Origin of the sequence: Numidum massiliense, assembly GCF_001375555.1 — a bacterium.
Classification (GTDB): Bacteria; Bacillota; Bacilli; order Thermoactinomycetales; family Novibacillaceae; genus Numidum; species Numidum massiliense.
Genome location: NZ_CTDZ01000009.1, coordinates 401,280 through 458,950 on the forward strand (window position 1 = coordinate 401,280; position 57,671 = coordinate 458,950).

At 50.3% G+C, this 57,671-nt stretch carries 57 protein-coding genes, 1 tRNA gene and 1 other annotated feature (2 of these 59 cut by a window edge); of the genes, 53 read left to right on the forward strand and 5 right to left on the reverse strand.

Annotated elements, in window-relative coordinates; genetic code table 11:
• The 17 genes from BN1247_RS02490 to BN1247_RS02570 form a co-directional block, all read left to right on the forward strand.
• Window positions 1–456, forward strand: partial view of a phage major capsid protein gene (locus BN1247_RS02490; RefSeq protein WP_054948972.1) — the end only. 645 nt of this gene lie to the left of the window's left edge; 456 of the gene's 1,101 nt are visible here — the last part of the coding sequence; its start codon lies beyond the left edge, outside the window; its stop codon occupies window positions 454–456.
• A gap of 152 nt (window positions 457–608) precedes the next feature.
• Window positions 609–965 carry a collagen-like protein gene (locus tag BN1247_RS18315; RefSeq protein WP_157360843.1) on the forward strand — a complete coding sequence of 119 codons (357 nt, stop codon included), beginning with the start codon at window positions 609–611 and terminating at the stop codon, window positions 963–965.
• A gap of 29 nt (window positions 966–994) precedes the next feature.
• Window positions 995–1,303, forward strand: coding sequence for a head-tail connector protein (locus tag BN1247_RS02500; RefSeq protein WP_054948974.1), 309 nt, complete (start codon window positions 995–997; stop codon window positions 1,301–1,303).
• Entirely contained in the window at window positions 1,284–1,604 is a 321-nt protein-coding gene (locus BN1247_RS02505) for a phage head closure protein (protein WP_054948975.1), read from the forward strand. Before BN1247_RS02500 ends, BN1247_RS02505 begins: the two co-directional genes overlap by 20 nt.
• On the forward strand, window positions 1,605–2,042 hold the full coding sequence (locus BN1247_RS02510; RefSeq protein ID WP_054948976.1) for an HK97-gp10 family putative phage morphogenesis protein: 438 nt from the start codon (window positions 1,605–1,607) through the stop codon (window positions 2,040–2,042).
• A complete protein-coding gene (gene gp17, locus BN1247_RS02515) occupies window positions 2,039–2,407 on the forward strand; it encodes a tail completion protein gp17 (RefSeq protein WP_054948977.1) in 369 nt (122 codons plus the stop codon). The genes BN1247_RS02510 and gp17 overlap by 4 nt, the downstream gene beginning before the upstream one ends.
• A 4-nt stretch (window positions 2,408–2,411) precedes the next feature.
• Window positions 2,412–3,005: a major tail protein gene (locus BN1247_RS02520; protein ID WP_054948978.1), complete on the forward strand. Its 594-nt coding sequence runs from the start codon at window positions 2,412–2,414 to the stop codon at window positions 3,003–3,005.
• A gap of 15 nt (window positions 3,006–3,020) precedes the next feature.
• Entirely contained in the window at window positions 3,021–3,362 is a 342-nt protein-coding gene (gene gpG / locus BN1247_RS02525) for a phage tail assembly chaperone G (RefSeq protein WP_054948979.1), read from the forward strand.
• Between the two features lie 29 nt (window positions 3,363–3,391).
• Window positions 3,392–3,547: a hypothetical protein gene (locus BN1247_RS02530; RefSeq protein ID WP_187119697.1), complete on the forward strand. Its 156-nt coding sequence runs from the start codon at window positions 3,392–3,394 to the stop codon at window positions 3,545–3,547.
• A 15-nt stretch (window positions 3,548–3,562) separates the two neighbouring features.
• Window positions 3,563–4,249: a phage tail tape measure protein gene (locus tag BN1247_RS02535; RefSeq protein WP_054948981.1), complete on the forward strand. Its 687-nt coding sequence runs from the start codon at window positions 3,563–3,565 to the stop codon at window positions 4,247–4,249.
• 219 nt (window positions 4,250–4,468) lie between these two features.
• Entirely contained in the window at window positions 4,469–8,167 is a 3,699-nt protein-coding gene (locus BN1247_RS02540; RefSeq protein WP_054948982.1) for a phage tail tape measure protein, read from the forward strand.
• A gap of 2 nt (window positions 8,168–8,169) precedes the next feature.
• A complete protein-coding gene (locus BN1247_RS02545) occupies window positions 8,170–9,021 on the forward strand; it encodes a phage tail family protein (RefSeq protein WP_074011035.1) in 852 nt (283 codons plus the stop codon).
• Window positions 9,022–9,031: 10 nt separating this feature from the next.
• Window positions 9,032–10,177, forward strand: a complete 1,146-nt coding sequence (locus BN1247_RS02550; protein WP_054948984.1) for a hypothetical protein — start codon at window positions 9,032–9,034, stop codon at window positions 10,175–10,177.
• On the forward strand, window positions 10,174–11,325 hold the full coding sequence (locus BN1247_RS02555; protein WP_054948985.1) for a siphovirus ReqiPepy6 Gp37-like family protein: 1,152 nt from the start codon (window positions 10,174–10,176) through the stop codon (window positions 11,323–11,325). Before BN1247_RS02550 ends, BN1247_RS02555 begins: the two co-directional genes overlap by 4 nt.
• A gap of 4 nt (window positions 11,326–11,329) precedes the next feature.
• Window positions 11,330–12,124 carry a hypothetical protein gene (locus tag BN1247_RS02560; protein WP_054948986.1) on the forward strand — a complete coding sequence of 265 codons (795 nt, stop codon included), beginning with the start codon at window positions 11,330–11,332 and terminating at the stop codon, window positions 12,122–12,124.
• Entirely contained in the window at window positions 12,124–12,522 is a 399-nt protein-coding gene (locus BN1247_RS02565; protein ID WP_054948987.1) for a phage holin family protein, read from the forward strand. The genes BN1247_RS02560 and BN1247_RS02565 overlap by 1 nt, the downstream gene beginning before the upstream one ends.
• Window positions 12,519–13,331, forward strand: a complete 813-nt coding sequence (locus BN1247_RS02570) for an N-acetylmuramoyl-L-alanine amidase (protein ID WP_054948988.1) — start codon at window positions 12,519–12,521, stop codon at window positions 13,329–13,331. Before BN1247_RS02565 ends, BN1247_RS02570 begins: the two co-directional genes overlap by 4 nt.
• Before the next feature lie 177 nt (window positions 13,332–13,508).
• Here BN1247_RS02570 and BN1247_RS02575 read toward each other — a convergent pair whose 3' ends face one another.
• Window positions 13,509–14,405, reverse strand: coding sequence for a hypothetical protein (locus tag BN1247_RS02575; RefSeq protein ID WP_054948989.1), 897 nt, complete (start codon window positions 14,403–14,405; stop codon window positions 13,509–13,511).
• A gap of 258 nt (window positions 14,406–14,663) precedes the next feature.
• On the opposite strand from BN1247_RS02575, the gene BN1247_RS02580 reads away from it, so the two are divergent.
• A complete protein-coding gene (locus BN1247_RS02580; RefSeq protein ID WP_054948990.1) occupies window positions 14,664–14,915 on the forward strand; it encodes a holin in 252 nt (83 codons plus the stop codon).
• 180 nt (window positions 14,916–15,095) lie between these two features.
• On the opposite strand, the gene BN1247_RS02585 is transcribed toward BN1247_RS02580, so the two are convergent.
• Window positions 15,096–15,172 (reverse strand) — tRNA-Arg (locus BN1247_RS02585).
• A gap of 654 nt (window positions 15,173–15,826) precedes the next feature.
• On the opposite strand from BN1247_RS02585, the gene tig reads away from it, so the two are divergent.
• The 28 genes from tig (at window position 15,827) to BN1247_RS02725 (ending at window position 47,119) form a co-directional block, all read left to right on the forward strand.
• Window positions 15,827–17,104: a trigger factor gene (gene tig, locus BN1247_RS02590; RefSeq protein WP_054948991.1), complete on the forward strand. Its 1,278-nt coding sequence runs from the start codon at window positions 15,827–15,829 to the stop codon at window positions 17,102–17,104.
• Between the two features lie 71 nt (window positions 17,105–17,175).
• The gene (gene clpP / locus BN1247_RS02595; protein ID WP_054948992.1) at window positions 17,176–17,760 is read left to right on the forward strand and encodes an ATP-dependent Clp endopeptidase proteolytic subunit ClpP; all 585 of its coding nucleotides are present in this window, start codon (window positions 17,176–17,178) and stop codon (window positions 17,758–17,760) included.
• 122 nt (window positions 17,761–17,882) lie between these two features.
• Window positions 17,883–19,151, forward strand: a complete 1,269-nt coding sequence (gene clpX, locus BN1247_RS02600) for an ATP-dependent protease ATP-binding subunit ClpX (RefSeq protein ID WP_054948993.1) — start codon at window positions 17,883–17,885, stop codon at window positions 19,149–19,151.
• Between the two features lie 193 nt (window positions 19,152–19,344).
• Window positions 19,345–21,045 carry an ATP-dependent protease LonB gene (lonB, locus tag BN1247_RS02605; RefSeq protein WP_054948994.1) on the forward strand — a complete coding sequence of 567 codons (1,701 nt, stop codon included), beginning with the start codon at window positions 19,345–19,347 and terminating at the stop codon, window positions 21,043–21,045.
• A 249-nt stretch (window positions 21,046–21,294) separates the two neighbouring features.
• Entirely contained in the window at window positions 21,295–23,736 is a 2,442-nt protein-coding gene (gene lon / locus BN1247_RS02610; protein WP_082415758.1) for an endopeptidase La, read from the forward strand.
• A 40-nt stretch (window positions 23,737–23,776) separates the two neighbouring features.
• Window positions 23,777–24,361, forward strand: coding sequence for a ribosome biogenesis GTP-binding protein YihA/YsxC (yihA, locus tag BN1247_RS02615; protein WP_054951459.1), 585 nt, complete (start codon window positions 23,777–23,779; stop codon window positions 24,359–24,361).
• 111 nt (window positions 24,362–24,472) lie between these two features.
• Window positions 24,473–25,714, forward strand: a complete 1,242-nt coding sequence (locus BN1247_RS02620) for a D-alanine--D-alanine ligase family protein (protein WP_407938268.1) — start codon at window positions 24,473–24,475, stop codon at window positions 25,712–25,714.
• Window positions 25,715–26,070: 356 nt separating this feature from the next.
• Complete coding sequence (gene coxB, locus BN1247_RS02625; RefSeq protein WP_054948996.1) at window positions 26,071–27,081, forward strand: cytochrome c oxidase subunit II; 1,011 nt, start codon at window positions 26,071–26,073, stop codon at window positions 27,079–27,081.
• A gap of 78 nt (window positions 27,082–27,159) precedes the next feature.
• A complete protein-coding gene (gene ctaD, locus BN1247_RS02630) occupies window positions 27,160–29,019 on the forward strand; it encodes a cytochrome c oxidase subunit I (RefSeq protein ID WP_261796058.1) in 1,860 nt (619 codons plus the stop codon).
• Entirely contained in the window at window positions 29,016–29,666 is a 651-nt protein-coding gene (locus BN1247_RS02635; protein WP_054948997.1) for a cytochrome c oxidase subunit 3, read from the forward strand. Before ctaD ends, BN1247_RS02635 begins: the two co-directional genes overlap by 4 nt.
• A 9-nt stretch (window positions 29,667–29,675) precedes the next feature.
• On the forward strand, window positions 29,676–29,987 hold the full coding sequence (locus BN1247_RS02640) for a cytochrome C oxidase subunit IV family protein (protein WP_054948998.1): 312 nt from the start codon (window positions 29,676–29,678) through the stop codon (window positions 29,985–29,987).
• A 318-nt stretch (window positions 29,988–30,305) separates the two neighbouring features.
• Window positions 30,306–31,670 (forward strand): glutamyl-tRNA reductase, encoded by a 1,365-nt coding sequence (gene hemA / locus BN1247_RS02645; RefSeq protein WP_054948999.1) that lies wholly within the window; start codon window positions 30,306–30,308, stop codon window positions 31,668–31,670.
• A gap of 15 nt (window positions 31,671–31,685) precedes the next feature.
• Window positions 31,686–32,504, forward strand: a complete 819-nt coding sequence (ccsA, locus tag BN1247_RS02650; protein ID WP_054949000.1) for a cytochrome c biogenesis protein CcsA — start codon at window positions 31,686–31,688, stop codon at window positions 32,502–32,504.
• A 150-nt stretch (window positions 32,505–32,654) separates the two neighbouring features.
• Window positions 32,655–33,581, forward strand: a complete 927-nt coding sequence (hemC, locus tag BN1247_RS02655) for a hydroxymethylbilane synthase (RefSeq protein WP_054949001.1) — start codon at window positions 32,655–32,657, stop codon at window positions 33,579–33,581.
• Window positions 33,582–33,720: 139 nt separating this feature from the next.
• Complete coding sequence (locus BN1247_RS02660; RefSeq protein ID WP_054949002.1) at window positions 33,721–35,439, forward strand: bifunctional uroporphyrinogen-III C-methyltransferase/uroporphyrinogen-III synthase; 1,719 nt, start codon at window positions 33,721–33,723, stop codon at window positions 35,437–35,439.
• A gap of 2 nt (window positions 35,440–35,441) precedes the next feature.
• On the forward strand, window positions 35,442–36,419 hold the full coding sequence (hemB, locus tag BN1247_RS02665; RefSeq protein WP_054949003.1) for a porphobilinogen synthase: 978 nt from the start codon (window positions 35,442–35,444) through the stop codon (window positions 36,417–36,419).
• A 60-nt stretch (window positions 36,420–36,479) separates the two neighbouring features.
• Window positions 36,480–37,772 carry a glutamate-1-semialdehyde 2,1-aminomutase gene (gene hemL / locus BN1247_RS02670; protein ID WP_054949004.1) on the forward strand — a complete coding sequence of 431 codons (1,293 nt, stop codon included), beginning with the start codon at window positions 36,480–36,482 and terminating at the stop codon, window positions 37,770–37,772.
• 311 nt (window positions 37,773–38,083) lie between these two features.
• The gene (locus tag BN1247_RS02675) at window positions 38,084–39,685 is read left to right on the forward strand and encodes a LysM peptidoglycan-binding domain-containing protein (protein ID WP_054949005.1); all 1,602 of its coding nucleotides are present in this window, start codon (window positions 38,084–38,086) and stop codon (window positions 39,683–39,685) included.
• A 109-nt stretch (window positions 39,686–39,794) separates the two neighbouring features.
• Window positions 39,795–40,829: a phosphotransferase gene (locus BN1247_RS02680; RefSeq protein WP_054949006.1), complete on the forward strand. Its 1,035-nt coding sequence runs from the start codon at window positions 39,795–39,797 to the stop codon at window positions 40,827–40,829.
• A gap of 279 nt (window positions 40,830–41,108) precedes the next feature.
• Window positions 41,109–41,375, forward strand: a complete 267-nt coding sequence (locus BN1247_RS02685; protein ID WP_147675156.1) for a hypothetical protein — start codon at window positions 41,109–41,111, stop codon at window positions 41,373–41,375.
• A gap of 100 nt (window positions 41,376–41,475) precedes the next feature.
• Entirely contained in the window at window positions 41,476–42,435 is a 960-nt protein-coding gene (gene cyoE / locus BN1247_RS02690; RefSeq protein WP_054949008.1) for a heme o synthase, read from the forward strand.
• 138 nt (window positions 42,436–42,573) lie between these two features.
• Window positions 42,574–42,756, forward strand: a complete 183-nt coding sequence (locus BN1247_RS02695) for a hypothetical protein (protein ID WP_054949009.1) — start codon at window positions 42,574–42,576, stop codon at window positions 42,754–42,756.
• Between the two features lie 441 nt (window positions 42,757–43,197).
• Window positions 43,198–43,644 carry a hypothetical protein gene (locus tag BN1247_RS02700; RefSeq protein WP_187119699.1) on the forward strand — a complete coding sequence of 149 codons (447 nt, stop codon included), beginning with the start codon at window positions 43,198–43,200 and terminating at the stop codon, window positions 43,642–43,644.
• Between the two features lie 505 nt (window positions 43,645–44,149).
• The gene (locus tag BN1247_RS02705) at window positions 44,150–44,755 is read left to right on the forward strand and encodes a hypothetical protein (RefSeq protein ID WP_187119700.1); all 606 of its coding nucleotides are present in this window, start codon (window positions 44,150–44,152) and stop codon (window positions 44,753–44,755) included.
• Window positions 44,756–44,863: 108 nt separating this feature from the next.
• Window positions 44,864–45,541 carry a hypothetical protein gene (locus BN1247_RS02710; RefSeq protein WP_187119701.1) on the forward strand — a complete coding sequence of 226 codons (678 nt, stop codon included), beginning with the start codon at window positions 44,864–44,866 and terminating at the stop codon, window positions 45,539–45,541.
• 30 nt (window positions 45,542–45,571) lie between these two features.
• Window positions 45,572–46,243, forward strand: a complete 672-nt coding sequence (locus tag BN1247_RS02715) for an ATP-binding cassette domain-containing protein (RefSeq protein WP_054949013.1) — start codon at window positions 45,572–45,574, stop codon at window positions 46,241–46,243.
• A gap of 38 nt (window positions 46,244–46,281) precedes the next feature.
• Window positions 46,282–46,560 carry a hypothetical protein gene (locus BN1247_RS02720; protein WP_054949014.1) on the forward strand — a complete coding sequence of 93 codons (279 nt, stop codon included), beginning with the start codon at window positions 46,282–46,284 and terminating at the stop codon, window positions 46,558–46,560.
• Window positions 46,544–47,119: a TetR/AcrR family transcriptional regulator gene (locus BN1247_RS02725; RefSeq protein ID WP_054949015.1), complete on the forward strand. Its 576-nt coding sequence runs from the start codon at window positions 46,544–46,546 to the stop codon at window positions 47,117–47,119. Before BN1247_RS02720 ends, BN1247_RS02725 begins: the two co-directional genes overlap by 17 nt.
• A 199-nt stretch (window positions 47,120–47,318) precedes the next feature.
• Here BN1247_RS02725 and BN1247_RS17910 read toward each other — a convergent pair whose 3' ends face one another.
• The 3 genes from BN1247_RS17910 to BN1247_RS02735 all read right to left on the reverse strand — a co-directional run bounded on the left by BN1247_RS17910 (window position 47,319) and on the right by BN1247_RS02735 (window position 50,368).
• On the reverse strand, window positions 47,319–47,528 hold the full coding sequence (locus BN1247_RS17910; protein ID WP_390622058.1) for an MOSC domain-containing protein: 210 nt from the start codon (window positions 47,526–47,528) through the stop codon (window positions 47,319–47,321).
• Between the two features lie 148 nt (window positions 47,529–47,676).
• Window positions 47,677–48,561, reverse strand: coding sequence for an SDR family oxidoreductase (locus BN1247_RS02730; RefSeq protein WP_231633100.1), 885 nt, complete (start codon window positions 48,559–48,561; stop codon window positions 47,677–47,679).
• Between the two features lie 64 nt (window positions 48,562–48,625).
• Window positions 48,626–50,368, reverse strand: a complete 1,743-nt coding sequence (locus BN1247_RS02735; RefSeq protein ID WP_231633101.1) for a thiamine pyrophosphate-binding protein — start codon at window positions 50,366–50,368, stop codon at window positions 48,626–48,628.
• Between the two features lie 141 nt (window positions 50,369–50,509).
• On the opposite strand from BN1247_RS02735, the gene BN1247_RS02740 reads away from it, so the two are divergent.
• From BN1247_RS02740 to BN1247_RS02770, 7 genes are all read left to right on the forward strand, one after another.
• Window positions 50,510–50,908 carry a hypothetical protein gene (locus BN1247_RS02740; protein ID WP_054949016.1) on the forward strand — a complete coding sequence of 133 codons (399 nt, stop codon included), beginning with the start codon at window positions 50,510–50,512 and terminating at the stop codon, window positions 50,906–50,908.
• A gap of 4 nt (window positions 50,909–50,912) precedes the next feature.
• Window positions 50,913–51,521: a gluconate 2-dehydrogenase subunit 3 family protein gene (locus BN1247_RS02745; protein WP_054949017.1), complete on the forward strand. Its 609-nt coding sequence runs from the start codon at window positions 50,913–50,915 to the stop codon at window positions 51,519–51,521.
• A 103-nt stretch (window positions 51,522–51,624) separates the two neighbouring features.
• Entirely contained in the window at window positions 51,625–52,746 is a 1,122-nt protein-coding gene (locus tag BN1247_RS02750; RefSeq protein WP_054951463.1) for a mandelate racemase/muconate lactonizing enzyme family protein, read from the forward strand.
• A 114-nt stretch (window positions 52,747–52,860) separates the two neighbouring features.
• Window positions 52,861–54,495: a GMC family oxidoreductase gene (locus tag BN1247_RS02755; RefSeq protein WP_147675159.1), complete on the forward strand. Its 1,635-nt coding sequence runs from the start codon at window positions 52,861–52,863 to the stop codon at window positions 54,493–54,495.
• Window positions 54,496–54,645: 150 nt separating this feature from the next.
• The gene (locus tag BN1247_RS18550) at window positions 54,646–54,942 is read left to right on the forward strand and encodes a twin-arginine translocase subunit TatC (RefSeq protein ID WP_054949018.1); all 297 of its coding nucleotides are present in this window, start codon (window positions 54,646–54,648) and stop codon (window positions 54,940–54,942) included.
• 4 nt (window positions 54,943–54,946) lie between these two features.
• The gene (locus BN1247_RS02765; protein WP_054949019.1) at window positions 54,947–55,564 is read left to right on the forward strand and encodes a DUF4871 domain-containing protein; all 618 of its coding nucleotides are present in this window, start codon (window positions 54,947–54,949) and stop codon (window positions 55,562–55,564) included.
• A 298-nt stretch (window positions 55,565–55,862) separates the two neighbouring features.
• Window positions 55,863–56,155: a binding site (T-box leader), on the forward strand.
• 57 nt (window positions 56,156–56,212) lie between these two features.
• On the forward strand, window positions 56,213–57,671 hold the 5' portion of the coding sequence (locus BN1247_RS02770; protein WP_054949020.1) for a valine--tRNA ligase. Its footprint extends 1,409 nt past the window's final position; only the first 1,459 of its 2,868 coding nucleotides appear in the window; the start codon lies at window positions 56,213–56,215; its stop codon lies off the right edge, out of view.

Here is a 57,671-nt window from a genome sequence, read left to right on the forward strand (position 1 = left end):
GAGAAAACAGCATTCAGCGGACCGGACGACATTAAAACGGCGTTGAACGTGACGCTTGACCCAGCGTTCCGCTATACATCCACGATCGTGACGAACCAAGACGGATACAACTATCTAGACACGTTGAAAGACGAAACAGGCAACTATCTACTTCAGCCGACCGTAGCTGAAGACAGCAGTAAAATGCTTTTTGGTGTCCCCGTCCAGGTGGTGTCTAACAAGGATATGCCGTCTAACAGCTCTAAAGCGCCGGTCATCATTGGCGATTTGAAAGAGGCTGTTGTCATGTTCGACCGACAAACTACGGAAATCTCGGCCAGTGACGTAGCGGGTGATGCCTATTTGACAGACGTGACGCTGTTCCGAGCAATTGAGCGGTTGGATCTGAAATTGCGCGATGATGAAGCCTTTGTCTATGGTGAAATCGAGGTAACCAGCGGAGGAGTTGAAGGGTAATGACCAAATTCCAGGCGAAAGTAACCGAGGAATCACCGGCTGCTCGCCTGTTATCTCTAACAGGCGGTGATGATCTTCCAACAATTTCTTTAACTTCAGCTGGAGGCAATCCAGATTTCTACACAAAACGGGGCCTCAAGGTTGATGAGGTCGTGACTGTAACTATCAAAGGAGCACCAGTTTGGCCAATAGAAGCCGGTGCAGACATCCCGGCTGGTAGTAACGTTGAGGCAGGAGACGGAGGTACAATTGTGCCTTCAACCGGGACGGGCATCGGCTACGTGGCTCAATCCGTCAATGCCGGCGACGTTGCACAGCTCATTCGCTCTGCAAGCGGTGGCCCTCCAGGACCAAAAGGTGATAAAGGGGCAAAAGGTGACCCAGGACCGCAAGGGCCAAAAGGTGACACCGGACCACAGGGTCCAAAAGGCGCGGACGGCGCACCAACGAAAGCCGAGTGGGACGCGCTCGTTGAACGGGTCGACGCATTGGAAGGCGGGGGAGGTTGATCCCTCGCCCCCTTAGGGGGTGTTAAACCGTGATTTTAGAACTTGAAGAAGCAAAACAGTGGTTGCGTGTTGATGGTGACGAAGAGGACGGCACCATCCAAATGCTGATTAAAGCCGCAGAATCGTACCTGTACAACGCAACCGGCATTGAATACGACGCGGAAAGCGATCTTGCAAGGCTGTTGTGTCTTGTACTTGTTTCTGATTGGTACGAAAACCGTGAGCTAGGTACTGGTAAAGTCAGCGAAAAAGTACGGTTCACCGTATCCAGTATCACGGCACAACTGCAGTATGCGCAATCGAAAGAAGGCGATACCGATGAATCCGGGTCGCCTTAAAAATCGTATCGAGATACAGCATAAAACAGCGGTCCGCGATCCTGACACAAAAATAACGAAACAAAAATGGCAGACGATCCATAAGTGCTGGGCTGAGATCGAGCAACCGACAGGCAACAGATTTTATCAGGCTGCGGTTGCTCACCTCGAGTACGCCACATGGTTTAAAATCAGACAGAAGGACGGCATTAAGCCTGGTATGAGAGTCGTTTATCAGGATCATAAATATTTGATTGAACACGTGAAATACGACCTACAGCACAAGCGGTTTGTGTCCCTGCAATGTAAGGAGGTGGTGTGAGTGGGTGCGAACGTCAAGATCGACGGGTACGCAGACATTCAAAAGAACTTACGGTCGCTAGGCACTAAGGCCAAAGTAGTCGAAGCTGCTGCAGTCAAAGCCGGCGGCGAAGTGCTGCGTAAGACTATGGCACAAGAAGCACCACGAAGCGCATCACCGAGACAACCGACTTCACCCTCGCAAAGCTGGCGTACCGGCCAACACGCGGCGGACAATATTAGGGTTAGCCGTGTCAAGACGGTAGGCGGCTTTAAGATTGTTGATGTCGGTGTACCAAAAGGCGACAACTCACCGTACTTTTATCTAAAATTCCATGAGTATGGATCAGTCAAGTACACACCGCCTAAGCCGTTTATGACACGTGCCGTACAAAGTTCTAAGTCGCAGGTAAAGGAAGCTATCAAACAGACAGTTAGGAAGGGGATGGGGCTGAAATGATCAACATGGAGGCCCCAGTCATCGATGCGCTAGAAAGCGATCCGGAAGTATCACGACTAGTAGGCGAAAAGATATTTCGCTGGACGGTACCGGATGAAACAGCAGATAAATATCCGTATATCCGCGTGGTGGAAATTGATAACGTTGATAATGACTATAACGATAACCGCGCGGTTGCGAGCGACATCGAAATACAAATCGATCTATGGACGCGGGGCGATCCCGCACAACTGCAAACAGCAATAAACCGTGTCATGAAGTCACTGAGTTTTAAAAGAACGTCGGTGGCTTTTTTCTATGAGGAAGACACAGGCGCGACGCGTAAAGTGCTGCGCTTCACTACTAAAGTAACACTGGAGGAATGAAACAATGGCTAGTTCGATCGTTGGTTTAGAGAACATTGTTTACGCCAAGTTGATTAGCGACACTCAAGATGCAGTAGAGTATGGAGAAGTCAAACCCTTCGCGCCGGCTATCACCGCGTCAGTCGAAACAGCCCAGGACAGCGCCACGCAGTACGCGGACAATGGACCAATTGCGGTTGCTACACAGATCGGGGAGACAACGTTAAACCTGACTGTCAACGAAATTCCGCAGGAAGTTTTGGCCGATATTTTGGGGCAGGAAATGGTTAAGGGCGTTATTGCATACAAGCAGGACATTCAGGCGCCTTACTTAGCTTTAGGCTTTACAGGCAACAAGGAAAATGGTAAGAAACGCCTTGTTTGGCTTACGAAAGGCCGCTTTACTATTCCGTCGGATGAATGGAACACGAAACAAGATTCTCCGGAATTCCAGAACGCGGAAATCCAAGGGACGTTCATCCGTCGCGACTTTGACAAGGTGTTTAAGATTGTGGCTGACACCGAAGTCGAAGAATTCACGTATGAGGACGAGTTTTTCACTGAGGTTTTCGATCTCTCGAAGCTCACCGGTGGCGGTGGCGGCGGAGTAGAAGGTTAAGGGAGGCGATAAACAGTGGAAATTACACTTAGAATCGACGGCGAAGATAAAACGTTCGTGCAGGAGTTTGTTCCTCTGAAGTTCTACCGGAAGGCGCTTGAAATCGAAAAATACGCAGCGGAACCGGATTCCGACGAATTTGAGCTGCTAGACCGCCGATTGCGGTTGATTGTTGAGATTTTCGACAAGCAATTCACGAAAGATCATCTCGAGAATGGTCTGAACACAATCAATCATGGAGAGGTCATTTACGACATCATCGGAGTAGGGGTGCTTGGATACGCCCCTTTGGACGAACTGGAGCAACAGGGGAAGTATCTGATGGAGCTCCAGCAATCACAATCGACGAACGAATAGACCAGTTGAAAGAGCACATTTTGTTTTTGATGGAAACTAGGCAATGGGCGCTGTCTCAAATCGATGAGATGGACGTCCATTTTTATTTTGATTTACTAGAGTTTAAGCATGAGAACACACCACAAGCGAAACGGGCAAGGGCGCGTAAGCGTGGCAAGGTCGTCCCGATTGACAAGGTGTTTTGAGGGAGGTGAACGATCATGGCCACTATTGCCGATATGGGCAGTCTAGTCGTTCGCGTGGGCCTCGATGACAAAAAGTTTGACCAAGGGCTTAAAAACGTCAACAGGCGCATGGCACTAGCTAAGAGTGAACTTAGGGCTTCTTCTTCTATGTTCACCAACTTTGGAAAAACAGTAGATGGTCTGCGCCTGAAACAACAAAACCTTTCAAAGCAATACCAGCTCCAAGGTGTACGAGTTCAGCAGTTGCGTAACCAGTATAAGGAGCTAGCCGCAGCTCATGGCGCTGAATCAGACACGGTGTTGCGTGCTGCTGCAAAATACAACAACGCGCTTGCTACGTATAACAAAATGGGGCATGAGCTCCAGGGGGTAACCAAGGAACTACGGTTTCAGGAAAGCCGTTGGTACAAGGCCTCGTCGTCCCTAAAGTCGTTTTCCGACCAAGCAAACAAGGTCGGCGGTGCAATGACATCGACGGGGAGAAGCCTAACAATGGGCGTCACGATGCCGATCGCCGGCATTGCGACAGCCGCGATCCGGACGGGCATGCAGTTCGACAAACAAATGTCCAAAGTTCAGGCAATCAGCGGTGCGACGGGAAAGGATTTTGACGCGCTGAGAAAACAGGCGCGCGATCTCGGCGCGGGCACGCAGTTTTCGGCTAGAAGAAACTGGCCGGTTGCGGGGAAACTCGCAGCATAAATCAGTTGGTGAATTCGGGGGAGGCTAAGGATAAACTATGCTAATCCCGAGCCAAGCGCATTAGGGATATTGCGAAGGTGTAGAGACTAGGCGAAGTAATCTAGAACAGAAGAAACGCCCACGAGCGCCAACCACCTGACCACGTAACGGTGAAGGTGATGATATAGTCCGATACTCCGATGAAAATCGGAGAGATAGTCTAAACAGCTATCATAACACTTGACTGAAGCTGCGCAAGGCATGGAGTATCTTGCACTCGCTGGTTGGAAGACGAAAGACATCATGTCTGCTATGCCTGGCATGCTTGATTTGGCCGCTGCCGGCGCGCTCGATCTTGGTCGTGCCGCAGACATCACTAGTGATACCATGGCCGCTTTCAAAATGAAGGCCTCTGAAGCCGGCCATGCCGCTGATGTGTTTGCGTACGCACAGGCAAATGCAAACACAAACGTAGAGCAACTCGGGGAAGGTATGAAGTATCTGGCGCCGGTTGCGAACAACATGGGCTGGAGTTTAGAGGGTACTTCAGCGGCGATGATGGCCTTGGCTAACCAAGGGCTAAAAGGATCAATCGCTGGCCAGGCGTTTGCATCTTCCCTTGGACGGCTTGCTAAACCGACAAAGGCGATGCAGGGCGTCATGAAAGAGCTGAACATATCATTCTTTGACGCCCATGGACAAATGAAGTCCATGCCAGACATCGTACGTGAGCTTGAAAAAGGCACAAAAGGCCTCACGGATAAACAGCGATCCGCTGCCCTTACAACATTGTTTGGTGCCGAAGCGTACAAACACTGGTCGATTCTTCTTAACACCGGCAGCAAAGACCTTAAGAATATGACAAAAGAGCTTGAGAACAGCGACGGCACAGCGAAGAAAATGGCTGACACTATGATGGATAACTTCGCCGGAGCAATGAAAGAGCTACGCTCAAAGCTAGAAGAGGCCGGAATTGTCATATCAGACAAACTGACGCCGGCGATCCGCGCTATTGCTGAATGGGTTGGTAGGGCGACAGACAAATTTAACAAAATGGACGCGGGAACGCAGAATCTTATTTTAGCTATCGCTGGCATTGCCGCAGCGTTAGGACCGGTCGTCGTCGGTATGGGCGTATTCGTAAAGAGCCTAGGAACCATTACGGGCGGGCTATCAAAAACGATTGGCTGGTTCGGGCGGTATAGAACCAACCTCGCCACTACAGACAAGTCAATGAAAACATTTGCCGCAACATCAACAACCGCCGTGGCAAAAATAAACGCCACGAACGCCACAATGGGACGTGCTTCGAAAGGTATGCGGGGGCTACGAGGCAGCGCGATGTTAGCTGGGGCTGCGATGGCTACGTTTGGCGGCGAATGGGGTGGCGTTGCCGGAATTGCAAGTGTGTTTCTGCCAGGAATTTTGAAAGGCGGAAAAGGCTTGTTAACGTTTGGGAACAACGCCCTATCATCGGCTGGCAACCTCCTGAAATTCGGCGGTAATGCTAAAACAGCTTCTAAAGCCAACGTAGATTTGGCTGGTAATGTGGGGAAGTCTTCCAGGGGATTTGCCGGACTCGCAGGTAAGGCTCTTGGTGCCGTTAAAGGTATCGCCGGCTTCGGGGGCAAAGCGTTAGGCCTTGTTAAGAACCTTGGCAGCCTAACCAAAGTACTTGGTATTGCTCGTGCAGGGTTCAGCGTTCTTGGCGGTCCCGTGGGGCTCGCTACAACGGGTATAACTTTGCTTGCGGAAGGTGGGTATAAGCTATACAAACAGCTTACAAAAGAAAGTATTCCCGCAGTCAATGACTTTGGATCCGAGGTCAGCGAGTCGACGACTGAAGCTGTGCTGGGCTACAAAAAGCTGAACGATGACGCAACGACACAGTTGAATGAACTGAACTGGTCAGGTCAAAAAGTGTCTAAGAAAACCGCTGAGAATTTGACAAAAACGTTCGGCGAGATGGGTAGTCAAATATCTGGTAGCCTTAAATCGAATTTCAATGAGAGCTATGGCGCACTGAAAGAATTTTTAAGTAACAGCAAAGGGATAAGCAGCAAAGAACAACAAGCGATCCTCGACAATGTGAAGAAAAAGCATGAAGAACAGCAAAAGACTGTCAAAGGCTATCAAGCCCGAATAAAAGAGATCATGGAAAAAGCGCGTAAAGAAAAACGGCAACTGACAGCCAATGAACGCCATGAAATCAACGATATACAACAGAAAATGGCCGACACCGCAGTCAAAACGATGTCAAAAAACGAAAAAGAACAAGTTATAATACTTGAACGGTTGAAACGATCATCAGGGAGTATCACAGCGAAGCAAGCCGCCGATACGGTTAAAAATTCGAAGAAGGCAAGAGACGGTGCTATATCCGACGCTAAAAAGAAGTTCAAAAAAGTGGAGGAGTGGGCAATCTACGAGAGCACCGTTACAGGATCTATCAGCAAAAAAGAAGCGGATAAAATCATAAAGGAAGCACGGCGACAAAAAGATAAGTCTATTAAAGCTGCAAAAGACAAACACAAAAAAGTTGTCGAACATGCCAAGAGCCAAGCCGGCGGTCAGGCAAAACACGTCGACTGGGCAACCGGCGAAGTGCTCACCGGATGGGACAAAATGATTGCGGGCGTAGCTGTCGCAGTTAATACCGTAAGCGATGGGATCAACTGGGTACTCGATTTGATCGGGATGGGTAAATATAAAATCCCACATTGGAAGCCCAAAGGATACTCCAAGGGCAAAAAGCCAGCGGCAAGACGCAATACAGAGGGTCCGGGCGGGAGTATTGGGTACTATGCGACAGGAACGCCATCGAGCGGCCACCCTGGAGGCCCCGCGATCGTCGGTGAACGAGGCCGCGAACTTGCGCACATACCAGGCCAAGGTGTGACTCTTGTCGGTACTAAGGGGCCGGAACTCATTTGGGATTTGCCACGGGGTTCGTCTGTTCTCCCGAACCGAGAGACTGAAAAGACGCTGAAAAGTTACGGTTTCCCAGGATACGCGGGCGGTGTCGGGGACTTTTTCGACTGGGTATTTGAGGGGCCGCGGTACTTGATGAACAAGGTTTGGGGCAAGTTTCCAATACCCAGCATAGACATTGGCGGAATGTTCTCTAAAATGGGCGCTGGCATAATATCATTTTTAAAAAATAAAAGCCTAAAGTTCATTGGAGACAAGGTCAAAGGCTTTATGGATAGCTTTGGGAGCATAGGAGACGGTTCAGCGAAGGGCAACATAGGCAAATGGATCGCTGCTGCTGTAAGTATCACCGGCGTTCCAAAATCGTGGATCGGTCCACTGTCTACGATTGCACAAAAAGAGTCTGGCGGAAATCCAAAGGCGATCAACCTCTGGGATTCGAATGCAAAGGCGGGAATTCCGAGTAAGGGTCTCATGCAGACAATCGATCCAACATTTCAGGCGTACAAAAAGCCAGGAATGAACGACATTTGGAATCCGGTGCACAACGCCGTCGCGGCGATCCGTTACATCATTGCGCGATACGGCAATGTGTTCAACGTGCCTGGAATCCGGTCGATGGCTCGGGGCGGTCCATACATGGGGTATGCAAGTGGCGGCATCATCAACAAGCCGCAACTAGCTATGCTCGGCGAGAACGGCTTCCGAGAATACGCGATCACGACAGAACCGCGGTATCGTAAGCGATCGCTAGAATTGTGGTCGCAGCTGGGCGGTGAGCTCGGGGCGCTCCCCGAAGTCAAAGGGCTGAGCACAAGCGCAGCAAATGTTAAAGACGCAGCTAGCATCATAGCAAATGAAATAGCGCAGGCACTGGCGCCGATCGTTCGTGCCAGTGGCATCACTCAAAATCTAAACTTCTACACTTCTGAATCGCCGCCACCTTCCGAGGTAGCACGGAGAACAAAACAAGCCTCCCGTCGTTTGGCAATGGAGCTGGGGGTGTAACGTTGAGGAGAATAACGTTTACGAATGGACGGGGAGAGAGTGTCGAGTTGTACCTCTCCCCTTTTCTTATAACAGGACTAGACGGATTGAGCAAGGTTGACGCGGAAATACAAATGGCCGGCGCACCGTTCCAAGATGGTTCGTTGTACGTCGGCACGCGATTAGAGCCTCGTCCGGTCAGCATTGAGGGGGAGTTTCGGTCATTGGATCCGATAGAGATCGGAGAGCAACGACAACTTCTCCAACGGGTGTTCAATCCAAAGTTAGGTTTGGGCATGTTGTACATCGAGCAAAACGGCGTAGAAAAAGAGATCGAGGCTGTCCCGGATGGCTCGCCGGATTTCCCGGAAAAAGGACAGGACATCTTTCAGAAGTTCGTTATCGATTTAATCTGTCCGGATCCGTACCTAAAAGACATAGAGAGCTCGACGGAACCCAGTCTAAAATACCGTGGATTGTTTAAATTTCCGCTCGAAATCCCAACGGAAATGGGCGAACTCGAAGAAGAACAGACCTATCAAAACGATGGGGACGTTCCAACGCCTGTGATCATAGAAATACGCGGTCCGGCTGTAAATCCGAAAGTGACGAATCGAACAACCGGAGAGTACATCAAGGTTAACCGTGAAGTGCCGGCTAACCAAAAACTCATTATCGATACATCGTTCGGAAAAAAGCGTGTCGAGATTGAGGACGAAAAAGGGAATCGATCCAACGCGTTTAACTGGATAGACTTAAAATCTAAATTCTTCCAACTGCAGGTTGGCGAGAACAAAATAGTATACAGTTCGGATCCAGGGAGTGGCGGGGCCATTGTAGCCGTCCGTTGGCGAAGCAGGTACGTGGGCATTTAGGAGGTAAATCATGGCCGAGAAATCAATGTTTTTTAATAGCGTCGAGGGCGACAGAGTTTACGACGCGGAGGAGTTTGCAAGTTATTTCCGCAGGTTCATGGCCGACGGCGTTTATAAGGACGGTGCGGAGCTGAAGGTCACCGCAAACGGCCAAGACATGCGTGTGACGGTGGGTACCGGTAGCGCTGTGGTTGATGGCTATATGTATATCAATACGACGTCGCTAGCTTTGACCATCGGCGCGGCAGACGCTTCGTTAGACAGGATTGATCGTATAGTCGTTCGAGTTGACAAGAACGTAGACAAGCGATATGTGAGGGCGTTTGTTAAAAAGGGAACAGCTGCAGCAAACCCAAAGCCGCCGAGCTTGACGAACACTGAGCAGATCAAAGAAATAGCGATCGCGCAGGTGACGGTGAAAGCGGGAAAATCGTTCATTGAGCAATCGCAGATCAAAGACGAAAGACAGCCGATCAACTTTGTCGTTACACCCGAGATGATCGGCGCCCTGCGCGCAAAAGATGGCAAATTGCTGGGGTATCTTGACGCAGATAACCACGATGTCCTCAATACGAACCGTGTCTTTTTGGCAGACAAGAATAACGACAAGGATGTATACGGAGTGACTGAGTCGCCCTCTACAGGGGACTACAACATCAACGTATACAAAATGGATGGGAACAAGCGTGAATATGATAGGACCGTGTTCCGCATCAATCAGGAAGGAACCGTGTCGTATCCGTATCAGCCGCTAGTATGGGCGTACGCGGATAAGTATCAAAAACTTCTTTTCCAGACGTGGACGAAATTGCAGTTCAAGAAGATTAGACATAGCCGAGGAACCGAGTACAAGACATCAAACTCACGCTATACGGCGAAGGTTTCGGGCTATTATCTTGTCAATGGCTATGTAGAGCTGGACGACCGTATACAGGAAGGCGCATTCGAGTTGGCCGTTTACAGAAACGGTTCGAATTACAGTCGACTGGGTTATGTGCGCCCTGGTTCTCGGTACCCGATCGGTGTCAACGGAACCGGTATGGTGTATTTGAACGTAGGGGACTATATTGAGTTGTACTTATGGAGTTCTATATCTACATTTACACGGGTGCGCGGGATGCCATCCACGCGCTTTGAAGTGGTGAAACTCGTATGAAGACTTTACGCGTATTTACGCCAGATTTGCAGCTCAGATCGGAGATAGATAATTATGAATCGCTACAATTCCAGCGTAGTTGGAGTGAGATCGGCGAGTTTGAAATCCACATAAACAGGCATAAAGAGCACGTAAACGAGCTACTAAAGAACAACATAATTGTACTTGGGGAAGACTTGCACAAGTGCGGCATTATCCGGCATTGCGAAATCTCATTTGACGAGAGCGGGCGGGGTAGTGAGACATGGGTTATTCGCGGCTACGAACTCAAGGCGATACTAGGACAGAGGATCACGGTACCGCCGTCCGGAAAGTCACACGAAACACTTAACAATACCGCAGAAACAGCTATGAAGTTTCTTGTCGATAGGAACGCAATTACTCCTGTAGATACGAAACGAGCTTTTCCAATGCTCGAAAGGGCGCTTTCACCAGGACGGGGTAAACAAGTAAAGTGGCAATCGAGATACAAAGAGCTAAACGAAGAGTTGACCGCTCTTGCAGAATTAGGCGGCCTCGGCTGGTGGATTGCGCTGGACTACAGCAAAAGAAAATGGGTGCTCGATGTGTATGAAGGCCGCAACCTCACCGTGGGGCAAACGGAACACCCGCCCGTTATATTCAGCACTGAGTTTGACGCGCTAAGCTCCTTACAATTCGTAAATAGCTACATGGATTACCGAAACGTTGCATACGTGGGAGGCCAGGGGGAAGGTGCAAAGCGCCGTATCGTCAAGGTGGGCGACGCATCTGGCCTCGATCGACACGAGATGTTTGTTGACGCTCGCGATGTTTCGGAAGAAACAGAAGACGATCCGCCGCAAAAGCGACCGGATCCCGAGATTGTAGCAGATCTAAGAGAGCGAGGCGAACAGAACCTCGCCGAGCACGCTCACGAATTCTCCCTCGAGGGGAAAGTATTCGAAGAGAGCCCGTATGTCTACGAAGAGGACTGGGATCTCGGGGACATAGTTACGATACGAGAACCCAACTGGAACTTGACACTTGATGCGCGAATTACTGCCGTTCGAGAGATATATGAGCATGGTGGTATGCAGGTAGAACCTACGTTCGGAAATAGTCAGCCAACACTAATGAAAAAAATAAAACAACAACTAAACCAATTCTCACCAGAAATAAGGAGGTAGACGGATGGAAAGTGTGAAAGAACGCGAACCGGATCTAATCATCAAGCAGGGCGACACGTACGAAAAAATGCGTGGCGTCATGAGGAACGCCAACAAAGAAGCCGTCGATGTGACAGACTGTAAAATATACCTCGTGATGGCAACTAGCCTAGACGGCGAGGAGGGAGAAGTCATTGCACAGGGTGAAGGAGCCGTAGTGGATGGTCCGGCCGGTGAGGTGGAGTATCAATTCCAGAACGGTGATACGAGACGCCCTGGTACACACATAACTGAATTTAAAGCAGTGTTTCCCGACGGCAGGGTATTGACACAACCCGTAGAGGATTACAACAGGGTGCACATCATCCCATCGATCCCGTTCAATCTAACGGATCCAGAGCCTGAGCCGCCAGTTGAAAACGTATGGACAAAGAAAGGTAACCCGAAGGACCTTACGCCGCTGCCTGTTGGATGGCAACACGGGGTAAACTGTATCGTATTGGAACCAGGTCAGTATACGTTGTCCTTCAATGCAAAAAGCGATTCACTAGCATGGATGGACGTCTATATTGACGATAGAACCATTTTCGGGCATACCTTGCATCTTGAGGAGATATACCAACAGTACAACTTTGCATTTGAGTTTTCGGCAAGTCAGTACGAACGACTAAGTATGTGCTTTTACGCTAAGAACGATGCTGAGGACATCTATGTACAAGACATCATGCTTGTACGAACTGGCGACGTGGACGATCCGGGGGGTGGGGAACCGGAGCCCGAACCGGTTGAGCCTGAATACTACAAGGAGGAAACCGAGTAATGGAAAACATTATAAAAACAAGTGTAGCGGTAGCCGGTGCGGCTGCTTCTTTTTTATGGGGAGGTTGGTCGTCGTTGTTGTCGATTCTACTTGCATTCGTGGTCATTGATTACGCGTCCGGAGTGCTGGCAGCAGCAAAGCAGGGTGAGCTATCGTCCGAAGTAGGCGGCTGGGGGATCGCAAAGAAGGTGTTTATTTTCGCCATAGTTGCGGTCGCACATCTCATCGACACGGCGATCGGCGAGGCGCATGTCTTCCGTGATGCAACTATTTTCTTCTATCTCGCGAACGAAGTATTGTCGATCATTGAGAACGCTGGGGTAATGGGGCTGCCTATTCCGGCGAAGCTTAAAGGTGCTGTTGATGTACTAAACCAGAAAGGAGACGATAAACAGTGATTAAGTTTATGATCGATGGTGGTCATGGCGGTACGGACCCGGGTGCGGTCGCTAACGGGCTGAAGGAGAAAGATATTACTCTCGCGATCGCCCTACGAATCCGCGATATACTTTTTAGCGAATATGAGGGTGTAGCGGTCAAGATGAGCCGTACGACTGACAAGACTGTACCGTTATCGGCCATCACAAACGCCGCAAACGCTTGGGCAGCTGATTTCCTTCTTTCCATCCATATTAACGCAGGCGGTGGAACAGGCTTCGAGAGCTTCACGTATAACGGCATTAATGATGTCAAAACAAACAGCATTCAGAAGAATATCCACACTGCAGTTGCTAAGGTAATCGGGATCCCAGACCGTGGAATCAAAAAAGCTGACTTGCACGTTTGCCGCGAAAGCTACATGCCTGCATTGCTCACAGAGTGCGGATTCATCGACTCAAAAACGGATTCGAAACTCATGAAGAGTAAGGCGTGGATCGACAGGGTTGCAAGGGCTCACGTAGAAGGGTTAGCAAAATCCTTCGGTATAAAGAAGAAAAAGAACTCTGGGGGAAGTAAGAAGCCGACGCCGGTTAAACCGAAGCCTGGCGACAAACTTCATCGTGTTCAGATCGGCGCGTACGCAAATAAGAAAAACGCGGATGCCGCAGCTGCAAAAGCTAAGAAGGTCGGCTTCGACGCGGTGATCAAAAAAGAAGGATCGTTATATAAGGTGCAGATCGGAGCATTCAGGGAACGGAAAAACGCTGGGGCATTAGCGACAAGGGCGAAAAAGGCTAAATTCGATGTCACAATTTCGTACAACTGATGGTACAACTGAATAGACGAACGGGAACGCACCTCCTACGCGTTCCCGTCTTTTTGATACCTATTGCATTCAAACCCATAGGGAAACCCCTCAGAAACGAAAATAGAAGGCCGTTTTTTGCCGCTCACAAAAATACAGATAAAAAAGTTCCCTCCCGTTATGTTCGGGAGGGATTTACTAGTTCAAATCATTTTCAGCATCCTTCATGTTGTCTTGGAACATTGTTTCCATGTCTTTGGTGATGTTTGCGTCACCCCGTCCTTGCAGATCCTGAACATAACCGTTAAATGTTTGCTGTAAATAGCCAGCAGCTGCACCCAAAGAGAATTTTAACCCTTTGTCGTAGTCCGCGGATTCTATGTCCTCCTTAACTTCCTCAACACTGTCTTTCCAGTTTCTTGCGAACTCTCCCCAAGCAGCATCATCCATGCCGTTTTTATGTACTTCATATTCTTCTTGCAGATCGCTGTATAGCTGGTTTAAACGGTCGTAATGCTTCTTTGCTTCCTGGGATCCGGATGTGTTCTTAGGTTCCTTTTTCGATGCTTTCTTTTTGCCTTTTTCTTTTTCGGTTGGCTCAATGATGGTCGCCGTAATAATCGGCATTCCTGTTTCATCCTTACCATCATATGAACCGTACACTTTGACGCGGTCAGATTCTTTGGGCTCATATCTGACTGTCATACTGTTAACGGTATACATTCCGTTGCCGTTCTCCTCTTCAGTTGTTAGAGTGAACTTACCGAGCTTACCTTCTTCTTGAATATTGGTTATCTCGCCGACTGCGAAGACCTTTTTTCCGTCTTCTGCATCATCGCTGTTCAACTCGACGAAATTAGCTTCGACTGCTTCTTTCTTGAGTTGCTCGTTTAACTTCTCTTGCTCTGGATCCGGATCGTCACTTTCGTCTTCTTGCTCGCTGCTGTCGTCATCCGACCCATCGACATCTGCAGCGGTTTCGCCTGCTTCCACTTCATCGCCAGGCTCCGCTTCATCCGAAGAATCACCGCAGGCAACTAAGACTAAACTAAACACAAGGAAAATAGACAGTAACAATAGGAATGACTTTTTCACTTTTTTACTCTCCTTCCTTTCAATAACACATTCCAATGTTATCATGTTCTCATATGAAAACTCAAACGCTTTCAGGATTGAAACCCTCCCGCGATGATCGGGAGGGCTGTTTCTGCCACCCACGAACACCCACAAAACACCCACAAAAAAATGGAATTCCTTGAATCTATTTGAATGGTGTATTTGAAAAACCGTTGATACATAAGGGTTTTATATACTGCATAAAACGACTTAAAAGCCGCCTTTAATCAGGAATTGATGGAAGCTATGTTAGTTTTGGTCACGGTTATCTCTCCGATCACCGTCGCGTTCGTAGAGGTGCTAAAGCGTTCGTTTGGTGTACCGACCCGCCTACTGCCCCTCATAAGCCTTGCCGCGGGAGTTGTGCTCGGTCTTGCGTTTTACCCGTTCACAAGCGCAAGTGCCGACCTACGTGCATGGGCTGGCGCGCTCGCAGGATTGGCCGCTACCGGACTTTTCGAGGTAGCCTTTCAGAAACGTGAAGGTTAATAAAACAAGCGGGAGCGCGTATTAACCTAGCGCTCCCGTGTGTAAAATATGTGTAAAAAAGTTTCGTTTCCTATCGTTTTTGGACGTAACTTCCATAAAATAACAAACGCCCAAAACCGTTGATATAACTACGATTTCAGGCGCTTTAAGGTTGGTTGATCTTGCCTAAAAAAGACCTATTGGCGTCCCAGGAGAGATTCGAACTCCCGACCGACGGTTTAGAAGACCGTTGCTCTATCCGACTGAGCTACTGGGACGTATTATTACCGTACATGTCCTTCATCACAAGCAAGGACGTCATCGATATACGCGTCGTTCACTCACATAACGCGCGCACGTCCTAAACGAATAAACGTTCTTTAGTAAACACAAGTAAACGTAAAAACGTACATTGTACAGTATACGAGATCTCCTGCCGTTCGTCAATACGCGTAAAGTCCATCTCATGTACCAGGCGGTGGATCCTCTTGCCAATTCATTCGTTTTTTCCCGTTATAATTTCTCGTTATAACTTCCCGTAATAAATTCTCGTAATAAATTCCCGTTATAATTTCCCGTTATAATAAAAAGGAGACGACAAGTGGTATGCTGCGTTCCATTGTAGACAGCGATTCTGACAACAAACTGTGAAGAAGGGAAATGCTGGGGTCAGTCGGAGGATTTGGTTGACGCTGCACAGGACTTACAGGGGAACGGTAGCCGCGGTGACCGTTTTATGAGAAAGGTGCTTGAATTTCTTGCACCTTCCATTATAATGGAGTTTGTGTCATGGACAGTCCTTCAGTCACTACTTTGGTTCTATTGTAAACAGAACAGGCTGTGTTATAATAAATTGATTGTTAAGTGTTCGCTGTTTGGAAAAAGAGGATGATGCTTTTTCCGGACTTACTGTAGGAGGGAATAGTACAATAATGAACGTCCAATGGGAAAAAACGGAGAAAAACACAGGGGTTTTAACGATTGAAGTCGAAGAGGAAAAAGTTCGCGAGGCGTTAGACGTCGCCTTTAAAAAAGTGCGGACTCAAGTGAACGTTCCCGGGTTCCGCAAAGGGAAAGTACCGCGCCCGGTATTTGAGGCGCGTTTCGGCGTTGAAGCGTTGTACCAAGATGCGTTAGATTACTTATTGCCGCTGAGCTACCCCCAAGCGGTAGAAGAAGCTCGCATCGAGCCAGTCGACCAGCCGGAAATCGACGTCGAGCAGTTCGAGAAAGGCAAGCCGTTTATTTTTAAAGCGACGGTAACGGTCAAACCGGAAGTGGAACTCGGGCAATATAAGGACTTGGAAATCGAAGCGCAGGACTTCTCCGTGAAGGAAGAAGATATCGAAGCTGAGTTGAATCAAATGCGCGAGCGCGCCGCGGCGTTGGAAACGATTGAAGGGGAGGCGGCCGACGGAGATTTTGTCAAAATCGACTTTAAAGGATTTGTCGATGGCGAAGCGTTCGAAGGCGGTGAGGCGAGTGACTACAACTTGCAAATCGGCTCTGGCCAGTTCATCCCCGGTTTCGAGGAGCAGCTGATCGGCGCGAAAGCCGGCGATGAAAAAGACGTGAATGTCACTTTTCCGGAGGAGTATCACCAAGAGTCGCTGGCGGGCAAGGATGCGCTGTTTAAAGTGACCGTACACGAAGTAACGCGGAAAAACTTGCCGGAACTCGACGACGAGTTCGCCAAAGATGTGAGCGAGTTTGACACGTTAGCGGAATTGAAAGCAGACATCGAGAAAAAAGTGCAGGAGAGAAAAGAAAAAGAGGAAGAAGACTACAAGCGTAACGCCGTCATTGACAAAGCGGTGGAAAACGCGACCGTCGATATCCCCGAAGTGATGGTCGAGCACGAAATCGACCATGCGCTTCGCCACTTCGAACAACAATTGGCGATGCAAGGGATGAACCTCGACATGTACAAGCAAATGCTCGGGTCGGAAGACGATGCGCTGCGCGAGCAATTTAAAGCGGACGCCGAAAAACGGGTAAAGAGCGACCTCGTGCTCGCCGCGATCGCGAAAGCGGAAAACGTCGAGGTAAGCGAGGAAGAGATCGAGAAGGAAATCGAGAAGCGCGCCGAGCTGTATAATCGTGGCGCCGACGAAATCCGCCAGTTGTTTCCCCCGGAATCGCTAAAAGGCGATCTGCAAATTCAAAAAGTGATTGAACTACTTGTATCGAACAGCCAAAATGCGGCATAATGGAAGTGAGAAGTAAAAACGAAAAATAAGGCACGGATTCGTGCCTTATTTTGGCAGAGGGAGAGATGACCGTGACTTTAGTACCCATGGTCGTAGAACAGACTACCCGGGGAGAACGCGCCTACGATATATATTCCCGTTTACTGAAAGACCGGATTATCTTTATCGGAACGCCGATCGACGATCAAGTCGCGAATCTCGTCGTCGCACAACTGTTGTTTTTGCAAGCTGAAGACGAAAAAAAGGATATCAACTTATACATCAACTCCCCTGGCGGTTCCATTACGGCGGGGATGGCCATATACGATACGATGCAATACATAAAGCCCGATGTCGCTACAATTTGCATTGGGATGGCTGCGAGTATGGGTTCGTTCCTACTGGCGGCCGGTGCGAAGGGCAAGCGTTTCGCCTTGCCGAACAGCGAAATTATGATTCACCAGCCGCTGGGCGGGGTGCGCGGGCAAGCTTCGGACATTCAAATCCATTCCGAGTGGATTAAAAAGACCAAGGAAAAACTAAATCGCATTTACGCCGAACGAACGGGGCAACCGGTGGAGAAAATAGAACGCGACACAGATCGCGACCGTTTTATGAGTGCTGGCGAAGCAAAAGCATACGGTCTGATCGACGAGATTATGACCAATCGCTCTTAATAAAAACAATTGTTGCGCAAGTCTCACAGGGGCGGTTGTGTTTGGGTGCTCAAGAGCCATTGGGCGAATGGCTTATACAATGAGGTTATCACCCAATGATTTCTAATGAAGGGGTGATCCGGATGTTTAAGTTTAACGAGGAGAAGGGGCAATTGAAATGTTCGTTTTGCGGTAAAACACAGGACCAAGTGCGCAAATTAGTGGCAGGTCCCGGCGTTTACATTTGCGACGAATGTATCGAGTTGTGCACGGAAATCGTCGAAGAAGAATTAGGACACGAAGACGAAGTCGACGTGCAAGAATTGCCTAAGCCTCAAGAAATTTGTGCGGTGCTCGACCAGTACGTCATCGGTCAAGATAAGGCGAAAAGAGCGCTATCGGTAGCGGTGTACAACCATTATAAGCGGATCAATACGATGCAAAAGAGCGACGATCTCGAGTTGCAAAAAAGCAACATCGTCATGTTAGGGCCGACCGGGAGCGGGAAGACATTGCTCGCGCAGACGCTAGCCAAAATTTTGAACGTGCCGTTTGCGATTGCCGATGCGACGTCGCTCACCGAAGCGGGGTACGTCGGCGAAGATGTCGAGAACATTTTGCTCAAGTTAATTCAAGCGTCCGACTACGACGTGGAAAAAGCGGAACGGGGCATCATTTATATCGACGAAATTGACAAGGTTGCCCGCAAATCGGAAAACCCGTCCATTACACGCGACGTTTCCGGTGAAGGTGTGCAGCAGGCGCTACTGAAAATCTTAGAAGGAACCGTTGCGAGTGTACCGCCGCAAGGTGGCCGCAAGCACCCACATCAAGAGTTCATTCAGATCGACACGACGAACATCCTCTTTATTTGTGGTGGGGCGTTCGACGGCATTGAATCGATCATTAAACGCCGCTTAGGTAAGCGCGTGATCGGATTCGGTTCGGACTCGCAGCAGACAGACCTCGAAAACAGTGAACTGCTGCAAAAAGTGTTGCCGGAAGACTTGCTGAAATTCGGGCTCATTCCGGAATTTGTCGGCCGATTGCCGGTCATTGCGACGCTGGAACAACTCGACGAAGACGCGCTCATCCGCATCCTGACCGAGCCGAAAAACGCGCTCGTCAAACAGTATAAAAAACTGTTGGAGATGGACGACGTCGAGCTCGAGTTTGAGCACGGGGCACTCGTGCAAATTGCCCGTGAAGCGATCAAACGCAACACAGGGGCGCGGGGGTTACGGGCGATTATTGAATCGACGATGTTGGACGTCATGTTTGACTTGCCGTCGCGGGATGACATTACTCACTGCCTGATCCGTGAAGAAACGGTGCGCGACCGCGTCGATCCGATTTTGACGACGCGCGAAGGCGACGTCGTCGATCGCGACAAGACGGAAGAAAGTGCCTAAAGGAAGTCCTTGAGCAAAGGTGCTTTAAGAAGTTTAAGGACGAATCCTAGTCAATAACGATTAAACGGTAACAGCCGTTCGACTATAGGTGTGCAACCGGGAGTCATTCCCGGTTTTTTATTTTATTTGGGTTACTGAGGCTTCCTCGCGGCAATACTAAACGTACGAATCATTTGCCCGGGAGGAACCGCTCATGAACATACAGACTATTTTACTCGTTGTTAACGTGTTTTTTAGCGTGATTATCGGCATGTACTTTTGGAATATGCTAAAAAACCAACAGTCGAACAAAACAGCCGTTAACCGTGAATCGAAGAAAGAATTGGAAAAGCTCCAGCGGCTACGCAAAATATCGCTGTCTGAGCCGCTCGCGGAAAAGACGCGGCCTGCCAGCTTGCGCGACATCGTCGGGCAGGAAGAGGGTTTAAGAGCGCTCAGAGCGGCGCTGTGTGGCCCGAACCCACAGCACGTCATCATTTACGGACCACCTGGCGTCGGCAAGACGGCAGCTGCCCGCGTCGTTATGGAAGAGGCGCGTAAAAATCCGTTTTCGCCCTTTAAAGCGGACGCGAAGTTTATCGAAATCGATGCGACGACGGCTCGCTTTGACGAACGGGGGATCGCCGACCCACTCATCGGATCCGTGCACGATCCAATATATCAAGGGGCGGGTGCGATGGGGGTTGCCGGCATTCCTCAGCCGAAGCAGGGGGCAGTGACGAAAGCGCACGGCGGGCTATTGTTTATCGATGAAATAGGGGAACTGCATCCGATTCAAATGAATAAAATGTTGAAAGTATTGGAAGACCGCAAGGTATTTTTGGAAAGTGCATACTACAACTCCGAAGATGCAAACATACCGAGCCACATCCACGACATTTTTCAAAATGGTTTACCCGCCGACTTCCGCTTGGTCGGGGCGACGACGCGAACGCCGGAAGAAATACCGCCGGCGATCCGCTCCCGTTGTTTAGAAATATTTTTCCGGGCGCTCTTGCCGAGTGAGGTTGAAAAAATCGCGCGACAAGCGGTGGAAAAATTGCGCGTTACGGCCGAGGCCGATGCGATTAGTGTCGTGCAAAAGTACGCAACGAACGGCCGTGAAGCGGTGAATATGGTGCAAATATCGTACGGCTTGGCTTTGACCGAAAATCGGCAGCACATTTCTGCTTCCGACGTCGAGTGGGTAGCGCATAACAGTCAAATTTCCCCACGTCCGGACAAAAAAATCCCTACTGCACCGCAAATCGGCCTCGTGAACGGATTAGCCGTGTACGGTCCAAACATCGGCTCGTTACTCGAAATTGAAGTGACCGCACGCAAGGTGGAAGGCATTCGCCGCGGCACGGTAAACACGACTGGCGCTGTCGACGAAGAGACGCTCGGCGAAGGGCGCGGTGGGCGTTCTTTGCGGCGCAAAAGCCTTGCCCGCTCCTCAGTCGACAACGTCTTAACGATTCTCGAACGGCTGGGAGTCGAACCGTACCGCTACGATCTGCACATCAATTTTCCTGGCGGAATGCCTGTCGACGGGCCGTCCGCCGGCATTGCGATGGCGACCGCTATATATTCGGCTATTAAGCAGGTGCCGATTGACAACGAAGTGGCGATGACCGGTGAAATCAGTATTCACGGGCGGGTTAAACCGATTGGCGGCGTCGTAGCGAAAGTGAACGCGGCGCTGCAGGCGGGGGCGCGCAAGGTGATTATTCCGGAAGACAACTGGCAGAGCATTTTCAAGGAAATCAAGGGCATCGAGGTCGTCCCTGTCACACAGATCGAACAAGTGTTACAGCAGGCACTCGTGACGGAAGAAAAAAGTGAGCGACAGCCGAAAGGCGCTTTGGAGCCGACCGATATTTTGACGGCTTCCCCGGCGACGCGGCAATTGTAGGATGGTGGGGGCGGAATGAATGCATTCGCCCCGCCCTTATGTAGCGGAAGCGCGAAACTCCCTCTGATGTATCTCAGGAAGTAACGTATGAAGGATGAATGGTAAATAAAAGGTTCTCTGCAGTTGGACAAAGTAGATCGTTTAAGATAAAATTTACGGAGTATTAATGTGTCGTGATTCATACGTTCTTTTGCCTTTTTTTCAGTCTTTAGTCATTATGTCGTATGTATTAGGCGGAGGTGCCCATCGATGGGGATGAAGAAAACGGAAAGAATGTTGCCTTTGCTTCCGTTGAGAGGATTAATTGTTTATCCCGGTTCAGTATTACATCTAGACGTCGGCCGCGAAAAATCGATTAAAGCGTTAGATCGCGCGATGTTAGAAGATAACGAATTATTGCTTGCGACTCAAGAAGAGGTAAACATCGAAGAGCCACAGGCCGAGCAAATATATAAAATGGGCACTGTCGCTAAAGTTAGGCAAATGTTGAAGTTGCCGAATGGCACGATGCGCGTACTCGTCGAAGGAATCGCACGCGGAAAACTCGTTGAGTTCGTGCAGTCAGACGAGTTTTTCCTCGTAAAAGTGGAGCAACTGGAAATTAGCGTGAAGGAAACGCCAGAAATCGAAGCGATGATGCGTGCGGCGTTAGAGCAGTTTGAGCAGTACATTAAAATGACGAAAAAATTGACGCCAGAGACGTTAATGACAGTGCAAGACATTGACGAACCGGGGCGGTTAACGGATTTAATTACGTCGCACTTACCGCTGAAACTGAAAGATAAACAACAAATATTAGAAGTCGTCGACGTGAAAAAGCGGCTGCAGACGTTACTCAATCTGTTGAGCGACGAACGGGAAGTCCTCGAACTAGAACGGAAAATTAGTTTGCGCGTCAAAAAGCAAATGGAAAAAACACAGAAAGAGTATTACTTGCGCGAACAAATGAAAGCCATTCAACGCGAATTGGGGGAAAAAGAAGGCCGAGCCGGGGAAATCGAGGAACTGCGGGAAAGACTCGTGCAATCGATGGCCCCTGACGCTGTGATTGAAAAGGCGGAAAAAGAAATTGATCGTCTCGAAAAAATGCCATCTACGTCGGCCGAAGGTAGCGTCATTCGTACGTACGTCGAGTGGTTGTTAGATTTACCGTGGACAGAAGAAACGGAAGATCAACTTAACATTAAACGAGCGGAAAAAGTGCTCGACGATGACCATTACGGGTTAGAAAAAGTAAAGGAACGCGTTTTAGAATATTTGGCCGTACAACAAATGGTACAAAAGTTAAAAGGCCCGATTTTGTGTCTCGTAGGCCCACCTGGCGTCGGTAAAACATCACTTGCGCGCTCGATCGCCCGCGCCCTTGGGCGGAAATTTGTCCGCATTTCCTTAGGCGGCGTGCGCGATGAAGCGGAAATTCGCGGGCACCGGCGCACGTACGTCGGGGCAATGCCGGGGCGCATCGTGCAAGGGATGAAAACAGTGGGTAGTGTGAACCCGGTGTTTCTGTTAGACGAAATCGACAAGATGGCGATGGATTTTCGCGGTGACCCGGCATCGGCGTTGTTAGAAGTGCTCGATCCGGAGCAAAACCATTCGTTCAGCGACCATTACATTGAACTGCCTTACGATTTATCGAAAGTGATGTTTGTTACGACGGCTAACGTGGCCCACAACATCCCGCGGCCGCTGTTAGACCGGATGGAAATGCTGTACATTCCAGGTTATACAGAGCAAGAGAAATTACGCATAGCGCAAGGGTATTTGTTTCCGCGCCAGCTGAAGGAACACGGGCTAACGAAAGATAAAATGCAGTTACAAGAAGAGGCGCTCCTAAAAATTATCCGCCTGTATACGCGTGAAGCGGGTGTACGCAACTTGGAGCGGACAATTGCCGCGCTGTGCCGCAAAGCGGCAAAAATACTTGTTTCTGGCGACAAAAAGCGTGTCATCGTCACGCCTAAAAACTTGGCCACTTTTTTGGGGCCGGAAAAATATCGCTACGGGATGGCGGAAGAGGAAGATCAAATCGGCGTGGCGACAGGGCTCGCTTGGACCGAAGTCGGCGGGGATACGCTGTCGATCGAAGTATCCGTCCTACCGGGTAAAGGAAAGCTCATCCTTACCGGTTCGCTCGGTGACGTGATGAAAGAATCGGCTCACGCGGCGTTCAGTTACATTCGCTCGCGGTCGCAATCGCTCAACATCGATCCGGAATTTAACGAGAAAAACGATATTCACATTCACGTACCGCAAGGCGCGATCCCGAAAGACGGACCGTCGGCGGGAATCACGATGGCGACGGCGCTCATTTCCGCCTTGACAGGCCGTTCGGTGTCTCGTGAGGTAGCGATGACCGGCGAAGTGACGCTGCGCGGACGCGTACTGCCGATCGGCGGGTTGAAGGAGAAATCGCTAGCGGCACACCGCGCGGGGATAAAGACTGTGCTGTTTCCGAAGGAAAACGTAAAAGATTTGGATGACATTCCGGAAAGTGTGCGGAACGACTTAAGGTTTGTCCCGGTCGAACATATGGATACGGTTCTTGAGCACGCGCTCACCGGTGCGAAAACAGAAGCGGGCGCCCGAGGGGATGCGGAACCGTCACAGACAGACGAACAGCTGGTGCAAACCAATGCCGTGCACATGACGATCGAAGAGAACGAACAAATAAACGAGCAACCTAATTAGCAGGTAAACGTTGATGACATAAAGTGCGGGGCGAATGACGATGAAAATAAAAGCAGCCGAAATTGTAATTAGTGCCGTGGGACCGAAAGATTACCCGCAGGGCGCCTGGCCGGAGATTGCGTTGGCCGGGCGTTCCAATGTCGGTAAATCTTCGCTCATTAACTGTATGCTCGGGCGTCGCAAGCTCGCGCGCACGAGTGCGACACCCGGTAAGACGCAGACGTTGAACTTTTATTTAATTAATGATGCCTTCTATTTTGTCGACTTACCAGGATACGGCTATGCGAAAGTGTCAAAGCAGACGAAAGCTGCTTGGGGGAAAATGATCGAACGGTATTTAATCGAGCGTCCGCAGCTTAAGTGCGTCGTACAAGTGGTCGATTTCCGCCACCCGCCTTCAAAAGACGATATTCAAATGTACGAGTGGCTCACACACTTTGGCCTGCCGACAGTCGTCGTCGCGACAAAAATCGATAAAATATCCCGCAGTCGGCGGCAAAAACATGTGCGGAACATTACTGACACACTGCACATCACAGGTGAGGATCCGTTTGTGCTATTCTCTTCCGAAACGGGCGAGGGGAAAGAGACGCTGTGGCAAACGTTGACGCCGTTTATCACTTAAACGACGAGATAAATACTGTGGCTATACGATAAGGGTATCTGATATAGGCATGAGAGGAAAGCCGCGGTCATAGTGTAAAAAACGACAATAGCGTGTAGATCTAATGGGAAGGTGAACAGGTTGGCACAAAAAAAGCGAATCGCTGTCCTCTTCGGGGGACGCTCCGGCGAACACGAAGTATCTTTACTTTCCGCGCGTTCAGTCATCGAATCGCTCAACCCTGATATGTTTGACATTATTCCGATTGCCATTACGCGGGAAGGCGAGTGGAAGAGTAACCGTGAGGCAGTAGCGCTCCTCGGAGAAGGGTTCGATGCTGAGAAGTTATCACTTCAGACGGCGGATGTCGCATCCGTAAGTGACTCTGATGCAGCTGACGGGGGCACTACGACGGCTTCCCCCGCAAATAAGGCTACGACGGCTTCCCCTGCAAATAAGGCTACCACGGCTGACGCTGCGGCGACCACTGCTGGGGGCGGTGGCGTTCCTTTAACGGGCTCGGCGCAAGGACTAGCGTTCATGGCCGGACAAAAACCGGATGTCGTTTTTCCGGTGTTACACGGGACGTACGGGGAGGACGGCACCGTCCAAGGCATGCTAGAAATGGCGGACATCCCGTATGTCGGGGCAGGTGTACTCGCGTCAGCTGTCGGCATGGACAAGGTGATGATGAAGCGCCTGTTCGCGGAGGCGGGATTACCGCAAGGCGATTTCACTGCCGTCATCAGGCGGAATTGGGAACGGGATCCGAACGGAGTCATCGCTGCCATTGAGCGGCAGTTTACGTATCCCGTCTTCGTTAAACCGGCGAACCTCGGCTCGAGTGTCGGCATTTCTAAAGCGAAGGACCGCGAGTCGCTCACCGCAGCAATCAATCTCGCTTGCCGTTACGACCGCAAGATCGTCGTCGAACAGTTTATTCCGGCGCGTGAAGTAGAAGTCGCCGTTCTCGGTAACGACAACCCGGAAGCGTCCGTACCCGGTGAAATTATGTCGTCCAACGAATTTTACGATTATCGGGCGAAGTATATCGATGGCAAGTCAGTCTTACAAATTCCCGCCGATCTACCGGCGGAGACAGTCGAGCGCATCCGCGAGTATGCGATCACCGCCTTTCAGTCGATCGATTGCTCTGGACTCGCGCGCGTCGACTTTTTTGTACGGCGCGATACGGGAGAGGTACTACTTAACGAAATTAATACGATGCCAGGCTTTACCCCGTTTAGTATGTATGCGAAACTGTGGGAGCACTCAGGCTTAATTTATCGCGAATTGGTCGAGCGCCTTATCGCCCTCGCGTTCGAGCGATATGCCGAACAGGAAAAGAATGAAACGACGTTTGCCATACAATGACCGAAAGTTAATCCATAAAGAGTCGAAAACCCTGCCGAAAGCGGTAGGGTTTTTTCCGTTAGACAACACATTGTGATAAAAAGTTCGGCAGACTGTCACACATGGCTGACGAAAACTTTTCTATAATAGTTCGTAATAGATGTTTATTAACTCGCTAAACGTGAAGGTATGTCGCGATTAGGTTACATTAGACCTAACCGCGATATAGTCGTGCACGAGTGTCGTGAGTAAGAGAGGAATCATACGTTAGTCGTTGTACAAGGGAGAGGTATGTGTTATGGTGTAAACGGGTATTTATTTAACAAATATGTGTCGTTTGTTTAGAAAAGCGGAGAAAGTGAGGTTGCGATCATTTAATGAACAAGAATCGCCGTGCACGGTACGTCTTACTCATGCTGGCAATTATGGCGTTCGGCTTGGCTGGCTGTACTGTCCCTCAGTCGGTCTTTGATCCGAAAGGGCCGATGGCGCAAATTCCACTCGACTTGCTGTGGATGAGTGTATGGGTGATGACTTTCGTCACAGTTGTTGTCGCAGTCATCTTAGTTATTGTGTTGATCCGTTTCCGTACGCGCAAAGGGGAAGAGAACGTCATTCCCGAACAAACTGAGGGAAGCACAAAGTTGGAATTAGTATGGGTCGTCATCCCTGCAGTGCTGTTGACGATTCTCGCCATTCCGACGGTAAAGGCTGCTTACGAGATCGCTGAAGTACCGCAAGGATCGGACGTGTTACATGTCAAGGTCACAGGTAAACAGTACTGGTGGGAGTTTGAGTACCCTGAATTAGGAATCATTACCGCTAACGAAATGCACATTCCCGCCGGTGAAGATGTGAGGGTATCGCTCGAATCAACGGATGTCGTTCACTCATTCTGGGTGCCAAAATTAGCTGGTAAGCTGGATAACATACCGGGACAGACGAACTACATGAAGCTACACGCCTCGGAACCGGGTACATATTCGGGGCAATGTGCGGAACTGTGTGGTCCTTCCCACGCATTGATGGCGTTTCAAGTTGTTGCGCACAAGCCAGGAGATTTTGACAACTGGGTGGAAAAGATGAAAAACCCTGAGACGAAGCCGAAAACAGCTTTGGCTGAAGATGGGGAAAAAATCTTCGCCAAAAGTTGCGCGAGTTGCCACGCGATTGAAGGGACGGATTCAAAAGGCCGTATGGGTCCGGACTTGACGGGCTTCGGTAATCGCAAGCGACTGGCGGCACACATTATGGACAACAACCGCGAAAACTTGATTAAGTGGATTCAACAACCGCAAAAAATTAAGCCTGGCAATAAAATGCCGGATACCGGCATGAGTGACGAGCAAGCTGAAGCGCTCGCGGAGTATTTGGAAGGCTTAAAATGACGGTGACGAAAGAAAGGAGGGGGACCATTGTCCCAAGCTAGTTTACCAAAGGAATCAAATAAAACGGTCATCGAGCCGTTGAACTTGCAGAGAAAAACCGGATTTTGGGGTGCGTTGTGGGATTTGTTGACGACAGTCGACCACAAGAAGATCGGGATCATGTACTTCGTAACTGGGGCGTTTTTCTTTGCCGTAGCTGGGCTCGAAGCGTTTATTATCCGCTTGCAACTCATTGGGCCGAACTTGGAACTCGTCGCGGCGGACACGTTTAACCAGCTGTTTACTGGACACGGAACGAACATGATCTTCCTAGCGGCAATGCCGATGTTGCTCGGGCTAATGAACTATATTATGCCGCTACAAATCGGTGCGCGCGACGTGGCGTTTCCATCGATGAACGCCCTCGGGTACTGGTTGTATTTCTTCGGCGCGATCATCGTCAATATGAGTTGGTTTTTAGGCGGTGCACCTGAGGCGGGTTGGTTCGCTTACGCCCCCTTAACGTTGAACGAGTACCTCCCAGGACCAGGGATTGACTTTTACGATATTGGGCTACAAATTTCCGGTTTCGGGACACTGATGGGCGGTATTAACTTTCTCGTGACGATCATAAACATGCGCGCTCCGGGGATGACCTTTTTGCGCATGCCGCTGTTCTCGTGGACGACGTTCGTCACATCGGCGCTCATTTTGTTCGCGTTCCCACCGCTCACAGTTAACTTTTTCCTATTAATGTTCGATCGCCTGTTTGACGCACAGTTCTTCGACTTCACCGCGGGCGGAAACGTGCTCATTTGGCAGCACTTGTTCTGGATTTTTGGTCACCCGGAAGTGTACATTTTGGCTTTGCCGGCGTTCGGCATTATGTCCGAGGTGGTGGCCACCTTCTCCAAGAAACGGCTGTTCGGTTACAGTGCGATGATTTTGTCGACGATCGTCATCGGTTTCTTAGGGTTTATGGTTTGGGTGCACCACATGTTTACGGACGGATTAGGGCCTCTCGTTAACGCGATTTTCTCAGTCAGTTCAATGTTAATTGCGATTCCGACAGGGATTAAAGTGTTCAACTGGCTATTTACGATGTGGGGCGGTAAACTGAGGTTTACGACGTCGATGATGTTTGCCGTCGGTTTTATTCCGACATTCGTCATGGGCGGAGTGACCGGCATCATGCTCGCGATGGCGCCGGCAGACTATCAGTACCACGACAGTTACTTCGTCGTCGCCCACTTCCACTACGTCATTATCGGGGCGACAGTGCTCAGCTTGTTCGCTGGATTCTACTACTGGTACCCGAAAATGTTTAACCGCGTATTGGATGAACGGCTCGGGAAATGGAATTTCTGGTTCTTGTTCCTCGGGTTCCACATTACGTTCTTCCCGCAGCACTTCCTCGGTTTGATGGGGATGCCGCGGCGCGTGTGGACGTACCAAGACGGCATGGGCTTTAACTTCTTAAACCAGCTCAGTACGTTTGGGACGTTCCTCATTACGATCGGGCTGTTGATCTTGATTTACAACGTGATTCACACGTGGAGGAAAGGCGATCCAGCCCCAGCTGATCCGTGGGACGGCCGCACGTTGGAATGGGCTTTGCCGACGCCGGTGCCACACTACAACTTCGGTCGTACACCGCTCGTACGCGGTCTCGATACGCTGTGGATTGAAAAGATGGCAGGCAACGATAAAGTGACGGCCGCCGAACCGCTTAAACCGATTCACATGCCGTCGTCGACGTTTAAACCGTTCTTGTTTGCTCTGGGGCTGGCGATTGCCGGTGTCGGTGCGATTTTCCACCGCGAGTTGACGTGGGGCGTCGCCATTGTGGGTCTCGTGTTCTGGCTCGGTGTCGTCATCGCCTACTTACTGGAAGAAGATGAAGGCTACTATGTAAGCACCTCTGAAATTGAAGCGACTGAGGGAGGGAGCAAGGCGTGAGTAATTACCAAGCGACGGAAAACACGGCGGGGGGAGCTGGCTCCCTCTCGCTAGAAAGTGCGACATTGCAGGCACGTAGCCGGCAGTTAGGTTTTTGGTTCTTTTTGGCGGGAGAGTGTGCGCTCTTTGCTTCCTTTATCGGAACGTATTTAACGCTTGCGGGCCAGCATGGCAAAGGTCCTGGACCTGCAGAGGCGTTCGATTTGACGCTCGTGTTTGTGATGACCTTTCTCTTGTTGACGAGTAGTTTGACGAGTGTGATCTCGACAGTCGGTATGCAGCGCGGCGACTTTAAAATGATGCACCGCTGGCTGACGGCGACGATCCTTCTGGGACTTGTTTTTCTCGCCTTCCAGATTTACGAGTTTATCGAGTATAGCAACATTGGCTTAACGATGCAAAGCAGTCCGTTCGGCTCCGCGTTTTACGCGTTAGTCGGATTTCACGGGCTACACGTATTGTTTGGTCTCATCTGGTTGTCGGTATTGAAGTTCCAATCGTTGGATCGCCACGGGTTTACGACTGACGAAGCGTTAACGGTGCAAAATGCGTCTAAATTTTACATTGCAGGTCTGTACTGGCACTTCGTCGACGTCGTGTGGGTCGTCATTTTTACGGTCGTCTATTTGCTCGGAAGGGTGGGTTAAACAGACGTTATGGCTAAAACAGAATCCAACCATCAGAAGGGACATATTCCGATTTGGACGCATGTCGTTAGCTGGGCAATTATGATCATTATGACGGCGGTCGCTTTCTTGGCTGTCGGAATGAAACTCATGCCGGCGTCGATCGTTATCCCGTTTATCCTCTTCTTGTGTGTGATTCAAGTGTTTGCACAGATTTATATCTTCATGCACTTGAATACGAAAAGTCAAGCGTTCCAGATGTTGTTTATGGGATCGGGTCTTATGTTTGCCACCGTCTTTGCGGTTGGTCTGTGGTTGATGGCATGGACGTACACGCCGTAACGGCTCGGGATCATCTAGCAACGTGACGGCACAAACAATAACGGGGTAAGTACGGCACAGCAAGTGCAAAATAGAAAAAGAGGATAATCAATAACATGTAGCTCCTTGCTGGATCGTTCTTGACGCGTACTCACGAAGTCGTACCGTTAGGGGAACATCCAACAAGGAGCTTTTGCTCTAGTGGAACGATTCACATTGTCTTCACAAACTGGAACTTTGCTTAGAATAGCTTATGTTATAATGGGACATGACTAATAATAATTGTCATCGATCGCGGACGGGGCGGTCTAGTTTCTATTTTTAAGTGGGGGTTATACGATGCACCTTATGACGATCGGCCTAAATTACAAAACAGCCCCTGTCGCAGTGCGCGAGCAGTTTGCGTTCGCCCAAGATTCGTTGCCTCTAGCGCTCAAACAGTTGCGGCAATCGAAAGGCATTTTGGAATGTGTTATTTTAAGTACGTGTAACCGAATGGAAATATACGTCGTATGTGACCAATTGCACACAGGGCGTTACTATATAAAAACGTTTTTAGAGCAATGGTTTGGGTTGCCGAAAGAGCAGTTTGTGCCGCATTTGTATATTTTGGAAGCGGAACAAGCGGTACGCCACTTGTTTAAAGTGACGTGCGGTCTCGACTCGATGGTAATCGGCGAGACGCAAATATTAGGGCAAGTACGGCAAGGGATTGCTGCGGCTCAAGAAGTAAAAACGACAGGCACTATTCTTAATAAGTTGTTTTTGCAAGCAGTAACAGTTGGAAAAAAGGCGCACAGTGAAACGGCGATCGGCCAAAATGCCGTATCGGTTAGTTATGCTGCCGTCGAATTAGGAAAAAGGATTTTCGGCGATTTTACAGGAAAGACAGTGCTCGTCTTCGGTGCGGGAGAAATGAGTGAACTAACGGCGAAACATTTGCAGGGGAATGGGGCGGCAAAGGTGCTCGTCGTAAACCGCTCCCGCGAACGCGCGGAACGAGTCGCTCGGCGCATACAGGCGGAGGCGTATTCGTTTGACCAGTTAGACAGTGCACTCGTACGCGCGGATGTCGTCATCGCGTCGACGGGGGCAGAAGGCATCGTGCTCAGCAAGGAGCAGGTGGCGCGTGCGTTGCTTCAGCGTCGCAGTCGTCCACTCTTTTTGATCGATATTGCTGTACCGCGCGATATCGACCCTGCGGTGAATGACCTAGCAGACGTTTATTTATACGACATCGACAATTTACAAGGTATTGTCACGGCGAATATGGAAGAACGAGAACGGGAAGCGGCGAAAGTATGGACGTTGATCACAGCCGAATTGGACGCTTTCAACACGTGGATGGATACGCTAGGCGTCGTGCCGTTAATTACCGCCCTGCGCGAGAAAGCTCTGCAGGCACAAGGTGAGGCGATGCAGCGCATTGAACGCAAATTGCCGGATCTCTCTGAGCGCGAACGCCGTGTCATTAGCAAGCAGACGAAAAGTATCATTAACCAACTGTTGCGCGATCCGATCCAACGTTTAAAGGAGTTGGCGGCAGATCCCGACAGTGGAGAGGCGCTAGCGCTGTTTGAACACTTCTTCGCGTTAGAAGAACTGCTAGCGGCGCATGAGGCGGAAGAGCAACAGCAGGTGCAAAAGGTCGCTACGGCTCCGCAAAAAGCTGCGATCGGAGAGGTTAAAGTACGCACGTACTAAGCAAGGTGAGGGCACATGGGAGTCGAGAGATACCTTTACGATGTGACGATTTACACGTATGCGCTAAGTGTTCTTATGTATTTTAGCGACTTTTTGCAACCTAATCACCGGATGAATCGTGCGGCGCTCGGCTTACTCGTCGTCGTGTGGCTGTCATTAGCTACTGTTTTAGTCCTGCGGCTGCTAGAGCGCCAGTTTGTCCCTTTTTTTACGACGTTTGACTCGCTCATTTTTTATGCGTGGGCGATTGTGAGCTTTTCCATGGTTATTAATACGTTTTATCGTATGGATTTGTTTGTTTTTCTCGCTAATTTAGTCGGATTTGCGCTAGCTGCATTGAGTTTGTTTGTACGGCATGACGTGCCGCCGTCGTTCAGTGAACGATTATTGTCCGAACTGTTAGTGATTCATGTGACGTTTGCCTTAGTCGCGTACGCGTTTTTTCTACTTTCGTTACTGCTGGCACTGCTTTATTTGCTACTCAATGATATGCTTAAAAACAAACAGTGGAATAAGCTAGTGAAACGGGCACCTAGTTTAAGCCAGCTCGAGCACTTAACGTATTGCGTCAGTATGATTGGCGTTCCGATCTATATGCTGTCGCTCATTTTAGGATTGATTTGGGCGCAAAAACAGGCTGTTCACGGCTTTTGGTATGACCCAAAAGTGTGGCTCTCTTTTTTTGCTCTGACCGTTTATATTTATTACTTGTACCAGCGGAAGTCAAAGCATTGGAGTGGGAGATGGCTCGCTTATTGTAACGCCTTTGCGTTTACAATTATTCTATTCAACTTGATTATTTCTAATTCTGGACATTCGTTTCACCGTTGGTGAGACATTTTGCTGAGCATCATTGCTGATTCGAAAACAACTACTGTTGTGTTCTTGCACGGTACCCGATGTCGGTGCACGTCGTGTCGGATCTCTGATACGCGATATAATAGAGTACGAGTTGGGATGGCTAGGCCGTTGGGAGGCAGTTGAATGAATTCACTCACAATCGGGACGCGCCAAAGTGCGTTGGCGCTCACACAAACCGAATGGGTAATGGGGGAATTGCGGGGGAAGTTCCCGCACCTCAAGCTTGGGACGAAAAAAATTGTGACGAAAGGCGATAAGATTCTTCACGTCACCTTGTCCAAGGTGGGCGGCAAGGGTTTGTTTGTGAAAGAAATTGAACAGGCGTTGCTGGACGGAGAAATTGACGTCGCGGTGCACAGTATGAAAGACATGCCTGCTCAACTAGCAGACGGTTTGACGCTCGCGGCGATCTGTAAACGGGAAGATCCGCGCGACTGTTTTATTTCCAAAACGGGACAATCGCTCGACGAGCTTCCAGAAGGTGCAATCGTCGGTACGAGCAGCTTGCGGCGACAGGCGCAAATACAACATTACCGTCCGGACTTACAGATAAAACCGGTGCGCGGCAATATCGATACGCGGTTGCGCAAGTTGCGGGAAGGCGAGTTCGATGCGATTATACTTGCGGCGGCGGGGCTCATCCGCTTAGGGTGGGAGGATGTCATAACGCATTACTTAGACGTTGACGTGTCCCTACCTGCTGTCGGGCAAGGGGCGATCGGGTTAGAGTGCCGCGCCGACGACGAAGACACGCAAGCGTTGCTGGTGGCGCTGAACGACGCCGACACGGCACGAGCTGTATCGGCGGAGCGAGCGTTTTTACACCGTTTAAACGGGAGTTGTCAAATTCCGATCGGGGCTTACGCGCGTATTGAGCAGGAGGCGATTGCTTTGTCGGGCCTCGTCGGCGATCCTGCGGATGGGCGAATTATACAGCATGCGGGGACCGGCAGCGATCCCGTGCAATTAGGAGTACAGCTGGCCGATGCGCTAATCGCGCAGGGCGCGGACGAAATATTAGCGTCGCTCGCTAACGGCAACGACACTTAATGACGGTCGCGCTCGGTTCTTTTTGATTAGGCGCTGATCAAGTGATATGGGTGTATACTGGTAAGGGAATACTTTTCGCGTGTGTCGATCGGAGAAGAGGAGAAAGCTTGCACTCGATTGCGAAGGGGAGTCCGTAGTAATGGGCGATAAATGTGAGCATAACGATCAATGTCAGCGGGTAAAAGAAGGAATCGTCACCTTCGTCGGCGCAGTAGCAGGAGATGTCGGCTTGATGACGGTGAAAGGGATGCGCGCACTTCAAACAGCGGATGTCGTCGTTTATGACGCTTGCCTCAATGCACGCCTCTTGTATTTTGCTCCTGAGTACGCGGAGCGTCTGTGCGTGCATACTGCTCAGCAGGTACCGTTACTCAATAGTGCCGCAGCATGTGGGTGTGATGACGGGACCGCTGTTCTCGATAAAAACGATGTTGCCGCGGACAGTGAGACTATAAATGCGGACGGGGTCAATGCGTTAATGGTCGCACGCACACGGGAAGGGAAGAGGGTCGTCCGGTTAATGTACGATAATCCGTTCACCACCCTAGACGGCGTCCGGGCTGTGCGCGATGTGCGCGAACGAGGCGTACGCTGCGAAGTCGTCCCTGCTGTGCCCGCGACCGTCGTGGCAGCCACGTATGCCGGAATTCCCGTCGGAGAGGCGGCGTATACGATGAACGCGCCACTGACCGCATGGCTAGACCGGGAGTCCCAACAAGACACGCAGGACGTACATAAACCGGTGCTTTTTTTTGATACAACTGTGGCGACAGCGGAAGAACTCGCAGCCGTCTGCGGTCAGTTAATGGCGGACGGCTATCGCGCCGACACACCTGTCGCCCTTATTTGTCACGGGACGCGTGGGGAGCAAAGGGTGCTCGACGGCACGTTAGCGACCATTACGGAGCAATTGTATGCGGAGGAGCGACTGCACGTCTGCGAGCAGGAGAGAGACGGTTCAGGCAGTCCTGCGACACACGTTAGCCGGCAAGCGTTGGGGGAACCTTGTGTTGTTGCCTTCGGAGAACCCGTGCGCGTGGACCGGAGAATCGCTTGGCTGCAGGAAAAACCGTTAAGCGGCCACCGCGTACTTGTGACGCGGCCGCGCGGGCAAAATAGGGGTATGGTCCACGCCATTGAACGCCTCGGCGGTGAGCCGTACGAGTTTCCAACCATTCGCATCGTCGATCCCGCCGATTACGGGCCGCTCGACCAGGCCATTCGTCAATTGGGGAGTTTTAAGTGGGTTATATTTACGAGTGTCAACGGCGTCGAGCACTTTTTTCGCCGCATTCGCGCCGTGCCCGGGGTCGACATTCGGCAAATGGCGGACGCGCGCATCGCCGCGGTCGGTCCGAAAACGGCAGAAGCACTAGCCGAGAAAGGATTGGAAGTCGATTTATTGCCCGGGGAATACCGGGCAGAAGCACTTTTGACCGTTTTGGAAAAGAATGTAATGAAAGGTGATCGCATCTTGCTACCGCGCGCCAATATTGCGCGTAACGTATTGCCCGATGGACTTCGGGCACTCGGTTGCGACGTGACGGACGTCGACGCATATCGTACAGTTACCGATGCGAGCCGGGCGGGTGACGTGGCGCGCTTACTCGCGCGGCGGTCACTGTCGATTGCTACGTTTACGAGCTCTTCCACGGTGCGCAACTTTGTTCAAGCGCTTGAGGCGACGGGAACAACTTGGCGGCAGTGGATGAAAGGTGTACAAGTTGCTTGTATCGGGCCGATTGCGGCCGGCACGGCGCGCGAGCTTGGCCTCGAGGTGGACATCGTCGCCACCGATTATACGACTGAGGGATTACTGACAGCGATCCAAGCTGCCATTGAACAAAAGGGGGAGTAACGATGCTCAAATTTGCGAGACACCGCCGCTTGCGGCGCGATGCGACCATTCGCCGCATGGTGCGGGAAACAGTACTCTCAGTTGACGATTTGATCATACCGTTGTTCGTCGTCGAAGGAGAAAATGTGAAACGAGAAGTTCCTTCGATGCCCGGCGTGTATCAATTGTCCCTCGACGCATTCACGCGCGAGTTGCGCGAAATTGAACAATTAGGGATCCCCGCCGTGATGCTGTTCGGCATTCCCGAACATAAAGATGCGTGTGGTAGCGAGGCGTACGCAGACGATGGCATCGTACAGCAAGCCATTCGCTTGGCTAAAGAAGCGGTGCCAACGCTACACGTCATGGCTGATACGTGTCTTTGTGAATACACCGATCACGGACATTGCGGCGTCATTGAGGGGAACGACGTCGCTAATGACGAATCGTTAGAGTTACTCGTCAAGACGGCTGTTTCCCAAGCACGAGCCGGCGCAGACTCGATCGCCCCGTCCAATATGATGGACGGGTTTGTCGCTGCGATTCGCGCCGGGTTAGACGATGCCGGGTTCGAAAAAGTTCCGCTCGTTTCGTATGCGGTCAAATATGCGTCGTCGTTTTACGGGCCTTTTCGCGATGCGGCTGATTCGACTCCTCAGTTCGGCGACCGCAAAACGTATCAGATGGATCCAGCTAACGCCCGCGAAGCGCTGCGCGAGGCACACGCGGACATTGCACAAGGGGCCGATATGCTCATCGTCAAACCGGCGCTCAGCTACATGGATATTATCCGCCGCGTGCGCGAGGCGTGCGACTTGCCGCTGCTCGCCTACAACGTAAGCGGCGAGTATGCGATGGTGAAAGCGGCGGCGCAAAACGGGTGGATTGACGAGCAAAAAATAGTGTTGGAAATGCTGACGAGTATGAAGCGGGCAGGGGCTGACCTCATCTTGACGTATCACGCGAAGGACGCAGCCTGCTGGTTGCGAGAACGCGAATAACTCGTGTGTGCTAGTATTCATCGAGTCACATACTATTCATAAAGGGAGAAGGTGCTTACTATGGCGCGTTCTTTTGCGAATTCGGAACGTAATTTTGCTAAAGCGAAACAAGTGATACCCGGCGGAGTAAACAGCCCCGTGCGCGCCTATCATGCGGTCGGGATGACGCCGATCGCCATCGCCCGCGGGGGTGGGTCGCGCGTCTACGATATCGACGGGAACGACTATATCGATTATGTGTTGTCGTACGGGCCACTCATTTTAGGACACGCACACGAAGCGGTCGTTACCGCACTGGGCGAAGCAGTAGCGAACGGAACGAGCTTCGGAGCGCCGACAGAGCTGGAGACGGAGATGGCGGAGCTGGTCACCAACATCGTTCCCTCACTCGACATTGTGCGCATGGTCAACTCCGGTACGGAGGCGACGATGAGTGCGCTCCGCGTCGCCCGCGGCTACACCGGGCGCAGCAAAATCGTCAAGTTCGTCGGCTGTTACCACGGCCACGCTGACAGTTTGCTCATTAAAGCAGGGTCGGGAGTAGCGACGCTCGGTTTACCCGACAGCCCTGGCGTGCCACACAGTGTCGCTGAACATACGATTACAGTGCCGTACAACGATCTGGAGAGCGTACGCCGCGCTTTTGAGGCGTACGGTGAAGACATTGCCGGGGTCATCGTCGAACCAGTCGCCGGCAACATGGGGACAGTTCTACCAGAGCCCGGGTTTTTACAAGGTTTGCGCGACATAACGAATGAGTACGGCGCTGTACTCATTTTTGATGAAGTGATGACGGGCTTCCGCGTCAGTTACAGTGGGGCACAAGGTCACTTCGGCGTCACGCCAGATTTGACGACGCTAGGCAAAGTGATTGGCGGCGGTCTCCCCGTCGGCGCTTACGGCGGAAAGCGGGAAATTATGGGGCACGTCGCTCCCGTCGGCCCGATTTATCAAGCGGGGACGCTCTCCGGCAACCCGCTAGCGATGACAGCCGGCTATACGACTCTCGTCGAACTCGGTAAAGAGGGCGTGTTCGATGCATTAGTGCGTAAAACAGAGGCGTTAAAAGAAGGGTTGCAGCAGGCGGCTGACGAAAGCGGCATTCCGCTACAGATTAACCAAATAGGTTCGATGATGACGATGTTCTTCAGCGAAGAACCAGTAACGAATTACGAGCAAGCGTCGCGAGCGGATCAACAGCGCTTCGTCGCCTACTTCCGCGCAATGATCGAAGAAGGCATTATGCTCGCACCGTCGCCGTTCGAAACGATGTTCCTGTCGACGGCGCACAGTGACGACGACATTGCCCGTACGATTGAGGCACACCGTCGTGCGCTCAAGCAGCTTGTGTGAACGGTCACTCGCTGGTGAAAGTGTGCAACTTGTGAGTGATGGGTACAACAGGAGTGAACTACTGTAGACCCGTCTAACTATACAAAACAACTCAATTAAAACTGACGGCGACAAGCCTCGTGCATTAGCACGGGGCCTGTCTTTTTTTAGGATGTACATGTTCGTTGCGCCGCCCTGCGACAATATGTTGCCATCGATATTGTGAGCTTGCAGCCGCAGGAAGCCGATGACGGCGTCGCCGCACACACTGTTCTATGACCCTACAGCTCTTCATATGTTGTAGAGAGCGATTGTTTTGGGAGGGATGAGCATTGACGAGCGACGGACAATCCCAACTGCGGTTCGATATTTACGAAAAAGTAACCGTGCACTACGATCAACCAGGAATCGATACTCTGCTTTCCTTAGATCTCGTTCCCGAAGTTCAAATTGATGAACTAGGTGACGCAGTATGCTTAAGCGGCGTGCTACGGCTGAGGGGAACTTATTTGAAGGAAGGAGAGACACGAGAGCAGATTACACTCGAGGACGAGCTGAACGGAGAAAAAATTGAATACGTCATTCCGGTGGAAATTACGATGCCTGCCGAGCGGGTGAAAAATATCGAGCAAATATGCGCGCAAATCGAGTCTTTCGATTACGATATTTTATCTTCCCGCCAACTGGCGATTCAAGCGGTGCTTCTTATTGACGGCTTACACTTGGAGAAAGCGGCTAACGATATGCATGCAAGCTTTTCTGCAGGCGAACAATGGGCGGAGACGATACAGGAGGAGCCGCAACTTACGGTGCACAACGTATCCGACGACGATGAACGAGCGGTCGAGTCACATCAGTCACAAGCTCCTTGGCAAGAGGAGCGGGCGGCGATGGGGCAAGAGGAACGTACGGTAGAGGACGCCGCGGATCAAGCATCGGAAGCATACGCCCGCAGCACAGAATACGACGATCGTGCACCGAGAGAATGGGCTCGCAATCGTGCAGGTGAGGGAGAGGACCCGACACATCAGGTGGGCACGCGCGCAGGTGGCGAGCAGGTCTCTGATAAACCTGCGCCCGGCAGCGCTGAACGTGCGCCCGGTACCGCAAGGACGGAAGAGAGCACGCGCGCGCGTACAGGTGACGGTCACGCGTCGGCAAAGGAACGGGCGGTGGAACGAAAGGGGGACGACGAGGCCGATCTGCACGACGATTTGCGCGCCGGGAAACAAGACGAAGCGGAAAGGAGTGCTTCGCCTACAGAGGAAGAATCAGTTTCAAAACGTGCAACCGACATAACCGACAGTGCACCTAAAGGCGGGACAAAAATTACGTTCCAAAAAAAGGATGAAAAAACGTCTCCCGTCACCGGCACACAGAAAAAACAATCGTCTGCGAGTGAGACGGTGCACAGCTTCGACGGCATGGGCGGTTCGCATCCCGAGGGAGCGGGAATAGAAGAGCCCTTCGGTCATGACGGACAGGCGAGCGAGGAATTTGCCTCCCGCAGCGGGAATACTTACGGAAGTAAATTCGACAGACAGGCATACGACGGAGTGACCTTCAGCGACAACTATGACGGCCGTTCTTACGGCGACAATGCACACGACAGCCACGATGACGGACATTCGTACGGCGGTAACTACCCAGACGCCCATACGCCATCGGGTGCGGGTGAAGAGCAGGCCACCGATACAGACGGGCGAGAAGAAGACAGCCACAGTCAAGCGATTGAGTGGATGAAAAAAAAGCTAGGAGGAGAGGATGACCGGTTTCACCAAGTGAAAATAGTGATTGTGCAGCAGGAAGATACGTTGGAAAGTATTGCTGACCGGTATAATTTATCCTCGGTCGAACTGTTACAAGTCAACCGATTGCAAAGTGGTGAACTGCAGGCGGGGGAGATTGTGTACATCCCGCAGAAGAAGGCGTAGCATAGCTGGCTGACGCGCATAGTGGAAAAATGTACTTCTTTAATCGGGGCAACGGTTTCGTCAGTCGACAACAAGTATAAATGAATAGGACAAAAAGGAGGTGTAAGTTTTGTCAGATCAACAAAAGTGGGAACGCCTCCTGCCACGCGTATTCCACGCATACCATTGGCAGCCGCTTAGTGTACGAAAGGTACGAGGTGCATTTCGCGTACAGACATCCAGTAACACCTTCGCCCTTAAACCGATTGGAGCGACAGAGGAGCGGTTATCTTTTTTGCACAAAATGACGGTGCACTTATTAGACAAAAACTATAAGCATGTCCTGCCGTGGATGCAGACGAGGCGGGGGGATCCATTTTTCCTACACGAGGGCCAGGCGTTTTATGCGACCCCGTGGTATGGAAAAGAGTTTTCGTCCGAATCGTCGCCAGCGATCGGGGAATTGGCGCGTTCACTCGGGGAGATGCACCAATTGACGAAAGATGTAACAGTAAGCAGTTCGTCGTCAACCGCGTCGCTCACACAAACCGCCAGCCGTGTTAACGCGCAAAGTGAACAGTTGCGGGCATATGCCGAGACAGCTGAGCAGCGCACAAATAAATCGCCGTTTGACGTAACCTTTTTAGAAAATGTGGAAGAACTACAGCAAGGGGCCACTTTCGCTGTCAAAGGCATACAGCGTGCGGCGGTCCTCGCTGCGGAGAAGCCATTCCGCCAGGTGTACTGCCATCGAAGCATTCACCGACACAACGTCGTGAAGCGAGGGGGACGGTGGAAGTGGATCGATTTTGACAAAGCGGATCTTGATGTTCCCGTACGCGATTTAGCCGTCCTTTTGCAACGGTTTGTTAGTGAGGACACTTCCTTACAAACGTTAGAAGGCGTGTTGCTAGCGTACGAACAAGCGTTAAAAATCGATGCGCGGGAAAAGCGGTTGCTCGGGTTGTTGTTAGCGTATCCCGACCACGTCTTTCGGCAACTCAGACGGTACTACGACAGAGATGAACACCGCGAAGAAATGGCTAGCGTCGAACAGTTGAAGGCTTCGATCGCCCGTTATCAGGTCGTGAAGCGCTTGGCCAAGCAGCTCGTCACACGCCGTAACGGAAGCGCGCGAAGGCAAAAAATGTCTGTAAAAAACTAATCGGCTCCTTTTTTTTCAAACTGCGCGATGCCCATCGTTAAAACGATGCGCGGAACTTTGCGTAGTTTTTTATTTTTTGTTAGTCAATCGTGTTCGCGAGAACGTCACTTATTTGTCAGAAATTCAATTCGGCCTTTGTCAACCGACACGTTATACTTTATAGTGTAATATCTAGGCATAGTCGGTTTTCGTTTAAATGTGTTATGATGGTTGATGGATACCATTGTCGAAAGTGTCGACATTATTGTGTATAAGGAAGCGCGGGCTGGGAGGGCAGCAATGATACCAAATGTCGTTCTCGCTTACAATGTAGATCCGCTATTTTTTGCGATCATGGCTGTTAGCGTTGCCGTTTTTTTCGTCATATGGGTCGTACATATGACGTCGCTTGCGAAGCAATTTATAAAGGGTGAGCGCCGCCAAATGTTCAGCCTGTTGATCTGGACGATTGTACCGGCTCTGTTCATCGCCGGTTTTATTTGGTTCGGCCCGCAAGTGGTGGATAATATGCAGCAAGTAGCAGTGATACTTAAAACGAACGGTTAAGCCTATTTACTCGGGATGGCTATTTATGTGTCGATCAACGGACTTATATTTACGCGTTGTGAATGAGGAAATGGCGAAGCGTGTTGTAGGAGGTGATTGCGTGGAAAGAGAAGTGGTTTGCGGGACGGGAACGGAGTCTTCGCTGCAGCAGGAGCAATCGCATGTAGCTTCGCAGCAAGTGGGCTGGCGCGACTTCGTGACGGTGACGAAGCCGGGCATTTTACGTTCCAACTTATTGAGTACAGCAGTCGGATTTTGGTTAGCGGTGCATTCGTTTCAATTAAGCGAAGCGTCCGCATGGAATACCCTGTTCCTTTTTTTATATACGTGTCTTGGAACGACGCTCGTCATGGCCTCTGGTACTGTGCTCAACAACTATTTAGACCGCGATTTAGACCGCTTAATGGAACGGACAAAAAATCGTCCCTCCGTACAGCGAATGAAGCCAAAAACACTTCTAAGCTACGGACTCGTTCTTGGAATTTTAGGTGTTATCGTTTTGTCGTTCGTGAACATCCTGTCTGCCGTGTTAGGCTTTTTAGGTATTTTTTCATACGTTGTCGTTTATACGGCCTTACTTAAGCGGACGAGCACTCTCAACACCGTCGTCGGTGGCATTCCCGGGTCGATTCCGCCTATGATCGGTTGGTGTGCCGTGTCGGGAACGTTGGACGCGGCGGCTTGGATCTTATTTGCTTTCGTCTTTTTGTGGCAGCCACCGCATTTTCTCGCCTTGGCGATGCTCAGGGCCGAGGAGTACAAACATGCCGGTTTTAAAATGCTGCCGCAAAGCGTCGATGACCACGAGTCGAAATGGCAAATTTTGTTGTGGGTCGCGGCGTTAGTGCCATCGTCGCTACTGTTCTTTTTGTTGCCGAATATCGGTTACATTTACTTAACTGTCGCCGTTGTTCTCGGCAGTGTGTACGTCTATTGCGCCTTGCAAGGGGTGCTAGGTAAGGCAAAAGACGGTAAGCGCTGGGCTGGAAAAATGTTCGGTTACTCGCTCATGTATTTAGTCGTCATTTACGCGGCACTCTTTATCGATGCGGTGCTTTAAGCACATGATACGCCTAGGTGCCTAGGTACGGTGAATGTAACACAGGTGCGGGGCATCGATATTAGTAGGACATGAATGAGGTATAAAATGGACACACTACTACCGATCCGAAAGTTTGGAAAGAGGGGTAGTGTGTAAATGAAACCATTCAAAAACGGACGACAACGGACAAAGCAGTCACAGCCTTATAAGCCGAAGGCAAGGCGATCGCTACCACCTATTGAAGACACGGAGTTTGCCTCCGAAGGGTTAGTGAACAAAGCGATCCAACGCTCTTATCGGCAAAGCGGTCGGCCGAATGAACCGCTCGACGAGGAATAGGTTGACTGTAAAAGAGAACATATGTGACACATACGGTTAATCCCGCTTGCGTAGCGGGATTATTTTTTTAGGGATAGTGACAATTTCACTGATGTGTGACAATATGACCATATCACTGACGAACAATTTTTTTTTGAGTTAACAGTTGACAGGAATATTTAAATATATTAAACTGAAAGCGGTTAATATTAGAGAGGTTATATGTAGCATTATTTGCAACATTTTACGTTAGATAGATAGCTATCGCTTAAAGTTTTGGAAAAACAAAGGAGGATACTTTGACGCCTTTAAGATCAAAGGCGCTTGGAACCCGGATAGTTTTTAAGGACTAGGTGTATTCACTAGGCAGAAAGTGAGAGATGACTAGTGTTCTTATCGGAGTTTAAAAGAGGCATCTTGAATAGACGGATGTTAGTAACGTGTGTACTTTCTTTAATCGTCATGTATTGGACCGTTTACGACAGAATTTTAGATAGTGGGACTTTTTTCGATCCAGACGCACCCGATTTGAAAGACAATCCCGAAGTGGTTAAGAGTCTTTATGAGGAAGGACATAACAAATACAATGTCTGGGATAACACCTTATACCACTTAGGATTATTATTTCCTTTAATTGTCGTTTTTCCTTATGCGGCTTCTTTTTTAGAAGATCGTTCGCACAAGTTTTATTATTTCATTCAAATGAGGAAATCTGCTGATCAGTATGTACTGGGTAAATATTTGGTTGTTACCATGGTCGGCGGGCTCGCGATCTTTATCCCGCAGATTATTTTTTACGCTGTGCTTTCGATCGTTTTTAAAAACGAAGCTGACTCGCCGTATCGCATTTTAAAAGATGAAGGCTTGTTTTATACACTTTTTAATACATCGCCGGAAGCGTACATTTAGCTTACTTTTTTGACGCATTTTTTACTCGGGGCTTGCTTTGCTGCAATGGCACTTTGCCTTTCTAGTTTTGTTAAGAAAAAAGCGGTCGTTTATATCGCGCCCTTTCTTATTTTTGCCGCTTGGGAGATTACTGTAGGGGCGATCCTCGGTCTATATCAATTTTCCCCGACGACATGGTACCAAATGTGGCCAGAAGTACACCCACTGTACGTATATGGCTCTATGGCCACTATTTTGATTGCATGCTGCTTGTTGTTTGTTTGGCAATCGAAGCGGGTGAGAGTAAATGGATGAAGCATGGCCACGGCAAGGGGATGTCCTGTGCAACTATAGTAAACAAAAACTAAAACAGGTAATAAAAAATCGGAAAACAGAACTGTTTGTGTTGCTCGTATGCGCTTCGACGTTCCTTGCTAATAGCACCTTACGATCAGTTGGACGTGACTCACTCAATATGTGGGATTTAATATATGGCATGCTTGTTCATCCGTATTACCAACTTTTTTTGTTTCTGCTTTTCTTTTTGTTCGTCGTGCGCGACATTTGCGACGATCGGCCAATTATGCAGTTTATCCTGCTCCGGTTAAAGCAGAAAGCGACTTGGTTGTGGGCGAAAGGGCTACTCGTATTAATTATGAGTACGTTATATACGTCGGTTTATTTGGCAATTATAACCGTTAGCGCCTTTTTATTGTACGGTTACGATGTTACATGGAGTGCGGGAGCAATGGCGTTTGCACACGGGGAATTCGTCGATGACATACGACCAGGCGCAGGTTTTATCTTGATCGTTATACGCCATTTTTTGAGCATATGGTTCGTGAGTATGTGTTATTTACTTGTATACAGTTACGCACCTAGGTTTAGAAATATCACAGCGGGCATAGTCACACTGATGCTGCTCATCTTTAATCATCTATTCGCTTTCGGCTTCTTTGTTAAGTTCGCACCTTTTCTTTACATTCACAATCAATATATCCATGTTGTCAGAGTCGACGAAAATGGGTGGCAGGCGGCGATGTTGTTGAATGCAGCCGTTCTTTCCTCGATTATTTTCATCGTTTTACTACTCTGGTGGCGAAAATCTAAACTACAATTTACGGAGTCGTGAACGATGCATAGATGGTTAACGCTTGTTCAATTTAATGTCCGTCACTTTACGTATAAGCAATGGTTGTGTGCGATCGCAGCTTTTTGCTTGTCGACCTTTTTCACAATCTTGTATTACGGAGGACACGCCGTATCGCTGCTGGATGCGTTTATTTACCACTTCAGCATATTCGGCGGAGCCGACTTTATCATTGTCATTCATACGTTGCTCCCTTTTTTGATTCTAGCTTTTTTTGTCGACTTATATACGGAGAACAATTTAAACGACAATTTACTGTACACGCTTTTACGCGTAACAAAGATAAACCTTTGGGCTTCTTCGCACTTGGCTGTCTTGTTTGCCATGCACGTCGTATTTCTTGGCTTATATTACGCGATTGCGTGGGTCGTTTTGCCATTGTTTTACGAACACGGCGCTGTAACGGTCCTGTATTGGACGGAAACGGCGTCTCTTGATCACTTCTATCCGGTGCCGTTCGTTTTGCTCTTTTCGTTGCTAATCCAAGTCAGTGGCGCTTTCGGGCTCAGTTTGTGGCAGCTGTACGTTAATGCGTTGTCGCAACGGGTTGGTTACGGCTATCTGTCAGTCGTCTTGATCTATCTTTTGGCGTTCATTTTTCCTCTTAAAAATGTGTGGATTGGGAGCCACGTAACGCTAGAGAAGTATGGCGTACTAGCTGCTGGCAGTGGGGAGTACTCTGTCGCCATCTTTTTCGCCGTTCACACGGTGTGGATTGTCCTGTTCATTTCGTTACTATGTCGCCTGTTTTGGCAAAGGAAATTTTAAATAGCAAGGTAACCTAGGAAGGTGATCACGATGACAACTGCGTTAAAAGTGAGTCGTTTAACGAAATCGTTCAAGAAGGAAACTGTATTCGAAAACGTTAATTTGGAGCTTCCTTCGGGAAGTATTTACGGTTTTGTCGGGCATAACGGGAGTGGCAAGTCAGTTTTCTTTAAAGTATTGTGTGGCATCTTGCTGCCAAATAAAGGAACCGTATCAATATTTGGCCAAGTATTAGGAAAAGACATTGACTTTCCAGACAAAGTGGGCGCCGTAATCGAAACCCCGGGGTTTTTACCTGAATACTCCGGATTTAAGAACTTGAAGTATTTAGCTTCGATCCGTAAACTAATTGGCGACGATGAGGTTAAAACGGCGATGGCACGTGTCGGGTTAGATCCGAATAGCCGCAAAAGCGTTAAAAAGTATTCGTTAGGGATGAAGCAGCGATTGGCGCTTGCCCAAGCGATTATGGAGAGACCACAGATGTTAATTTTGGATGAGCCGATGAACGGTTTGGATAAGACAGGGGTTAAGCAGATTAGGGAGTTGTTGCTGACTTTAAAAGCACAGGGGACGACCATTTTATTAAGTAGTCATATGAGTGCCGACATTCATTTGCTCTGTGATCACGTGTATGAGTTTGACAATAAAACGCTCGTTGAGGTTACCAAAGAGGAATTGGTAGATGAAATAACGTCGTGATTCCGTTAGTGTGTGACGGGATGGGAGTCGCATATCACATGTATGGTACGATTGGTACCATGGGATCCCGCTCGCGTAGCGGGATTTTTTTATGTCAAGATGACAGAATCGCTTGCGGCTTTAGCGCCCTGCTCGCCTCTGATTTCGCCATATTGGACAATTTTGGTATAATAACGTTAATTAACGTTTCCCTCGCTTTGTTTAGCACGGTCGTCGTTAAGCCTGCCATACTTGTCGCGTTAGACCGATTCGTGCACACGAAGCTAGTAAAACGGTTAGTAGGTGAAAGTAGGATGATGGATGAAAAGTGCGGCTGAACGAATTGTAGACGCAGCGATCGATATCTTTGCAGAGAAGGGGTTCACCCAAGCAACGACACAAGAAATAGCGAAAGCAGCAGGGGTTGCGGAAGTTACCCTTTACCGTAAGTTTTCCACGAAGCAAAACGTATTCCTTTCCGTCGTGAGAACGGTCATCGACGATCAATTTGAGGCGGGAATGACGCGGCGGGCAGAAACGAACGACACGCGCCAATTACTGAGACAGATCGTTTCCAACAGGTTGGACGTCTTTTCTAAAAATGAACAATTAATCAAGATGCTCCTATCGGAAAGTTTAATGGGGCATGTAAGTGCCGACATTAACTTACCTGCCCTGTTGTACGATAGCATTAAAAAAAGTTTAGCCACTCATTTTGATGCGACTGGGCAGGCGGTAAATATCGAACATTGTGCGCGGCAGTTGGGAGGCATCTATTTAAGTCACATTGTGTTTCCAGCTGACACACCTTTTTTCAAGTTATCCTCGGCGGAAAAGGAAGCGGTCGTCGATCAATATGTCGATGCGCTGATCGCCTCCCTCGAACAAAAAAAGTAGCACGACGAGCGATGAGGGGACCGTGCCGTTACCGCTCAGATGGCGGGCGATACGTCACTAGTATAGAAGACCTCTTGTTGGGTTAGGTTGTTGGGTTAGGCTGTGCAATATGAATGGGCGAGCTGTGAGGCTGTTGGGAGCGGAGGCGAGCTGAGCTGTTTAGAGTGCGTCCACAAGGGGGCACCCTAAACAGCTTTGGCTACTTCCGTACCTTCGGCGGATCGTAGACGATCACTTCGACCTCGTCTCCCGGGGCTATTTTTCCCGGCCGCTCGACGACACAGACAATCCCCCGTAACCCTAAGGCAGATTTCACAAATTTGGAGGCCAATTTGGACTGTTGCGGGTAGTGCCTTTGGATGATCTCGCCCGGCTGTGTGCACGGCAAGTTTTCGCTATTTATATCAATCTATTTTATCGCAATGGTAGAAAAACTGAAAGCGCGCCTTGAACTGTCGCTTAGTTAGTTAAAGAAACGAATGGCGCTGAATCCGCTCGCGTAGCGGGATTTTTTATTTGCGAAGTTGTCGGTATGACCTAGGCGACGTTGCCGCCATTTACCCGTTAACGACAACTCCGCCGTTGACGTGGATGATTTGTCCGGAGATGTACGAAGCGTCGTCGGAGGCGAGAAAAACGTATGCCGGAGCGATCTCCTGGGGCTGTCCGGCTCTCCCGATCGGGTTCGTACTGCCCCAGTCCGCAACTTGGTCGGCGGGAAATGAGGCGGGGATGAGCGGGGTCCACACTTTTCCCGGGGCGACGCCGTTGACGCGGATACCGCGCCCGATGAGCGATTTGGATAAGGACCGCGTAAAAGCGACAATCGCCCCTTTTGTCGCGGCATAGTCCATTAACTGCTCATTGCCTTCGTAGGCGGCGAGTGAGGCAGCATTAATGATGGCGCTGCCGGGGCGGAGGTGGGGGAGAGCCGCTTTCGTTAAAAAAAAGGTGGCGAAAAAGTTCGTTTGAAACGTGCGCATCATTTGCGTCGTTGAAATGTCTTCCAACTTGTTTTGTACATGTTGTTCGGCGGCGTTGTTCACGAGAATGTCGAGCTGTCCGAAAGCGGCGATCGTTTGATCCACCACGTCGCGGCAAGCCGTTTCTTGGCTAATGTCGGTGGCAATGGCCATGCAGCGACGCTCCTTCTGTTCGACGATTCGTTTCGTTTCTTCCGCGTCTTCGTGCTCATTAAAATAGACGATGGCGACATCTGCCCCTTCTTTCGCAAAGGCGACGGCGATCGCTCGTCCCATGCCGCTATCGCCACCGGTAATAAGGGCGACTTTGTTATGCAGTTTTCCACTCGCTTTGTAGGCGGGATTGTCGAAGAACGGACGCGGCGTCATAACTGTTTCTAATCCCGGTTGCTGATTTTGATGTTGCGCCGGGTAAGGCGGTGCCGGATAAGTCGTTACTGGATTCATGACTTTGTTCATTGTTATTTTGCTCCTTTTGCTTTCGTTTTGTGTTGCTTCGCGTTAGTTTGCATCCATGTTTGCTTTACTGCGTTGGAAGTTGATGATTCGGGTACGGGATCGTTTGCGTCGGCACTTCGATGAGTGTCGGTTTGGTGGACTGTAAGGCCCGGGCGATGAGCGGTTCCAATTGTTCCTCTTCTGTTATGCGGTACGACTCCCAGCCGCAGGCACGAGCCAATTGGACAAAGTCGGGGTTTGTCAGATCGGTGGCAACAGGGGCATAACCGCTAAGCAGTGATTTGTTTAATTCCATTTGTAAGGTGCCGTTGTTGGCGACGATGACGACAATCCCTAACTGTTTGCGCACGGCAGTGAGCAAGTCCGCGAGGACCATCGCTAGACCACCGTCTCCGGTAAAGGCGATCACTTGCCGCTCGGGGTCACATATTTTGGCGGCAAGAGCGGCGGGTAAGGCGAATCCCATCGTCCGCCAGTGGGCGGACAAGAGAACCGTCTGTGCCGTGAGGTGAAACGTTCGCAGTAACCAGAGTGCAGCGTCACCTGTGTCTAACGTAACAATTGCATTAGGGGCAGCTGTTTTTTCTAGTGCACGGACGAGGCGGGCCGGTGCGACAGGAAAGCCGGAGGTTTCCTTTTCTGTGGCCAGTTGCTGTGAGATCGTCTGTTTCGCTTCCCGCAACTGGTTGATCCAGCTTTCCCCAGGGAGACTTGGTAGCTGATTCAAGTTAGTGTCTTTGTGCTTTTGCTCTGAGACCTTCGGCATTGGGTGATGTTGCGCCATTTGCGCGAGTAGCAGGTGGATGACCGTATGGGCTTCTCCGGCTAACCCAATTTCCGCGGGAATGCCTATGCCGAGGTTACTTGCATCTCGATCCACCTGAATGACGCGGGCATTCGGCACGTGCGCTTCGGGCCAGTACTGTGTGCCAATGACGAGTACGACGTCCGCCTGCCTAAAAAAATGTGACGCAAGCGGGTGACCACTCGGTCCCAAACTGCCGAGCAGTTGCGGGGACTCTTGTGGCAAAACGTCGATCGCGCCGTGGCTCGTCACAATGCCCGCTCCCCAGTGGGTGGCTAGGTCGCCAATCGCTCGCCCCGCTGTTTTCGCGCTAATCCCAGTAAGAATCATTGGGCGTTCAGCCCTTTGCATGACGTGAATGGCCTGTTGTAGCGTTTTTTGGTCCGGTCTTGCGGCCGACCGGATCATTTTAGGGCGCGGGATGGCGGTCGTCGGCAGTAGAAAAACGTCTTGCGGGATTGACAAGTGACTAACCGCTCGTTCCGTTAGCGACGTGTAAATCGCTTCGTTCAACACGTCGACGATGGCGTCGGGGTCAGTCACGAGTGTACTGTACCGGGCGACGGGGTGAATAAATTGTTGTTGATCGATGAACTGTTTGTAGCGGGTACCAATTTTTTTGCGGGGGGCTTGTCCCGTAAGGGCTAATACGGGCACTTGATCGGCGCACGCATCGCCTAGTCCATTCAATAGATTACCTAAGCCGGGTCCTTGATGCGCGGTACAAACAGCGAGTTCACCCGTAAGTTTTGCTTCGGCAGCAGCCATCATCGCTGCCACCGACTCGTGTTTGACAGCAATGAAGTGAATCTGGTTCTCTTTGGCAAGGGTGTCCAAAAAGGGGAAAATACTGTCTCCGGTAACGCCGTAGAGGCGTGTAACTCCTAGTATGTGTAACTGTGCGAGGATCACTTCCGCCACGTTTTGCGGGGCACTGTGTATGTCGCCAGCCATTTTTTTATCGATGGATGAAGGTAACACGTCGGCAACTCCTCCTGTCATATGTTTCTCATCCTGTCACTATGTTTCCTTTGCATGGGCACGATTATTAGTTTTTGTCCTCCAACGAATAGTCGGCATTCTTTAACGGCATAATAAACGTCAATTAATGGCACAGTAAACATATATTGAGCGAAGATGGTGATGGGATTGAATTGGGACGGGTGGTCGTTAGACAGGATTCTCATTTTGTTTACCGGGTTAGTGTTTTTAGTCATCTTTGTGCAAGTGACTCTCTTTCATTACCGGCAAAATTTTCACCACTGGGCGATGTGGATTCCCGTCGTGGCGACACCGGTGATCGGGACGTCCATGGTGGTGTTCACCTTTTATAAGTCGGGATGGCTGTTTACACTAGTCGCCGTTTTGTTAGCAGCGGGTGCGCTAGCCGGTGTGCTCGGTTCGGTATTACACGTTCGCGGCGTCGGGGAAAGAGTCGGCGGCTATGAGCTCCGTAACTTTTTAATCGGACCGCCGCTGACGTTACCCGGGATGGTGACAGCGATGAGCATTATCGGGCTGATCGCCCTTTATTGGGGGTAAGACGATGGACAAATATACGAGTTACGACCCGGATTTTGACGTCCTTAAGGAGAAAGGACATTGGGATGACCATACGCGAGAAATTGTGGAAAAACGTCTGCAGGTGGATCGGCGTACGTATCAGTTTTTTACGGAAGAAGAGGCAGACAGTTTACTACATTTGTGTAAGGTGTTAGTCGACGACGACCGAGCAGAAATTATCGCTTTCGTCGTTCACCATTTCGATACGAAACTACAGGCAAACTTCGGTGAGGCACAGCGCAAGGTGGGAGTTCCTGCGGAAGCTGTTTTATTGCGCGACGGGCTCAAACTACTCAACCAAATGTGTCATGAGACGTATAAAAAAAAATTCCCTCAGTTAGATCAGACGACCAAGCAGAAGATCGTCGGGGATTTGGTGCAAGGAAATTTACAATTGCAAGTAGGAACAGCCAGTGTGCCGGCAAAAGATTTTATTAATAAAGTGATGGTCGAGACGGTGTCAGCCTATTATTCACACCCCTTCGTCTGGTCGGAGATCGGCTACGCCGGTCCGGCTTACCCGCGAGGCTATGTTCGTACGGAGTGGGGGTTAACGGATCCGTGGGAAGCGAAAAGGGAGGGCAAAAGGTAGCCCTTAAAGCAGCTACCCCTTAAAGCGACTACTAAAATAGCTTTCAAAGTACATATTCTGCCCTTCGTATTGGAGGAAATTGTTAGTTAAGAAGGTGGCGCGTATCGAGATTCACTCGGTTGACACTTTTCCGTTGTACGTCCCGCTTCAACAACCTTACGGGGATGCGAACGGATTAAAAACGTATCGCAGCTGTTACTTGTTTCGCCTGCGCACGCGTTCTGGGTTAGAAGGGTGGGGCGAGTGCGTCGATTCGTTAGCAGTTCTAGAAAAGGAATTTCACACGTGGGTCATTCCTTACCTCGTGGGAAAGCAGAGCGTGGCGCGCACCACACTCGTAAAAGCGGTGGAAAAATGGCACCCGCGCATCGCGGCAGGTGTCAGTATGGCGCTCACGGAAATTATCGCCCAGCAGGCGGGGCTGTCGGTGAGCGATCTTTGGGGAGGAGCGCTGCGGACGGAAGTACCTGTTTACGCCTCTTTTCAATCTTACAGTGACCGTCCCGACTGGATGCAGCATTCCTTGACACTCGTGGAACAGGCGCTAGCGAACGGTTTTACGCAGTTAAAGGTGAAGGTCGGGGGGAAGCCTTACCGCGAAGATCGGGAACACATTACTGCACTCACCGGGGTGCTTGGCGCGCAAGGGCAACTCGCCCTCGACGCGAATGCGAGTTATGACCGAGGGACGGCGCTACGCTGGAACGAGCTGTTTGCGAACAGCGACCAATGGCTCTGGTTCGAAGAGCCGATGTCGATGTGGCGCATTTCCGAGTACCGTATGTTGCGCGGCCACAGCGTGATCCCGCTTGCCGGCGGGGAAAACATGCCGTCCGTCAGGCGGTTTCTTCCCTTGCTGCAAAAGGGCGCCCTCGACATGTTAAATCCCGATGTATTGCATGTCGGAGGAGTCGACGCCTTCCGAGAAACGTTGCAACTGGCGCGCCACTACGGGTTTCGGGTAAGTCCGCATTGCTACGACGGTCCGCTGACGCGGCTGTATGCGTTGATCGCCCAAGCGTGTTTGCCCGCTTGGAGTAAAATGAGCGGCGAAAATATTGAACCGGTGGAGTGGGATGTGATGGAAAACCCGCTTACGCAGTTGTTTCCCCTTCGTCCGCAAAATGGCGCGGTGACGTTGCCGACGGGAAGCGGGCTCGGCGTAACGGTAGATGAAAACCTACTCCAGGCGTATCGCTGGGATGGGCTGGCAGAAGCGCGGTGACGGCCTCGCCGGGATTACATGCGAAAAGAAAAAGTGATACGTAGAAAAAGCGACACGTAGAAATAGCACGAACCACAGGGCAATTATTTAACTTTTTCCGAGAGGTGACACGGAATGGCTAATCATCGAGACCCGGTGACACACAATGTCGACCACTATGAAGGACACCGTTACGACAATTTAAGACAACGGAAATTTGCCGACGGCGCAGACGTATGTATCGTCGGTGCCGGGGCAGCAGGGGGCGTGCTGGCGTACGAATTGAGCAAGGCAGGGCTAAACGTCGTCGTCATCGAAGCGGGTCCATTTTGGAACCCGCAAACGGATTTTGCGAGCGATGAGTTAACGATGACCCACCTCGGATGGCAAGAAACGCGCCTCGTCAGTGGCGGTACGCCGCTGCAACTCGGGCACAACAACTCAGGTCGCGGCGTCGGCGGGGGAACGACCCATTTTACCGGTGTGTTCTTACGCTTTCACGAAAGTGATTTTCGTACGAAGACAGAAGATGGCGTCGGCGACGATTGGCCGATCGCGTACGACGACCTCGCCCCTTATTACGACAAAATTGAGAAGGACATTGCCGTCTCCGGTCCGAAAAAATTCCCCTGGGGCGCTTTTCACGGGCCTTATCCGTATCCAGAGCGGGAGCCGATTAGCGCCAACGCAGAAATGTTCCGCATCGGCTGTGAAAAACTGGGGATAAAAAGTGTCGTCAGTCCGCTGGCGATTAACTCCGCCCCTTTTGACGGTCGTCCCCCTTGCATTAACCGCGGCTTTTGTAACCAAGGGTGCATGCCGAATGCCAAGTTTAGTACGCTCATTCACCACATTCCGAAGGCGATTCAGCAAGGGGCAGAAGTGATCTCCGACAGTATGGTCACACAAATTTTAACCGACAAAAAAGGTTTAGTCACAGGCGTAACCTTCGTTCACGACGGACAAACGCACGAACAAAAGGCGCGGATCGTCATTTTAGCTAATTTCGTCATTGAGACGCCGCGGTTGCTGCTTAATTCAGCCAATGCACAATTTCCTGACGGTCTCGCCAATTCGAGTGGTTGGGTCGGAAGAGGGATTATGCCACACAGCAGTAACGACGTGTATGCGAAGTTTCCTGAGGAGGTGCGACTGTATAAAGGGACGCCGGTGTTGGCGACGACGCAAGATTTTTATGAAACAGACCGCTCCCGCGGTTTTGTGCGCGGCTATACGTTGCACGCGCACGGTTCGCGCCCGTTGGAGATGGCGAAAGGGATTTCTAAAGCGGCTAACTTGTGGGGAGAACAGTTGCGCCGCACGATGCTGGATTACAATTTTTACGGGCGGGTGACGCTCGTCGGGGAAGTGTTACCAAATCCTGATAACCGTGTCTTGTTGTCCGCGGAAAAAGACGCGTACGGCCTCCCGATTGCGGAAGTTTCTTTTTCATACGGCCCTAACGACCTTGCACTAATCGACCACGCCGTGGAAAAAATGAAGGCGATCGTCAGCGCTGCAGGTGGTACGCCGGAATTTGTGACCGACGATACGGCCCACCTCATGGGTGGATGCCGCATGGGGGACGACCCGAAGACGTCTGTCGCCAACAGCTTCGGTCAGACGCACGACATTCCTAACTTGTTTGTGTGCAGTGCCAGTTTGTTCGTCACTTCCGGAGGTGGAAACCCGACGAACACGGTAATGGCACTCGCGGCGCGGACGGCGGAATACGTACAGGAAGAAATGAAGCGGCACAATGTGGGGTAGTGCGCGTTAGGTTAAATTGTATTAGCACATGAAAAAGATCATGGAATTATGCTCCAGAGATAAATGGAAGTATGGAATAATGTTTTTTCACAAAAAAGTGTTGCTGATAGTTTAGACTCGCAATAAACAGAATACATTGAGGGGCGAGATATGGCGACTAACATTGAAAGCGCCCACAAACTACAAAAACCGTTCATAGACCACTTGAGAGAACTTCGAAAAAGACTACTAATTTCCATCACATCATTCTTACTATTTTTCATAGCCTCATACCTAACATCGCCATACGTCATACAATTCCTGAAAAATAGTGCAACGAACTATGACATCGAACTACATATATTCAAAGTCACAGAATCGATCGGAATATACATGAAGATTATGTTCTTTCAAGCAGTCGGTTTATCGGTACCAGTTGCGGTTGCGTACAGACATCTAATGAGGTGAGGATATGAAAAAAGCTGTTGTTTTCTTGGCTTTCTTTCTTCTACTTACGACGATGCTTGGTTGCTCAAGTGGCGAAAAACAAAATAAGGATCAGGTCATAGATGTAAAGAAGGCGTTGGCAACATCTAAGGATGGGGGTGATACTGTCAATAAGGAAGACACGAAACAAGTTAACGATAAGAAAGGGCTTTCATCCGCTAAAAAACGAGATCAGCATGACAATGGCAATTGGAAGGTTGATCCTGTGTTTATTCACCCTTGGGATGAAGAAGGTTCGAAAAATGAGGAACCAATTGAACTGCTCGGCAAGAAAGGGAAGCTTGCATTTGTAGATCCAGGCCCGTTTATCGCTGGACAGCCTCACAAGATAATGTGGCTCATCTGGAGGAAGGAACGGGATTTAGTACCGCCCTTTGAGGTAATTGGAACGAGTAAAGCGACGGGAGAAAAGGAGAAATTGCTGTATCGTGAAGGTTTGGGTTCACCTCATATGGGAGCAGATTATCATTTACCTACACTGGTGGAACTCCCTACACCAGGTCTATGGCGCATGGACGTTTTCATTAACAATAAACTGTACGACTCCATCGTCGTCGACGTGCAAGAACCACCAGCGGAGTAATTGTTGCAACTGATTGCATGTCGTGTTCCGGAGGGATACAACCTTATAAGCGCGCAACAATAACTCCCACAACCGACAACGCATCAAAAAAATAATTGACTATCCTTGGCGACTGAGGTATCATATATTGGAAATTGACCGTATACTGTACGTATCAACTGTTTAGTGACATTGAAGAGAGTGAACGTTAGCGTGAACGAGTTTTTATATAGATCGTTCCCAACGTATTGTTACTTTCGATTCGTCGCTTCCATGCATTCACTGGTGACGGATCCGCTATGCAATTGATCCGATCTTAGAAAAAGCTACGCAGGGAAAGAGTACACAGCGAAAGCTTTTAGAGAGGTTCGCGCATCGGCTGCAACGCGAACTAAGCGGAACCTGTGGAAGTCGTCCCGAAGCTGTCAACCCGAACGAGTGGCAAGACAAAGTAAGGTTGACCGGATAAACCTCCGTTAACAGGTCAAAGTGTGCGACGTACGCGCTAACGATTCCAACTGATCATTCGATTGGTATGCATTTTCTTAGTATGCGCTGCGCGACGTAGCAAATTAAGGTGGTACCGCGGAACGAATGCCTTCCGTCCTTTGTGGACGGAGGGCTTTATTTTTTTGTTACCACTACGTTCAGACGATTGGGGGATTAACGATGGCCAACGAAAAACAAACGACGACAGCGAACGAGCAGCCGTTAAACATTCCGAAGACGTATGACCCACAACAAACAGAAAACAAGTGGTATGCGTATTGGCTCGAACACGATCTGTTTCGTGCTGGGGACATAGGTGTAGGTGAAATACCAAGCGACACACCAAGCGAAACACCAGACACACCAAGCGAAACACCAGACACACCAAGCGAAACAGCACGTGACACAGCCCGCGATACAGTAGAAGACACAAATGAAGATAAAGATCCCACAGCAGCCGAGCAAACCGATGCCGGCGTTCGCGCGAACGACGACAGGCGCGCTAAGCGCAAGGAGAAGTTTTCCGTCGTCATCCCGCCGCCAAACGTGACCGGCGTTTTGCACATCGGGCACGCCCTCGATTTTACGTTACAGGACATTCTCGTGCGGGCGAAGCGGATGCAAGGGTACGATGCGCTCTGGTTGCCGGGGACAGACCACGCGGGCATTGCGACGCAAGCGAAAGTGGAGCAAAAGTTGCGCGTAGAAGGTGTGTCGCGCCACGACCTCGGGCGGGAAAAGTTTCTCGCGCGCGTGTGGGAGTGGAAAGAACATTACGCCCAGAGGATTCGCGACCAATGGCGTAAAATGGGTCTATCTGTCGACTACTCCCGCGAGCGGTTTACGATGGACGAGGGGTTGTCGCGGGCGGTGCGCGAAGTGTTCCTCCGCCTGTATGAAAAAGGGCTTATCTATCGTGGGAAGTATATCATTAACTGGGACCCGGAGGCGGGGACGGCTCTTTCCGACATCGAAGTGGAACATAAAGAAGTGACCGGTGCGCTGTACCATATGAAATATCCGCTTAAAGACGGGAGCGGCCACATTACGGTGGCGACGACTCGTCCGGAGACGATGCTCGGCGATACAGCCGTCGCGGTACACCCCGACGACGAACGGTATGAGCACTTAATCGGGCAAACGGTTGTGTTGCCGATTGTCGGGCGGGAAATTCCGATCGTCGCCGACACGTACGTCGATAAAACATTCGGCAGTGGTGCTGTAAAAATTACGCCGGCCCACGATCCGAATGACTTTGAACTCGGGCAGCGGCACGAGTTGCCGCAAGTGCTCGTCATGGACGAAAGAGGGAAAATGAACGGGAATGCCGGTAAATACCAAGGGATGGACCGCTTCGCCTGCCGCAAACAGATCGTCGCTGATTTGCAAGAAGCGGGCGTCCTCTTCCACATCGAGGAGCACGTCCACTCCGTCGGGCACAGCGAGCGTACTGGAGCTGTCGTCGAACCGTATTTGTCGACGCAGTGGTTCGTACGCATGAAGCCGCTGGCGGAGCAAGCGATCGCCCAGCAAAAAAGCGGCAACGGCGTCAACTTCGTTCCCGAACGGTTTGAAAAGATTTACTTGCACTGGATTGAAAACATTCGCGACTGGTGCATTTCGCGGCAGCTGTGGTGGG

Excerpts from the sequence above, each read along its gene's own strand:
- coxB (WP_054948996.1), top strand. The coding sequence starts at position 26,071 with ATGAACAAGAATCGCCGTGCACGGTACGTCTTACTCATGCTGGCAATT.
- BN1247_RS02535 (WP_054948981.1), top strand. The coding sequence starts at position 3,563 with ATGGCCACTATTGCCGATATGGGCAGTCTAGTCGTTCGCGTGGGCCTC.
- BN1247_RS02740 (WP_054949016.1), top strand. The coding sequence starts at position 50,510 with ATGGGATTGAATTGGGACGGGTGGTCGTTAGACAGGATTCTCATTTTG.
- hemA (WP_054948999.1), top strand. The coding sequence starts at position 30,306 with ATGCACCTTATGACGATCGGCCTAAATTACAAAACAGCCCCTGTCGCA.
- BN1247_RS02550 (WP_054948984.1), top strand. The coding sequence starts at position 9,032 with ATGGCCGAGAAATCAATGTTTTTTAATAGCGTCGAGGGCGACAGAGTT.
- BN1247_RS02565 (WP_054948987.1), top strand. The coding sequence starts at position 12,124 with ATGGAAAACATTATAAAAACAAGTGTAGCGGTAGCCGGTGCGGCTGCT.
- lon (WP_082415758.1), top strand. The coding sequence starts at position 21,295 with ATGGGGATGAAGAAAACGGAAAGAATGTTGCCTTTGCTTCCGTTGAGA.
- BN1247_RS02685 (WP_147675156.1), top strand. The coding sequence starts at position 41,109 with ATGATACCAAATGTCGTTCTCGCTTACAATGTAGATCCGCTATTTTTT.
- BN1247_RS02725 (WP_054949015.1), top strand. The coding sequence starts at position 46,544 with ATGAAAAGTGCGGCTGAACGAATTGTAGACGCAGCGATCGATATCTTT.
- BN1247_RS02755 (WP_147675159.1), top strand. The coding sequence starts at position 52,861 with ATGGCTAATCATCGAGACCCGGTGACACACAATGTCGACCACTATGAA.
- BN1247_RS02555 (WP_054948985.1), top strand. The coding sequence starts at position 10,174 with ATGAAGACTTTACGCGTATTTACGCCAGATTTGCAGCTCAGATCGGAG.
- hemB (WP_054949003.1), top strand. The coding sequence starts at position 35,442 with ATGCTCAAATTTGCGAGACACCGCCGCTTGCGGCGCGATGCGACCATT.
- lonB (WP_054948994.1), top strand. The coding sequence starts at position 19,345 with ATGAACATACAGACTATTTTACTCGTTGTTAACGTGTTTTTTAGCGTG.
- hemL (WP_054949004.1), top strand. The coding sequence starts at position 36,480 with ATGGCGCGTTCTTTTGCGAATTCGGAACGTAATTTTGCTAAAGCGAAA.
- BN1247_RS02530 (WP_187119697.1), top strand. The coding sequence starts at position 3,392 with ATGGAAACTAGGCAATGGGCGCTGTCTCAAATCGATGAGATGGACGTC.
- clpX (WP_054948993.1), top strand. The coding sequence starts at position 17,883 with ATGTTTAAGTTTAACGAGGAGAAGGGGCAATTGAAATGTTCGTTTTGC.
- BN1247_RS02730 (WP_231633100.1), bottom strand. The coding sequence starts at position 48,561 with ATGAACAAAGTCATGAATCCAGTAACGACTTATCCGGCACCGCCTTAC.
- hemC (WP_054949001.1), top strand. The coding sequence starts at position 32,655 with ATGAATTCACTCACAATCGGGACGCGCCAAAGTGCGTTGGCGCTCACA.
- yihA (WP_054951459.1), top strand. The coding sequence starts at position 23,777 with ATGAAAATAAAAGCAGCCGAAATTGTAATTAGTGCCGTGGGACCGAAA.
- BN1247_RS02735 (WP_231633101.1), bottom strand. The coding sequence starts at position 50,368 with ATGACAGGAGGAGTTGCCGACGTGTTACCTTCATCCATCGATAAAAAA.
- BN1247_RS02695 (WP_054949009.1), top strand. The coding sequence starts at position 42,574 with ATGAAACCATTCAAAAACGGACGACAACGGACAAAGCAGTCACAGCCT.
- BN1247_RS18550 (WP_054949018.1), top strand. The coding sequence starts at position 54,646 with ATGGCGACTAACATTGAAAGCGCCCACAAACTACAAAAACCGTTCATA.
- ccsA (WP_054949000.1), top strand. The coding sequence starts at position 31,686 with ATGGGAGTCGAGAGATACCTTTACGATGTGACGATTTACACGTATGCG.
- gp17 (WP_054948977.1), top strand. The coding sequence starts at position 2,039 with ATGATCAACATGGAGGCCCCAGTCATCGATGCGCTAGAAAGCGATCCG.
- BN1247_RS02640 (WP_054948998.1), top strand. The coding sequence starts at position 29,676 with ATGGCTAAAACAGAATCCAACCATCAGAAGGGACATATTCCGATTTGG.
- tig (WP_054948991.1), top strand. The coding sequence starts at position 15,827 with ATGAACGTCCAATGGGAAAAAACGGAGAAAAACACAGGGGTTTTAACG.
- BN1247_RS02720 (WP_054949014.1), top strand. The coding sequence starts at position 46,282 with ATGTATGGTACGATTGGTACCATGGGATCCCGCTCGCGTAGCGGGATT.
- BN1247_RS02660 (WP_054949002.1), top strand. The coding sequence starts at position 33,721 with ATGGGCGATAAATGTGAGCATAACGATCAATGTCAGCGGGTAAAAGAA.
- BN1247_RS02560 (WP_054948986.1), top strand. The coding sequence starts at position 11,330 with ATGGAAAGTGTGAAAGAACGCGAACCGGATCTAATCATCAAGCAGGGC.
- BN1247_RS02715 (WP_054949013.1), top strand. The coding sequence starts at position 45,572 with ATGACAACTGCGTTAAAAGTGAGTCGTTTAACGAAATCGTTCAAGAAG.
- BN1247_RS02580 (WP_054948990.1), top strand. The coding sequence starts at position 14,664 with ATGGAAGCTATGTTAGTTTTGGTCACGGTTATCTCTCCGATCACCGTC.
- BN1247_RS02520 (WP_054948978.1), top strand. The coding sequence starts at position 2,412 with ATGGCTAGTTCGATCGTTGGTTTAGAGAACATTGTTTACGCCAAGTTG.
- BN1247_RS02745 (WP_054949017.1), top strand. The coding sequence starts at position 50,913 with ATGGACAAATATACGAGTTACGACCCGGATTTTGACGTCCTTAAGGAG.
- BN1247_RS02765 (WP_054949019.1), top strand. The coding sequence starts at position 54,947 with ATGAAAAAAGCTGTTGTTTTCTTGGCTTTCTTTCTTCTACTTACGACG.
- BN1247_RS02700 (WP_187119699.1), top strand. The coding sequence starts at position 43,198 with ATGTATTGGACCGTTTACGACAGAATTTTAGATAGTGGGACTTTTTTC.
- BN1247_RS02505 (WP_054948975.1), top strand. The coding sequence starts at position 1,284 with ATGAATCCGGGTCGCCTTAAAAATCGTATCGAGATACAGCATAAAACA.